The 56,733-nt window shown below is 60.3% G+C and carries 53 protein-coding genes and 10 pseudogenes (2 of these 63 cut by a window edge); 53 read left to right on the top strand and 10 right to left on the bottom strand.

The genetic code is table 11. The annotated features are described in order from the left end of the window. The 5 genes and pseudogenes from AC0L2J_RS16015 to AC0L2J_RS15995 form a co-directional block, all read left to right on the top strand. Positions 1-1,256, top strand: the 3' portion of a protein-coding gene (locus AC0L2J_RS16015; protein WP_473391795.1) for a cytochrome P450. 88 nt of this gene lie to the left of the window's left edge; 1,256 of the gene's 1,344 nt are visible here — the last part of the coding sequence; its start codon lies beyond the left edge, outside the window; it ends in the stop codon at positions 1,254-1,256. Positions 1,257-1,355: 99 nt separating this feature from the next. Continuing rightward, complete coding sequence (locus AC0L2J_RS16010; protein WP_473391791.1) at positions 1,356-2,354, top strand: polyprenyl synthetase family protein; 999 nt, start codon at positions 1,356-1,358, stop codon at positions 2,352-2,354. Between the two features lie 299 nt (positions 2,355-2,653). Next, positions 2,654-4,204, top strand: coding sequence for a hypothetical protein (locus tag AC0L2J_RS16005; protein ID WP_473391790.1), 1,551 nt, complete (start codon positions 2,654-2,656; stop codon positions 4,202-4,204). Beyond that, positions 4,201-5,103, top strand: coding sequence for a terpene synthase family protein (locus AC0L2J_RS16000; RefSeq protein WP_473391787.1), 903 nt, complete (start codon positions 4,201-4,203; stop codon positions 5,101-5,103). Before AC0L2J_RS16005 ends, AC0L2J_RS16000 begins: the two co-directional genes overlap by 4 nt. Next, positions 5,090-5,355, top strand: a pseudogene (locus AC0L2J_RS15995) (type 2 isopentenyl-diphosphate Delta-isomerase); the annotation flags it as partial. The gene AC0L2J_RS16000 and the pseudogene AC0L2J_RS15995, both read left to right, overlap by 14 nt. Before the next feature lie 4 nt (positions 5,356-5,359). Here the strand turns inward: AC0L2J_RS15995 and AC0L2J_RS15990 are convergent. Then, positions 5,360-5,596, bottom strand: a pseudogene (locus tag AC0L2J_RS15990) (MFS transporter); the annotation flags it as partial. Between the two features lie 136 nt (positions 5,597-5,732). Between AC0L2J_RS15990 and AC0L2J_RS15985 the strand changes: the two are divergent. Then, positions 5,733-6,485 (top strand): annotated as a pseudogene (locus AC0L2J_RS15985) (IS5 family transposase). 58 nt (positions 6,486-6,543) lie between these two features. Next, on the top strand, positions 6,544-8,046 hold the full coding sequence (locus tag AC0L2J_RS15980; protein WP_473391784.1) for an SGNH/GDSL hydrolase family protein: 1,503 nt from the start codon (positions 6,544-6,546) through the stop codon (positions 8,044-8,046). Positions 8,047-8,195: 149 nt separating this feature from the next. Here the strand turns inward: AC0L2J_RS15980 and AC0L2J_RS15975 are convergent. Continuing rightward, positions 8,196-8,461, bottom strand: a pseudogene (locus AC0L2J_RS15975) (aldehyde dehydrogenase family protein); the annotation flags it as partial. 433 nt (positions 8,462-8,894) lie between these two features. Here AC0L2J_RS15975 and AC0L2J_RS15970 point away from each other — a divergent pair. After that, positions 8,895-9,482, top strand: coding sequence for a GNAT family N-acetyltransferase (locus AC0L2J_RS15970; protein WP_473391781.1), 588 nt, complete (start codon positions 8,895-8,897; stop codon positions 9,480-9,482). 443 nt (positions 9,483-9,925) lie between these two features. On the opposite strand, the gene sbmA is transcribed toward AC0L2J_RS15970, so the two are convergent. Next, on the bottom strand, positions 9,926-11,161 hold the full coding sequence (sbmA, locus tag AC0L2J_RS15965; protein ID WP_473391777.1) for a peptide antibiotic transporter SbmA: 1,236 nt from the start codon (positions 11,159-11,161) through the stop codon (positions 9,926-9,928). Between the two features lie 523 nt (positions 11,162-11,684). Between sbmA and AC0L2J_RS15960 the strand changes: the two genes are divergently transcribed. Next, entirely contained in the window at positions 11,685-11,960 is a 276-nt protein-coding gene (locus tag AC0L2J_RS15960) for an outer membrane protein (protein WP_473391774.1), read from the top strand. Positions 11,961-12,171: 211 nt separating this feature from the next. Next, complete coding sequence (locus AC0L2J_RS15955; protein WP_473254480.1) at positions 12,172-12,513, top strand: transposase DNA-binding-containing protein; 342 nt, start codon at positions 12,172-12,174, stop codon at positions 12,511-12,513. Positions 12,514-12,727: 214 nt separating this feature from the next. Here the strand turns inward: AC0L2J_RS15955 and AC0L2J_RS15950 are convergent. Then, positions 12,728-13,309: pseudogene (locus AC0L2J_RS15950) on the bottom strand (IS5 family transposase); the annotation flags it as partial. Positions 13,310-13,743: 434 nt separating this feature from the next. Between AC0L2J_RS15950 and AC0L2J_RS15945 the strand changes: the two are divergent. Continuing rightward, entirely contained in the window at positions 13,744-13,881 is a 138-nt protein-coding gene (locus AC0L2J_RS15945; protein ID WP_317245085.1) for a hypothetical protein, read from the top strand. Here AC0L2J_RS15945 and AC0L2J_RS15940 read toward each other — a convergent pair. Next, complete coding sequence (locus AC0L2J_RS15940; protein ID WP_473391890.1) at positions 13,816-13,998, bottom strand: hypothetical protein; 183 nt, start codon at positions 13,996-13,998, stop codon at positions 13,816-13,818. The genes AC0L2J_RS15945 and AC0L2J_RS15940 overlap by 66 nt on opposite strands. Between AC0L2J_RS15940 and AC0L2J_RS15935 the strand changes: the two genes are divergently transcribed. From AC0L2J_RS15935 to AC0L2J_RS15900, 8 genes and pseudogenes are all read left to right on the top strand, one after another. Next, the gene (locus AC0L2J_RS15935; RefSeq protein WP_473254518.1) at positions 13,945-14,067 is read left to right on the top strand and encodes a hypothetical protein; all 123 of its coding nucleotides are present in this window, start codon (positions 13,945-13,947) and stop codon (positions 14,065-14,067) included. The genes AC0L2J_RS15940 and AC0L2J_RS15935 overlap by 54 nt on opposite strands. Positions 14,068-14,520: 453 nt before the next feature. After that, entirely contained in the window at positions 14,521-15,393 is an 873-nt protein-coding gene (gene panB / locus AC0L2J_RS15930; RefSeq protein WP_317245083.1) for a 3-methyl-2-oxobutanoate hydroxymethyltransferase, read from the top strand. Positions 15,394-15,407: 14 nt separating this feature from the next. Continuing rightward, entirely contained in the window at positions 15,408-16,259 is an 852-nt protein-coding gene (gene panC, locus AC0L2J_RS15925) for a pantoate--beta-alanine ligase (protein WP_473254478.1), read from the top strand. Between the two features lie 575 nt (positions 16,260-16,834). Beyond that, positions 16,835-17,362: pseudogene (gene madM, locus AC0L2J_RS15920) on the top strand (malonate transporter subunit MadM); the annotation flags it as partial. Continuing rightward, positions 17,363-18,081 (top strand): annotated as a pseudogene (locus AC0L2J_RS15915) (GntR family transcriptional regulator). A gap of 543 nt (positions 18,082-18,624) precedes the next feature. Then, positions 18,625-18,771: a hypothetical protein gene (locus tag AC0L2J_RS15910; RefSeq protein ID WP_409190258.1), complete on the top strand. Its 147-nt coding sequence runs from the start codon at positions 18,625-18,627 to the stop codon at positions 18,769-18,771. A gap of 31 nt (positions 18,772-18,802) precedes the next feature. Then, positions 18,803-19,108: pseudogene (locus AC0L2J_RS15905) on the top strand (MFS transporter); the annotation flags it as partial. A gap of 64 nt (positions 19,109-19,172) precedes the next feature. Beyond that, the gene (locus AC0L2J_RS15900) at positions 19,173-20,009 is read left to right on the top strand and encodes an MFS transporter (protein WP_473391768.1); all 837 of its coding nucleotides are present in this window, start codon (positions 19,173-19,175) and stop codon (positions 20,007-20,009) included. 357 nt (positions 20,010-20,366) lie between these two features. Here AC0L2J_RS15900 and AC0L2J_RS15895 read toward each other — a convergent pair whose 3' ends face one another. Beyond that, positions 20,367-20,579, bottom strand: coding sequence for a hypothetical protein (locus AC0L2J_RS15895; RefSeq protein WP_473391765.1), 213 nt, complete (start codon positions 20,577-20,579; stop codon positions 20,367-20,369). A 283-nt stretch (positions 20,580-20,862) separates the two neighbouring features. On the opposite strand from AC0L2J_RS15895, the gene AC0L2J_RS15890 reads away from it, so the two are divergent. From AC0L2J_RS15890 to AC0L2J_RS15775, 24 genes and pseudogenes are all read left to right on the top strand, one after another. Next, positions 20,863-21,273: a hypothetical protein gene (locus AC0L2J_RS15890; protein WP_409190255.1), complete on the top strand. Its 411-nt coding sequence runs from the start codon at positions 20,863-20,865 to the stop codon at positions 21,271-21,273. Positions 21,274-21,634: 361 nt separating this feature from the next. Further along, positions 21,635-22,951: a DUF3422 family protein gene (locus AC0L2J_RS15885; protein ID WP_473391758.1), complete on the top strand. Its 1,317-nt coding sequence runs from the start codon at positions 21,635-21,637 to the stop codon at positions 22,949-22,951. 522 nt (positions 22,952-23,473) lie between these two features. Then, a complete protein-coding gene (locus AC0L2J_RS15880; protein WP_473391754.1) occupies positions 23,474-24,919 on the top strand; it encodes a sigma-54 dependent transcriptional regulator in 1,446 nt (481 codons plus the stop codon). 670 nt (positions 24,920-25,589) lie between these two features. Next, on the top strand, positions 25,590-26,552 hold the full coding sequence (locus AC0L2J_RS15875) for an NADH-quinone oxidoreductase subunit B family protein (protein WP_085395748.1): 963 nt from the start codon (positions 25,590-25,592) through the stop codon (positions 26,550-26,552). A gap of 61 nt (positions 26,553-26,613) precedes the next feature. Further along, positions 26,614-28,212 (top strand): nickel-dependent hydrogenase large subunit, encoded by a 1,599-nt coding sequence (locus AC0L2J_RS15870; RefSeq protein ID WP_473391751.1) that lies wholly within the window; start codon positions 26,614-26,616, stop codon positions 28,210-28,212. 100 nt (positions 28,213-28,312) lie between these two features. Further along, on the top strand, positions 28,313-28,624 hold the full coding sequence (locus AC0L2J_RS15865) for a hypothetical protein (protein WP_409190250.1): 312 nt from the start codon (positions 28,313-28,315) through the stop codon (positions 28,622-28,624). 45 nt (positions 28,625-28,669) lie between these two features. Then, positions 28,670-28,978, top strand: a complete 309-nt coding sequence (locus AC0L2J_RS15860) for a hypothetical protein (protein ID WP_473391746.1) — start codon at positions 28,670-28,672, stop codon at positions 28,976-28,978. A gap of 128 nt (positions 28,979-29,106) precedes the next feature. Beyond that, positions 29,107-29,592, top strand: coding sequence for a hydrogenase maturation protease (locus AC0L2J_RS15855; RefSeq protein WP_473391743.1), 486 nt, complete (start codon positions 29,107-29,109; stop codon positions 29,590-29,592). After that, the gene (locus tag AC0L2J_RS15850) at positions 29,589-29,906 is read left to right on the top strand and encodes a hypothetical protein (protein ID WP_473391740.1); all 318 of its coding nucleotides are present in this window, start codon (positions 29,589-29,591) and stop codon (positions 29,904-29,906) included. Before AC0L2J_RS15855 ends, AC0L2J_RS15850 begins: the two co-directional genes overlap by 4 nt. Before the next feature lie 99 nt (positions 29,907-30,005). Further along, entirely contained in the window at positions 30,006-31,052 is a 1,047-nt protein-coding gene (locus AC0L2J_RS15845) for a hypothetical protein (protein ID WP_473391736.1), read from the top strand. Further along, complete coding sequence (locus AC0L2J_RS15840; RefSeq protein WP_473391732.1) at positions 31,049-31,258, top strand: hypothetical protein; 210 nt, start codon at positions 31,049-31,051, stop codon at positions 31,256-31,258. The genes AC0L2J_RS15845 and AC0L2J_RS15840 overlap by 4 nt, the downstream gene beginning before the upstream one ends. A gap of 12 nt (positions 31,259-31,270) precedes the next feature. Then, a complete protein-coding gene (locus tag AC0L2J_RS15835; RefSeq protein ID WP_409190244.1) occupies positions 31,271-31,495 on the top strand; it encodes a hypothetical protein in 225 nt (74 codons plus the stop codon). 30 nt (positions 31,496-31,525) lie between these two features. Next, positions 31,526-32,392 carry a NifU family protein gene (locus AC0L2J_RS15830; RefSeq protein ID WP_473391727.1) on the top strand — a complete coding sequence of 289 codons (867 nt, stop codon included), beginning with the start codon at positions 31,526-31,528 and terminating at the stop codon, positions 32,390-32,392. A gap of 266 nt (positions 32,393-32,658) precedes the next feature. Then, positions 32,659-33,597 carry an NHL repeat-containing protein gene (locus AC0L2J_RS15825; RefSeq protein WP_473391723.1) on the top strand — a complete coding sequence of 313 codons (939 nt, stop codon included), beginning with the start codon at positions 32,659-32,661 and terminating at the stop codon, positions 33,595-33,597. Continuing rightward, a complete protein-coding gene (gene hypF, locus AC0L2J_RS15820) occupies positions 33,594-36,053 on the top strand; it encodes a carbamoyltransferase HypF (protein WP_473391720.1) in 2,460 nt (819 codons plus the stop codon). Before AC0L2J_RS15825 ends, hypF begins: the two co-directional genes overlap by 4 nt. After that, the gene (locus AC0L2J_RS15815) at positions 36,023-36,304 is read left to right on the top strand and encodes a HypC/HybG/HupF family hydrogenase formation chaperone (RefSeq protein WP_473391717.1); all 282 of its coding nucleotides are present in this window, start codon (positions 36,023-36,025) and stop codon (positions 36,302-36,304) included. The genes hypF and AC0L2J_RS15815 overlap by 31 nt, the downstream gene beginning before the upstream one ends. Positions 36,305-36,317: 13 nt before the next feature. After that, complete coding sequence (locus AC0L2J_RS15810) at positions 36,318-37,010, top strand: D-sedoheptulose-7-phosphate isomerase (protein ID WP_473391714.1); 693 nt, start codon at positions 36,318-36,320, stop codon at positions 37,008-37,010. Then, entirely contained in the window at positions 37,007-38,137 is a 1,131-nt protein-coding gene (hypD, locus tag AC0L2J_RS15805; protein WP_473391710.1) for a hydrogenase formation protein HypD, read from the top strand. The genes AC0L2J_RS15810 and hypD overlap by 4 nt, the downstream gene beginning before the upstream one ends. Further along, positions 38,134-39,201: a hydrogenase expression/formation protein HypE gene (gene hypE / locus AC0L2J_RS15800; protein WP_473391706.1), complete on the top strand. Its 1,068-nt coding sequence runs from the start codon at positions 38,134-38,136 to the stop codon at positions 39,199-39,201. Before hypD ends, hypE begins: the two co-directional genes overlap by 4 nt. An 8-nt stretch (positions 39,202-39,209) precedes the next feature. Beyond that, positions 39,210-39,551 (top strand): hydrogenase maturation nickel metallochaperone HypA/HybF, encoded by a 342-nt coding sequence (locus tag AC0L2J_RS15795; protein ID WP_473391703.1) that lies wholly within the window; start codon positions 39,210-39,212, stop codon positions 39,549-39,551. Next, positions 39,551-40,531: a hydrogenase nickel incorporation protein HypB gene (gene hypB, locus AC0L2J_RS15790; RefSeq protein ID WP_473391872.1), complete on the top strand. Its 981-nt coding sequence runs from the start codon at positions 39,551-39,553 to the stop codon at positions 40,529-40,531. Before AC0L2J_RS15795 ends, hypB begins: the two co-directional genes overlap by 1 nt. Positions 40,532-40,637: 106 nt before the next feature. Beyond that, positions 40,638-41,351, top strand: coding sequence for a HoxN/HupN/NixA family nickel/cobalt transporter (locus tag AC0L2J_RS15785; RefSeq protein WP_473391700.1), 714 nt, complete (start codon positions 40,638-40,640; stop codon positions 41,349-41,351). Between the two features lie 198 nt (positions 41,352-41,549). Continuing rightward, positions 41,550-43,745: a TonB-dependent receptor gene (locus AC0L2J_RS15780; protein WP_473391869.1), complete on the top strand. Its 2,196-nt coding sequence runs from the start codon at positions 41,550-41,552 to the stop codon at positions 43,743-43,745. Between the two features lie 84 nt (positions 43,746-43,829). Continuing rightward, positions 43,830-43,970, top strand: a pseudogene (locus tag AC0L2J_RS15775) (LysR family transcriptional regulator); the annotation flags it as partial. A gap of 47 nt (positions 43,971-44,017) precedes the next feature. Here AC0L2J_RS15775 and AC0L2J_RS15770 read toward each other — a convergent pair. The 3 genes and pseudogenes from AC0L2J_RS15770 to AC0L2J_RS15760 form a co-directional block, all read right to left on the bottom strand. Then, a pseudogene (locus tag AC0L2J_RS15770) lies at positions 44,018-44,114 on the bottom strand (class II fructose-bisphosphate aldolase); the annotation flags it as partial. A gap of 163 nt (positions 44,115-44,277) precedes the next feature. Beyond that, positions 44,278-44,757: a hypothetical protein gene (locus AC0L2J_RS15765; protein ID WP_473391698.1), complete on the bottom strand. Its 480-nt coding sequence runs from the start codon at positions 44,755-44,757 to the stop codon at positions 44,278-44,280. An 11-nt stretch (positions 44,758-44,768) separates the two neighbouring features. Further along, positions 44,769-44,978: a hypothetical protein gene (locus AC0L2J_RS15760; RefSeq protein WP_473391696.1), complete on the bottom strand. Its 210-nt coding sequence runs from the start codon at positions 44,976-44,978 to the stop codon at positions 44,769-44,771. An 854-nt stretch (positions 44,979-45,832) separates the two neighbouring features. Here AC0L2J_RS15760 and AC0L2J_RS15755 point away from each other — a divergent pair. Together AC0L2J_RS15755 and AC0L2J_RS15750 are read left to right on the top strand one after the other, a co-directional pair. Then, positions 45,833-46,195 carry a PilZ domain-containing protein gene (locus AC0L2J_RS15755; protein ID WP_473391695.1) on the top strand — a complete coding sequence of 121 codons (363 nt, stop codon included), beginning with the start codon at positions 45,833-45,835 and terminating at the stop codon, positions 46,193-46,195. A gap of 163 nt (positions 46,196-46,358) precedes the next feature. Further along, positions 46,359-46,895, top strand: a complete 537-nt coding sequence (locus tag AC0L2J_RS15750; RefSeq protein WP_473391693.1) for a hypothetical protein — start codon at positions 46,359-46,361, stop codon at positions 46,893-46,895. A gap of 25 nt (positions 46,896-46,920) precedes the next feature. Here the strand turns inward: AC0L2J_RS15750 and AC0L2J_RS15745 are convergent, their stop codons facing one another. After that, positions 46,921-48,264, bottom strand: coding sequence for an LLM class flavin-dependent oxidoreductase (locus AC0L2J_RS15745; RefSeq protein WP_473391691.1), 1,344 nt, complete (start codon positions 48,262-48,264; stop codon positions 46,921-46,923). Positions 48,265-48,822: 558 nt separating this feature from the next. Between AC0L2J_RS15745 and AC0L2J_RS15740 the strand changes: the two genes are divergently transcribed. The 8 genes from AC0L2J_RS15740 to AC0L2J_RS15705 all read left to right on the top strand — a co-directional run. Further along, positions 48,823-49,752, top strand: coding sequence for a TauD/TfdA dioxygenase family protein (locus AC0L2J_RS15740; RefSeq protein WP_473391689.1), 930 nt, complete (start codon positions 48,823-48,825; stop codon positions 49,750-49,752). A 94-nt stretch (positions 49,753-49,846) separates the two neighbouring features. Continuing rightward, positions 49,847-50,836, top strand: coding sequence for an ABC transporter substrate-binding protein (locus tag AC0L2J_RS15735; RefSeq protein WP_473391686.1), 990 nt, complete (start codon positions 49,847-49,849; stop codon positions 50,834-50,836). Beyond that, positions 50,833-51,699 (top strand): ABC transporter ATP-binding protein, encoded by an 867-nt coding sequence (locus tag AC0L2J_RS15730; protein WP_473391683.1) that lies wholly within the window; start codon positions 50,833-50,835, stop codon positions 51,697-51,699. Before AC0L2J_RS15735 ends, AC0L2J_RS15730 begins: the two co-directional genes overlap by 4 nt. Positions 51,700-51,835: 136 nt before the next feature. After that, positions 51,836-52,567 carry an ABC transporter permease gene (locus AC0L2J_RS15725; RefSeq protein WP_473391680.1) on the top strand — a complete coding sequence of 244 codons (732 nt, stop codon included), beginning with the start codon at positions 51,836-51,838 and terminating at the stop codon, positions 52,565-52,567. Positions 52,568-52,641: 74 nt separating this feature from the next. After that, on the top strand, positions 52,642-54,276 hold the full coding sequence (locus AC0L2J_RS15720) for an FAD-dependent oxidoreductase (protein WP_473391677.1): 1,635 nt from the start codon (positions 52,642-52,644) through the stop codon (positions 54,274-54,276). Beyond that, positions 54,273-54,593 carry a 4Fe-4S binding protein gene (locus AC0L2J_RS15715; RefSeq protein ID WP_473391673.1) on the top strand — a complete coding sequence of 107 codons (321 nt, stop codon included), beginning with the start codon at positions 54,273-54,275 and terminating at the stop codon, positions 54,591-54,593. The genes AC0L2J_RS15720 and AC0L2J_RS15715 overlap by 4 nt, the downstream gene beginning before the upstream one ends. Before the next feature lie 592 nt (positions 54,594-55,185). Next, positions 55,186-55,824: a hypothetical protein gene (locus tag AC0L2J_RS15710; protein ID WP_473391670.1), complete on the top strand. Its 639-nt coding sequence runs from the start codon at positions 55,186-55,188 to the stop codon at positions 55,822-55,824. A gap of 49 nt (positions 55,825-55,873) precedes the next feature. Next, positions 55,874-56,733, top strand: the 5' portion of a protein-coding gene (locus AC0L2J_RS15705) for an esterase/lipase family protein (RefSeq protein WP_473391665.1). The gene runs 259 nt beyond the window's last position; only the first 860 of its 1,119 coding nucleotides appear in the window; the start codon lies at positions 55,874-55,876; its stop codon lies beyond the right edge, outside the window.

Below are 56,733 nucleotides of genomic sequence, written 5' to 3'. Positions count from 1 at the left end.
ATCTTCCCGCCATCGTCTGCGACCTGCCGCGCCTGCTGCGGCGCGCGGAACGGATGCTGGGCAGCCACTTCTGGCTGGATTTCGGCCCTGCCGGACACCTGATGACCTGCGTGGATCCGGACGCGTTCGCGCTGCTCCGGCACAAGGACGTGTCCTCGGTGCTGATCGAAGAGATCGCGCCCGAATTACTTGGCGGAACGTTGGTCGCCCAGGACGGCGGCGCGCACCGGCAGGCGCGCGATGCGATCAAGGCGGCGTTCCTGCCCAAAGGGCTGACTCAGGCCGGCATCGGCAACCTGTTCGCGCCCGTCATCTGGGCGCGGGTGCAGGCGTGGCGTGACCGCGGCGACGTAACCATCCTGCGCGAAACCGGCGACCTGATGCTCAAGCTCATCTTCAGCCTCATGGGTATCCCCGCGCAGGACTTGCCAGGCTGGCATCGCAAGTACCGGCAACTGCTGCAGTTGATCGTCGCGCCCCCGGTCGACCTGCCCGGGCTGCCCTTGCGGCGCGGCCGCGCCGCCCGCGACTGGATCGACGCGCAGTTGCGCCAGTTCGTCCGCGACGCGCGCGCACATGCCGCGCGCACCGGGTTGATCAACGACATGGTGAGCGCCTTCGATCGCAGCGACGATGCGCTCTCCGATGACGTCCTGGTCGCAAATATCCGCTTGCTGCTGCTTGCCGGTCACGACACCACCGCCTCGACGATGGCCTGGATGGTGATCGAGCTGGCGCGGCAGCCTTTGCTGTGGGACGTCCTGGTCGAGGAGGCGCAACGCGTGGGTGCGGTGCCGACCCGGCACGCGGACCTGGCGCAGTGTCCGGTCGCTGAGGCCCTGTTCCGCGAGACGCTGCGCGTGCATCCGACGACCACGCTCCTGCCGCGGCGGGCGCTGCAGGAATTGCAACTCGGCCAACGGCGCATTCCCGCGGGCACCCATCTGTGCATACCGCTGCTGCATTTCTCGACCTCGGCGCTGCTGCACGAGGCGCCTGATCAGTTCCGCCTGGCGCGGTGGCTGCAACGCACGGAGCCGATTCGGCCGGTGGACATGCTGCAGTTCGGTACCGGCCCACACGTCTGCATCGGCTACCACTTGGTGTGGCTCGAACTGGTGCAGTTCTGCATCGCTTTGGCGCTGACCATGCACAAGGCCGGGGTGCGGCCGCGGTTGTTGAGCAGCGCCGAAAAAGGCCGGCGTTATTACCCGACCGCGCATCCGTCCATGAAAATCCGCATCGGATTCTCATGAGCTGGCATCGCTTGCGCCTGTGTGGCGAGGCAGCGACGCCGGCAACACCGCGGCGGCCCGCTCTGGCCGTCTCCTGTCAGGTACAAGGATATGAACAGCATGCAGACCGGTTCCACGCTACACGACGGCCGAACTGGCGTTTCCGCGCTCGGCGGATTGGGCGCGCAGGCGCGCGGCGCTTCCGGCAGGCTGATGCCTGAGATCTGGATGCAGGACGGCGCAAAGCGGGTCGAACAAGCGCTCGCGCGTCGTCTCTGGGTCGAAGACAAGGGTGAGACCGAGCTGATCGCGGCAATGCGCTACGCCACCTTGCATGGCGGGAAGCGCACCCGCGCCTTGCTCTGTCTGGCTGCCGGCACACTGGCCGACACGCCGGCGCACATGCTCGACGACGTCGGCGCCGCGATCGAGATGATGCACGCCTGTACCCTGGTCCACGACGACCTGCCCGCGATGGACAACGACGTGCTTCGCCGCGGCCTTCCGACCGTGCATGTCAAGTTCGGCGAAGCCACCGCGATCCTGGTCGGCGACGCGCTGCAGGCGCACGCCTTCCTGACCCTGGCGAGCCTGGATGCGCCGGGCGACAATCCTATCGCGCTCGTGCGCGAACTGGCGCAGGCGGTGTCCGCCGAGGGTGCCGCAGGCGGGCAGGCCATCGATCTGTCGCTGGTCGGAAAGCACGTCGAGCTGGACAGGATCGTCGCGATGCACCGGATGAAGAGCGGAGCGCTAGTGCGCGCGTCCGTTCGCATGGGCGCGCTATGCGCCATCTCGGAGGATGCCGCGCACGCTGCGCTGTACTGTGCGCTCGATCGCTACAGCGCCTGTTTCGGCCTGGCGTTGCAGGTGGTCGATGACATTCTCGATGCGACGGCGGATACCGCGGCGCTGGGCAAGACCCCCGGCAAGGACGCGGCGGCGCAGAAGCCGACCTGCGCGTCGATCATGGGGCTGCAGCCTGCGCGCCAGTTCGCGCTCGATCTGTTGCGCGACGCCGGAGAGGCCATCCTCCCGCTGGGGCCGCGTGCGGAACGGTTGGGGCAGATGCTGAAGCGGGCCAACGCGCATCTGTTCAAGCACGCGCCATGCGCATGAGCGCGCCCGTGCGCATGGAGTCGCCCTTGTGCCGCTGCGATCAGCCGGCGGTAGCGGTGCATGCTGCACCGTGTCCGAGTCCGCGGCGCCCATCGCAGCGGTTGCCCTGCACGGCCGCGGCGCGCTGCGGCCAAGCCTATGCGGCGGAGCGGCGCCAGCGTCGTTGGCGCGTCGCCGCGCCAGAGCAGTGCGGCCGTCCGGCGCTGCCCATCGGCCGGGCCGCGACGGACCTGCGACGACGTGCGCGGCGTCTGCCCGATCCTGGTTCTCGTCAACCGTCTGCAGAAGGAACATCCCGCGTGAACGCGCAGTCCGAACAGATCCTTTCCGAATTGCGCCACCTGCTGAGCGAGATGAGCGACGGGGGCAGCGTCGGTCCGTCCGTCTACGACACGGCGCGAGCTCTGCAATTCCACGGCAACGTCACCGGTCGGCAGGACGCCTACGCGTGGCTCATCTCGCAGCAACAGGCCGATGGCGGATGGGGAAGCGCGGACTTCCCGCTGTTCCGTCATGCGCCCACGTGGGCGGCGTTGCTGGCATTGCAACGCGCCGATCCTTTTCCCGGCGCGGCCGACGCGGTCCAGGCTGCAACCCGGTTCCTCGAACGCCAGCCCGATCCCTACGCGCATGCGGTGCCGGAAGACGCGCCGATCGGCGCGGAGCTGATCTTGCCGCAATTTTGCGGCGAGGCCGCATCCTTGCTGGGCGGCGTGGCGTTTCCGCGCCACCCGGCGCTGTTGCCGTTGCGGCAAGCGTGCCTGGTCAAGCTGGCGGCGGTGGCGACGTTGCCGAGCGGCCATCCGTTGCTGCACTCCTGGGAAGCCTGGGGGACCTCGCCGACAACCGCATGCCCGGACGACGACGGCAGCATCGGCATCAGTCCGGCGGCCACCGCCGCGTGGCGTGCGCACGTCCTGACACAGGGGAGCACGTCGCAGGTCGGGCGCGCGGACGCGTATCTGAAGGCGGCATCGAAGGCGACGCGCAGCGGCATCGAAGGTGTCGTTCCCAACGTCTGGCCGATCAATGTGTTCGAACCATGCTGGTCGCTGTACACCCTGCATCTGGCCGGGTTGTTCGCGCATCCCGCGCTCACTGAGGTGATGCGCGTGATTGTCGCGCAGCTCGATGCCCGCCTGGGTGTGCGCGGTCTCGGCCCGGCCTTGCACTTCGCGGCCGATGCGGATGACACCGCCATTGCGTTGTGTGTCCTGCGCCTTGCAGGCCGCGACCCGGCGGTCGATGCGTTGCGCCAATTCGAAAGCGGCGAGCTGTTTGTCACCTTCCCCGGCGAGCGCAATGCCTCGATGTCGACCAACATCCATGCCCTGCATGCGTTGCGATTGTTGGGAAAGCCTACCGCCGCCGCCAGCGCCTATGTCGAAGCCAATCGCAACCCGGACGGTGTATGGGACAACGAAAAATGGCACGTTTCATGGCTGTATCCCACCGCGCATGCCATCGCTGCGCTGGCGCAAGGCAACCCCCAGTGGCGCGACGAGCGCGCGCTGGCGGCGCTGCTGCGCGCGCAGCGCGGCGACGGCGGCTGGGGCGCCGGTCGCGCGTCCACATTCGAGGAAACCGCCTATGCGCTGTTCGCGTTGCACGTGATGGACGGGAACGAAGAGCCGACAGGGCGCCCGCGCATCGCGCAGGCGGTGGCGCGTGCGCTGGAGTGGATGCTCGCCCGCCATGCGGCGCATCCATTGCCGCAGACGTCGCTGTGGATCGGCAAAGAACTATATTGCCCCACGCGGGTCGTGCGCGTGGCTGAACTCGCCGGGTTGTGGCTGGCACTTCATTGGGGGCGGCGCGCCCTGGCCAAGGGAGCAGGAGCGGCGCCATGATCCAGACCCAACGCGCGCTGCAGCAGGTGCTGGAGTGGGGGCATTCCCTGACCGGGTTCGCCGATGAGCATGCCGTGGAAGCAGTCAGGGGCGGCCAGTACATCCTGCAGCGCATCCACCCGAGCCTGCGCGACGCCAGCGCCCGCACCGGCCGCGATCCGCAGGACGAAACGCTGATCGTGGCGTTCTATCGCGAACTGGCGCTGCTGTTCTGGCTCGACGATTGCAACGACGTTGGCCTGATCGCGCCGGAGCAGCTCGCCGCGGTGGAGCAGGCGCTGGGGCAGGGCCTGCCGTGCGCGCTCCCCGGATTCGAGGGCTGCGCGGTGCTGCGCGCCTCGCTGGCCGCACTCGCCTACGATCGTCGCGACTATGCTCAGCTTCTCGACGATACCCGGCGCTACTGCGCAGCGCTGCGCGCCGGACCCGCGCAGGCGGCAGGGGCGGAACGCTGGTCCTACGCCGAGTACCTGCACAATGGCGTCGATTCGATTGCCTACGCGAATGTGTTCTGTTGCCTGTCATTGCTGTGGGGGTTGGACATGGCGACCTTGCGCGAGCGTCCGGCATTTCGCCAGGTCCTGCGGCTCATCTCCGCGATAGGGCGTCTGCAGAACGATCTGCATGGACGCGACAAGGACAGGACGGCGGGCGAGGCCGACAACGCGGCGATCCTGCTGCTGCAGCGCTATCCGGCTATGCCTGTGATGGAGTTCCTCAAGGACGAGCTGGCCGGCCATACGCGCATGCTGCACCGCCTGATGGCGGAAGAATGCTTTCCCGCGCCGTGGGGAGCGTTGATCGAGGCCATGGCCGACATCTGCGCGCAGTACTATCAGACCTCGACCAGCCGCTATCGCAGCGACGCCGCGGGGGCAGGCCAGCGTGCGCCGGGCTGAACGCGCGGGAGGCGGAGGCGAGCGCCCGCTCCCCTCGGTCAGATCGGACCAACGCCGTCGCCCGATGGAGCGAGCATGAGCGACACCGCCATGAGCCCGTGCAAGGACGACTATCTGGACGTCGTGCTGGATCGGCGAACGGCACCGGCCCCGATCGCCGACGGCTGGAAGTATATAAGTTTCGAACACTGCGCATGCGACTTGGACCTGACGCAGATCGAGCGCTGCGCCTGGCTGGTGGGCAAGATCATGGCGCGAAGCGGCGTCCATAGCGATCACCGAGAAACCCGGTACGCAACGATCCCAGATCATGCCGACGAAGGTCGCGGAGATGAACACCGCATTCTGGGCGAGGGTCCAAACCTGGTCTTCAGCATCACGCTCAGCACGGCACCGGCAATGTAGATGAAAACATTCCGATGCCGATCAGCAGCATGATGCGGCCATAGAATGGCCCGACCAGCAGTCGATCAAGACGAGTGCCTGCGTTCACGGATTCGAGTTTGACGCTCTCCCTTGATGCGGACCGCCTTCTTCGAACGTCTGCCGCTTGTCTTCTGCTAGGGTCTGTACCTAATTAACTGCTTCTGATTCGCTCTTGCCAAGTTGATTCGGCATGGGGGGCTTCGATGCGCAAAGGACTGTTCTGGCTCAACGACAAGCAGTAGGCTCAGATGGACCGCAGCTGCCAATGAACCAGACCGCGCCGGCGCGCGAAGACGATCGACGCATCATCAGCGGTATCGTTCACATGCTCCAGTGCGGCGCACGCTCGCGCGATTGCCCGCCCGACTATGGCCTTACACGACAATCTACAATCGGTTCAATCGCTGGGCTAAGAGCGGACATAGGCAGGCTATCTTTGAAGCGCTCGCCCGCTGCGGCAAGGACGGCCTGACTTTGTCGATCGACTCCACCTCGATCAAAGCGCATCGCTCCGCGAGCGGGGGAAAAGGGGGGAGCATGACAGGCCGTCGGCCGCTCACGCGGGGGGCGGAGCACGAAAATCACGCGCTGAGCGACCCCGATTGCAAACGTTGCGCATTTCATCTCACTCCGGGACAAGACGCAGATATTGCCGCAGGCCGGCCCTTTTGAAACTCGCGGCGCCCATGTCTTCCCTCATTGGGGACAAAGGCTACGATGGCGACGGCTTTCGCACCGAAATGTCAATCGCGGCGCGAAACTCGTCATTCCGAACAAGTCCAACAGGGTGACCCTCCACAGCTTCAGCAAACGCGCCTATAAAGGACGCAACGTTATCGAGCGCTGCTTCTGCCGGCTCAAGGATTTCAGGCGTGTCTCTACTCGCTACGACAAACTTGCTAGAAACTTCTTCCGCCGTCCACCTCGCCGCCGTCGTCGCCTATTGGATCAATTGAGTCTGAACCCTAGCTAGTCTCTGTGGCGGCAGTTCTTCGTCTTGTGCGGTCCAAGAGCATGTCAAACAAACTAAGAAAATTGCGCATCTTTACCGACAGAGGTCCCCTGATTGCGCTAACCATCGCTGGGGGGATGGTGGTCGGCGTTGTCGGCCCGACGTCGGCGCAGTTCTTCAATTTCGGCGGATATCAGCAGCGGCCGCAGCCGCAACGCGGTGGCGGGTTCGGCGGCGGCTGGTTTGGTAACGACATGTTTGAGCCGTCTGCTCCCCAGCCTCGTTGGGATCGGCGGCAAACCTTGCCGCCCGCGCGCGAGGATTTTTCGAGGGCGCCCGCGGCCGGAAAGCGCGATACTGTACCGGAGCGCCATGTTCTTGTGCTCGGTGATGCCATGGCGGACTGGCTCGCCTATGGTCTTGAAGACGCCTATGCCGAACAGCCTGACGTGGGCGTGATCCGTAGACATAAGACCGTCTCAGGCCTTATCAAATATCAGCCGAAGGGCAATCCGGCCGATTGGGCCGCCGCTGCCAAAGGCATTCTCGCGACCGAAAAAGCGGACGTCATCGTCGTCATGCTCGGACTCGATGATCGAGTCGGGATGCGCGAGCCGCCGGCTGAGAAATCCGATATCAAGCCATCGGACAAAAACGCAGACAAGAAGGATGCCAGAGGCAAACCGGGCGTCAAGTCGGAGGGCGGTACGAACGTCGACGCGAAGCCGGATGGCAGACTGGTCGATACGGAATTGTCGCCAAATGACGCCGCCGACGCGCCGGCTATCGAACCGGAGAGTAGCACGCGCTCGCCGAAAGGCCTCTATGAGTATCGCGAGAAACGCTGGATCGAGCTCTACAAAAACAAGATCGAACAGATGATCGGCGTGCTCAAATCTAAGGGGGGCCCGGTGCTGTGGGTTGGCCTGCCGGTGGTACGTGGCCCTAAGGCAACAGCCGACACCCTGTTTCTGGATTCGCTCTATCGCGAGGCGGCCGGCAAGGCCGGCATCACTTATGTCGATGTCTGGGACGGCTTTGTCGATGAAGCGGGCCATTTTATGCAGCGCGGTCCCGACTTCGAAGGCCAGATCCGTCAGCTGCGCTCCTCCGATGGCGTGTATTTCACCAAGCCCGGCGCCCGCAAGCTTGCGCATTATGTCGAACGCGAAATCAACCGGTTGTTGGCTACTCGTTCCGCGCCGATCGCGCTGCCGACGGAACCGGCAACGCCCGATGTCAATGCGCTGCCGGGTCAACCGGACCTGCGCCCGCTCGCCGGACCGATCCTTTCCTTGGTGGCCCCCTCTTTCGGCGCCGATCAATTGCTCGGCGGTCCAGGGGCGCCGATGGCAATGGATGCGCTAGCAGCGCGTGTCTTGGTCAAAGGTGAGCCCTTGTCGGCACCGGCCGGTCGCGCCGACGATTTTGTCTGGCCGCGCCGCGAAGTCGGACGCGAACAGTCTAAGGATACTCCAATGGCTTCGGCTTCGCCCGATGATCGCATCCCGGTATCGGCGCCGGCGCCAATGCTAAAGCAGAAAAAGAATCGCAGCCAAAGGTGAGGCGCTGACGTTTTGGCCCGCAGGTTTCGCTCAGTGGGGCCGCTTCGGGGACAATCGCATCGGTTTGCGCCGGAGCCTGTGGGCGTGGCAAACGCAGTTCGCACCTGGAGCAGCACTGTTCAGCCGCTTCTGGTTGGCGTGTCGCGATATCAGTCGAACGGCTGCTCGTGCGTGGCGATCATCACGCTCTTAGTGTTGAAGCGGTTGTCGAAGGTTTCGGTGCGTATTCGCGGACGGTGGCGGAATAGCCGAGGCCCCCCCAAGGCGAGGCGGGGTCGAGCCGGTGATGATCGTTGACCCAGACGACGCCGGCCGACGAAGGGGCAACTCGATGCGCGCGGGCGACGTCACGGGTGCGGATCGCTGCGGCAAGGCCGAAGGGGAAGTCGTCGTTGGCAATCCTTAGGGCGAATGCCAAGCACCTACCTGGGCTGGCAGGTTCCAAATTATACTGCGGTGCTTAGACTCGTCGAGCGAATGCAACTCGCAGGCGAAACAAGATCACCTTGTAACTCAAATCGTCTTTTCGCTGCTTTCGGAAGGCTGGCAGAGTTGTCGACGCCGATAAAACGGACCCTTCCTACGGAAAGCGCTGGATCCAGATGACGCTCTCATGGCGAAAAGCACAAGTCCTCGCCAGATCCAGATCCGCGCCCAAGGTCAGGGCCTCCAGCGAGGAACCTCCGTCCGAAGCGGCCGTCGAAGGCGGTCTTCTGAGGCAGGATGAGAGCGGGAGACGGAAACTAAAGGGATCCGATGAATGTTCGGGGGCAAATCCATTCCGCTCACGTCCAAGGTATCGGTCCTGTGCTCCAACCTTCAACTCTGTGATCGAAAAGCGGTGCATCATGACAAGGGAGCCGGGCGTCACGTCGGCGAACGCAAGTATTCGGGCAAGAATCGTCTGGACGATTGTCCTCGGCTTTGCCGCCGATCCTTTGATGCGTTGGAGTTGGCCGGACCCTGGGCAATATCTTGGCAGCATGATTCAGTTCATCAAGGCCTGCGGCGGACGAGCATTCGAGCATGGCACAGCATACGTCACGGGAGAGACTCGCGCCGCGGCCCTGTGGCTGCCTCCGGGCGTGCAGCAGGATGAGGATTCGCTGGACGCAATCATGGCGCTGTCCCTGCGCCCGGAAATCAGCGAACATATGGCACACCTGCGCCAGGGAATGGCCGAACATCATCCCTCCGAGCCACATTGGTATTTGCCCCTGATTGCTGTCGACCCGAACTGGGCCGGACAAGGGCTTGGCACATTGCTGATGAAGTACGCTCTTCAACGCTGTGATGAGCAGGGCATCGCTGCCTACCTCGAAAGTTCGAATCCTGAAAACATTCTCTTTTACCAACGCCACGGGTTCAAGATTATTGGAGAGATACAGCACGGTTGCTCACCGCCACTTACGCCGATGTTGCGAAAGGCGCGTTGAGCGGAATTCGGAGATGCTTCGCATGCTGCGACTCCCGAAGCGTCCTTGAGACCCCGAACTGAGGCGCATTGCCCCATCCGGATTGTCACTGAACAACTTCTCGCCGGTGATTGGGTGGCTGCCATCGAATTGGTCCGGTGGCGTCTATGGCGGGAAAGATCAGCATGGGCGCGGGGCGGCAGGTGGTGTCGGCCGAAAGGGATCGTTGCCGGTCGGCCACCCGGGCGAAAAGAGGCGCATCTCGATGCGATATGCGCGACGACCGGCTGGCATCGCAAGTATGCGGTGCGTGCAATTCGGGAACGCGCAACAGTTGGACCGAGGCCGGTCTAGGCACCGCGAGAGCACAAGCGTTGATATGGGGCTACGATCAAGGGACGCGATGACCGCAGTGTGGGGCGTCGGATCGGGTCTGCGGCAAGCGGCTCAAGGGCCGGGTTTCGTCAACTCCTGCAGCTACGCCAATCATGAGGCCGCTCCTTTTGTGTCTCGATCGACGGCAGTGGCCCACCATGGATCTTTGCCTCAAAGCTCCGTAGCCGCTGATAGATCGAGATCAGTTCGACGATCGTGCTCCAGGAGTTGACGAGATACTGAAACGAGGTTCGTACTTGCGTGAACGCGTTGAGGATCTGGTTCATCGCGCCGAGGGTGATCTTGCCCGCGATGATTGTGGGCGCAAGCAGCAGATAAGGAAAGATGACGTCAGTCTGGAGATAGACGATCCGGCCGATATTGAAGTACATGAAGCTCAGATAGAGCCGGAAGTAATTCCTGCGAATGTCTCTAAACAGCACGCTCAATGTCGGCGCATTGGCACGCGCCGTATCATCCTCGCCGAGCACGAGCTCCTTGCGATAGGCCGCTTCGACCCGCTGGTTGAAAAATTCAATTCCGGGCAGGCGGATGCCGATAAGCGCGAGAACGCCGGTGCCCAGGATTGACCAGATCACCGCGGCGAACACCAGCGGATAGGGAATCGAGCCGAACAGAGGCAACTCCGTGACGTTGCTGGACAGCCTCACCAGAACCGGCAGGAAGGCCAACAGTGTCAGCACGGCGCTGATGAGATTAACGCCTAGACCTTCCATGGTGCTGGCGAAACGCATGGTGTCTTCCTGGATGCGCTGGGAGGCGCCTTCGATCGTGCGCAGCCGTGGCCAGTTGGCGACATAAAAATCGTTCATCGCCGTGCGCCAGCGGAAGATGTAGTGGCTGACGAAGAATCGCGTCATCACGCCGACCACGACGGCCACGAGCGCGATACCGGCAAAGGTCGACAATTCGTTGTAGAACTGCTCAACCGTGACCGGCGCCGATTTTGAAAGCGCAGCCTGGACCAGGTCGTAGAACGGTCCATACCAGCTGTTGATCGCGACCGAGACCTGGACCTGAAAGTAAGAGGTGAACAGGATCAGCGCCGAACCAAGAATGGACCACGTCGCCCAGGGATGCGGGGCAAATAACATCCATGCAGCCGCGAACACCGCAACGGCCAGCGCAAAATAGAGATCAAACCACAGCGCCGAGGCCGACCAGAACGTCGCAAGCCCGACCGGCTTCTCCGGGGCTTGAAAGAGATTGCCGGCAAATACATACCAAAACGCCATCGCCAATGCCGTCCAAAGAATTGACGACGCAAAGAACAACTTTGGTCGAGGGAAGAATGAAACGAACATACTCGCTGTCCTTTATCGACTCAGAACTTCAGCTCAGAAGATGAACACACCGCGGCCGCTGGCCACCACCGGTCGGCAAGCGTTATCGGCGATCTGGGCATTGGCGGTGTGGTAGGAAGCCTCGGGTGGAGAACGGCTCGCTCAACCAATAAGCAAAATCCTTCGGGCCGCATCCTGCATCCGCCGAGGGCGGAGGTTGTGTTTCGCATGCTCTGTCGACACGTCGGTATGAACGGCGGCTTGGCCTCAAGCTCGAATTGCTGGGATTCCGATGGCGGTAAGCCTGAGGGCTGTCATGATGCGACCAGCGGAAGCGTGGGTGGCCAGATCGGCTATCGATGGCAGATGGGCCCGATCGTGCTTGGTCTTGAAGGCCAGGGGAACTGGGCTGATTTGACCGGCTGGAATCCCAGCGCTGCTTTTTTGGATATCAACCAGACCAAGATTGATGCGTTCGGCCTGGTAAAGGGCAGATCGGTTATGGTTTCGACAACGTACTGCTTTAGGCCAAAGCGGCGCCGCGGTGACGAGCAACACGTTTCGAATCATCTGGACGACGGGCGAGCTGGGTGGAGAAAGCAAGCACGTTCTTTGGGGCGGCGCGTTGGCAGCCGGTATCGAGTACGGCTTCGCACCGAATTGGTCGGTTGGGTCCGAGTACGCACACCTGTTCATGCGGCCTGCCATGGTCAGCTTCACCGAGCCCGCTGGTGGGATCGACCGCGTCCGCCAAGATTTGGATCTTCTGACTGCACGGCTCAACTATAAGTTTGGCGGCCCGATTCTTCTCAAATATTGATCTATCGTTCAAAAGGTAGATAAGGCCTTGGCCCATGGGCCGGGGCCTATTTTGGTGCGCCAGGCATGGCGCGGAGCGCCGCGACTGGCGCGGTTGACCGGCTTTCAATTGTCCATAACTTTCTCCGCTTGAGCTGATCCGCCGATCAGCAACATCTTGAAGAATCGCTTGTGGTTCCTTGCTGAGCACCTGATGCGCGAGGGGGTGCTCTATGGGGCTCACATTGAGGGATCGATCGGCAAAAGGCCGTTTGCGATTTGTAGGCGGTGAATGTTGGATTGATCGAGAGACTAGTGGATGCCAGTCTAGGGACGCGCGGCTCGGCGACAGATTCCGCTGCTCACGCAGATTGGAAGCGCCATCGGACAAAGTATTCCGCTCGTCTGCCAATTGGGCGAATACCAAGGCAGCTTATCGCTTCTTCTCTAATGACCGGGTCAGCGAAGCGGACATTCTGGCGGGCCACTTTCAATCGGCGCGTGAGCGCACGATTGCCGCCGGCGGTCCGGTTCTAGTGCTCGATGATACGACCCAGTTCAGCCATCAAAGATAGAACTCCGACCGATCGGAATCACGAAGAGCATAAACAGCGGCCGGGGACAAGGCGGGCTGCCTGAGCTCGCACACGGTTTGCGGCATCCTGATGCACTCGAGCCTGGCGGTGACGACTGAAGGGCTCCGCCTGGGCTGGCCGCCGTCAAATTCCGGACCCAGAAGAAATTCAAGGGGCCGCCGCGCTCAAGAAGACTAGGATCCAGATTCAATTGCCAATATGCGACGAGAGCGGCAAGATGCGCAGCGGCCAAGAAATTCCGGCCGAGCTTGTCGCACCGCGGGGCGATGCGCCGGAACTCCTTGAGCCTGCAAAAGCAGTGTTCGAGACGTTTCGGCCTTTCTAGGCGCATTTGTTGAAGCGCTGGACGACAACACGGTTACATTTATTGGGGATTACGGGTTTCGCGCCGCGACGAACGATTTCGCCGCGAAGCTTGTCGCCGTCATGCCCTTTGTCGGCGAGGAGCGCACTGATAGGTGGCGCGAGCGCCAGGACATCGGGAGCCGCTGCGATATCGACATCCTGGCCTGCCATCAGATGCAGGACGACCGGCCGGCAAAGGGATTGCTCAGCGTATGGAGTTTCGTCGTGCGGCCTGCGCGCGAGCGGCCGATTGCTTGATTGTGCTCCCCCCTTTTCCGTCGGACGCACACCGGTGAGCTTTAACCGAGGTCCAATCGAGCTACAGCACAACACCATCTTCGCCAGGCTTGGCCAGCGGTTCGAAGATTGCGCACCATCGGCCTCGCTTGGCCCAGCGATGAAGCGATTCGTAGATCGTCGTGTAAGGGCCATTGCTGTGGAAGGAAAATAGAAAACAGCAAGCCTGAATATGGTTGGCTGCGTCAACCGATCGGCGGAGCGGCGAGGAGGCGGCTTGATCGGCCGCAGGTTCATCGGGCCGTTGCTTTCGCTGCAACAGGGTTAGGGTTGGTGGGGTATAGTATGTTGCAAGCCTAGTCCGCCCTGAAGGAAATTCAGCAGTCCGTCGAACGTTCAAATACGCCAAGCACGACGCTGCACGGTCCTGTGAAATATCCGCGACGTGCCGCTAAGTCCCGATCTATCTCAGTTTAGGCAGGAGCCTCAAAATGTTCGACGACTGGCCTTGAGCGGCCAGGCGAACAGCGCCGGCCACGCAGCTGTGTCGGTTCTTGCACAATCGATGTCACCGCTTGCGCGCCGCAGCCGACCTGCAGCACCAGAGCATTATCCAGGCGCCGACAAATGCAAAAAATCACAAGCCAGAAGAAGTCTCCGCGTGCATTAGTCGCGGGTGCCATGCAGATCGCACGTCTGCTACAGCATCCGGTAGATGCCAGCGCTGACGAATCGGCGGAAGAAGAACGCGATCGCGGTCATTGACTTGCGGGTTGGTCGGACCTCGACCTGCTTTGCAGGGTGGCGGCAACCAAGCTGGCCAGCACCCTGCGCTCTGACATCGCCGACATCGCTCGCCAAGCGCTGATGCGGCTCGACCAAGAGATCATCTGTGCCGCGGGCAGCCTGCAATGGCGTGAGCCAACACCGCGGAAACGGACGAACTCCTAGTGAAGCGTCAAGGCGGTGTCGACAGCATGACGTGAGTCGGCGGGACCACTGACCCGGACCCCGACTGACCACAGCTTCACCTTTCCGCCACTGGAAGACCAAAAGCTAATCGCAGCGCTTCGGCACGACTAGATCAGCGCACCCTGCGTCGTCCCGTGCGCTCTCATCTGGAATGGCTCCGACCGCCCCAGCGCGCCCTGAGGCGCGGCGTGACACAAGGTGCTTCCACATGACAATTTGAATTTTGAAAGTTCTTGCTTGGTGGTCGCGCGACCATTGGAATGTTTGTGTACTCGGTCGCGACCTTGGAGACGTATGTTTCTTTCTTTCTTTCTTTCACGGTTGACAGTTTTCTCTTGTCCTCCATACGAAAGCATGGTCCCAGTTTGCGCGTAATACTCGGCCGCGTCGCAATCGGATTTCCCTTCGCCTAGTTGATGGAACGTATCGAAAATGAGCCACGCTTCGGAAGTGTCAGTTGAGCGGGTCACGATCCCAATCTTGCAGCGGTGGAAGCAGGAGCGGCGGCGTGTCACCATGACCACCGCCTACGATGCGGTTACGGCAGGCATCGCCGACCCCATCGTCGATATCATTCTTGTGGGCGACAGCGTTGGCAATGTCTGTCTCGGATTCGACAACACGTTGCCGGTCAGCATGGCAATGATGAACCATCATCTGGAGGCTGTTGCACGCACAAGGCCCCGCGCCCTGCTCGTGGCCGATCTGCCGTTTCTTAGCTTTCACCTTGGTCCGGAGGAGACGATACGCAACGCTGGAGGGTTCCTGCAGCGAGGCGCAGATGCTGTGAAACTCGAGGGCGGGGCCAAGCGCGTGGAAATGGTGCGTGCCTTGGTCGATTGCGAAATTCCTGTCATGGGCCATCTCGGCCTCACCCCGCAAAGCGTCAATGTCATGGGCGGATTCAAGGTGCAGGGCCGGAACGCCGATGACGCTTTACGGCTGCTCGATGACGCTCACCGTCTGCAGGAGGCCGGATGCTTCGCGTTGGTGCTTGAAGGCATTCCGGCCGAGCTAGCCCAGCGAGCGACCGAATCGCTATCGATACCAACCATCGGAATCGGCGCGGGTCCCGACTGCTCGGGCCAAGTGCTCGTATTCCATGATGTGCTGGGGCTAACCATAGGTCATCGGCCCAAATTCGTTCGCGCCTATGCAGATGGTTTTCAGATGTTACAAGAGGCGCTCTCGCGCTGGGCTGCCGATGTCCGCACCGGTGCGTTCCCGGCGCCGCAGGAGTGCTATAGGCTTCCTGAAAGCCTGAGTGACATTATCGCAACCTGGGCTCCTCCCAACCCAACCTGATGTAAGGTGCAACGATGCAGACGATTACCACGGTCGCTGAGCTTCGTCGTGAGCTAGCGAAGGCTAGCAGCGCGGGCAAACGCGTCGGGTTAGTACCTACAATGGGGTATTTGCACGATGGCCATCTGGCCCTGGTCGACGCGAGCCGAGCGCAATGCGATGTCACCGTCGTTAGCATTTTCGTCAATCCGGCTCAGTTCGGACCAAACGAGGATCTCAGCAGCTATCCTCGCGATTTCGTGCGCGATGAAAAATTGTGCCGCGATGCCGGTGTTGAGATTGTGTTCGCGCCGGGTGCACAGGAAGTCTATCCGGCTCAATTCGAGACCTTCGTCGAGCCGGGCGAACTGGCGAAACCACTCTGCGGGGCTTTCAGGCCTGGGCATTTTCGGGGCGTGGCGACCGTCGTGTGCAAGCTGTTCAACATGGTGCATCCGGCCGTCGTGTTTTTCGGGCAAAAGGATTTTCAGCAATGCGCGGTCGTGCGTCGCATGGCGACAGATCTCAATCTTCCCATCAAGATCGTCACCGTGCCAACCGTTCGGGAACCGGACGGGCTCGCGATGAGCAGCCGCAATCGGTATCTCAGCAAGGAAGAACGTCGGCGAGCCGTTGCCATCAGTCGTGGACTGTTCGCCGCGGCGGAAGAATTCCGCGCAGGAGTGCGCGAGGTGGAGAAGCTGATTGCGATCGCCGAGCGGCAACTTGAGACAGTTGATCGGCTGCAATATCTTGAACTTGTCGACGGTGATACGCTCAAGCGCGCCGAGAGTCCCCTGCGGTTTCCGGCGGCGCTCTGTGTCGCAGCCTACGTTGGTTCGACCCGACTGATTGACAACGTTCTACTGGGACTACCAACTCCGTAGCGCAATTCAGAACCAAATCGATAAACCTATCTTCTCGTCATAATCCACGGATCGGCCGACCGATTCACCTGTTCAGGCCGTGGGCCCAACCCAGCGATTTGAGACGGTGCAGGTCCGGGATTTAAGCGTCGGGCACTCCGCGACCCTTGTTCCGCCGACGCAGCGCAAACCTTAGCATCTGGATGTGGGTCGGACATGGATTTAGCGATGAAGGGCTGGGTGCGCAAAGTTCAAGCCGCTCAGCGCCGGACTCATCGCCGTTTTGTCCCTGAACGGACTCAGTGTGGACGTGGGCCGGTCCGATTGAGCTCGGCGCCGCCAAAGGCGACCGTAGTGAATGGAGTGCGCGCCCGGTGCTTCTGCGAATTCGCCGCTAGTTCGCTCGAAAAGCAAGCCGTCTCAGCTCCCAGCATCTTCGGCACCGTCGACCATCTCCAACTTGCGGCGGCGCCGATCGTGGTGTAGGGGAGGATCATTTCCTTCACATCGCGGAACGCCCTGCGCTCGAAGTCGCGAGCATCGAACTGGAAGCATTCTTCGTGGGTTTGATGCGCGCTGCCGACGAGTGCCGTACAGGCGCGATGCTGCGGGATTTTGCCATCGTCGCCACGGCCTTCGAAGTCGACGTCGTTCATGCGCGCAAGGCCGGGCTGATCGGTGCGGTCGCGCTCGGATTGGGCACCGTCGTTCCGTTTCTCCTCGGCGTTCTCGTCGCCGCCGCGTTTGGCTACACTGACGCCGAATCGTTGACCACGATCGGCGCTGGCGCGGTCACCTACATTGTGGGACCGGTGACCGGCGCGGCGATCGGCGCGTCATCGCCAGTTATTGCGCTCTCAATCGCGACCGGTGTATTCAAGGCAGTGATCGTGATGATCGGCACGCCGTTCGTCGCGAAGATGATCGGCCTCAACAACCCGCGAAGCGCAATGGTCTTTGGCGGCTTGATGGGAACCGTCAGCGGCGTTTCCGGAGGGCTTGCGGCGACCGACCGGCGTCTGGTGCCTTACGGAGCGCTGACGGCGACATTTCACACCGGATTGGGATGTCTGGTCGCGCCGTCAATCCTATATTTCGCGGTGCGCGCGATCGTCGGAGGGTGAATGGCGGGTTTGTTCAAGGTTGCAGCCGAAGGGGAAGACGATGGGGGACTGCTCTCCGATCGCATCCGGAACGCGCTCACCGACGAGATCGCATCCGGCGCGCTCGTCGCAGGTTCCTCCCTGGAAGAGCAGCAATTAGCCGATCGCTTCGGCGCCTCCCGCACCCCGGTGCGGGAGGCGCTTCGGCAGCTCGTCGTGAGTGGCCTCGTCGAAATGCGCGGGCGTCGCGGGCTTCTGGTTGCCCGGATGACGCCCGAGCGCATCATGGACATGTTCGAGACCAGCGCCGAGGTGGAGGCGATGTGCGTCAGGCTCGCGACCTATCGCATGACCCCCTTGAGCGCAGCGATCTGATCGAACTCCACGAGGGCTCGCTGAAGATGGTCGAGGCAAATGACGTGGACGCCTATGACGACTTCAACCGGCAATTCCACGAAGGCATCTATCGCGCGACGCACAACGCATTTCTCGCCGAGCAGGCGCAGGATGTCCGTTCGCGGCTCAGCGCTTTCCGCCGCACGCAATTGCGCCAGGGCGATCGCATTCGCCGTTCCCGAGACGAGCATGAGGCCATCATGCAGGTGATTGCGGAAGGCGACGGCGAAACGGCAGCGCGACGGATGCGCGCCCATATGCTGAATGCGGCTGCGGCACTCAGGCGCTATATTGATGATCGCTTTGGTAAACAGCACAGCGGCGATGCGCCGGAGAACATTTGACGAGTTGCGGCAGGAGCTGGAGCATTTTGCGGTGAACAAAGAGCTCATTGGGAACTAAGTTGGATCCCTCTCGCCAGAGCGGGATCGGAACGGCCCTCTCTGTTGAACAGGAGGCGGGTGGTTCGAGCGCACCCAACTCTCGAACATGTCGAGCTTCGGGCGGAGCCGGCCTGCGGAGGGATTCACGGAAGACATAATTTGTCACATAGAGGCCTGAGAACTCGAACCCAGGATCATAGACCAGGAGAGATCGTCCGTGATGGTCCGCATCTACACGCCAGGCCCGGCGAAAAGCTGTCAATCATATCGGCAGTGAGAATATCTCGGCTTCCACGGGACCGAGCTGCAAGACGTCTTTCTCGTTGACGAACTCGTCACTGCGGCGGAGATCACATCGCGGAAACAGCTATGTTCTCCAATGCAGCGCCAAGTGTGGGGGATATTGACCCTAAAGCATCGATCAAGCCGATTTTCGAAACAACTAAGCCGATTGTAGAGAAAAAAGTACTTGAATGCCGTGTATGATGCGGGGGCTTACAGCAGATGGTGCTGGAATATCCCGACGAGCTTGAGATCACACCGGAGATTGGCGAGGTGGTTGCGGTATGGCTGCTTTATGCCCATCGTCCCCGCTATTCGTGCACGATCCTCGCCAGCCACCATCCCGAGTTGCAGGACCGGTTGCTTTGAACACATCAACAATAAACCGAACCGCAGAGTCATGAGGTTATCCCCTCCTGATCGGCGAACAAAACTGATCCTTGCCGCTCTGACCATCGCTGCGTTCGCGATTGGCCTAGATACGTTTGTCATCATCGGGGCTCTCGAAGTGATTTCTCGTGACCTCAATATTTCAACCGGCGCGGCCGGATGGGTCATCTCGATCTACGCACTCTGCTACGCCGTTTTCGCGCCGCTGAATGCCTCGATGTTCAGGGCCGTAAGCCGCCGCAACGTCCAGATCCTATCCCTGTCAATCTTCATCGTCGGAAACGTTGTCTGCGCAATCGCTCCAGACTTCTTAAGCCTTGCTGCAGCTCGAATCATTTCGGCCTACGGCGCAGCGATGTTCGCCCCGGCGGGCCACCGCGATGGCAACCGAGCTCCTGCCGCCCGCTCGCAAAGGGTTGGCATTGTCCCTTGTCTTTGGTGGCATGACCGTTTCACAAGTTGCGGGTGTTCCGGCGACCAGCTGGATCGCCGATGCCATCGGCTGGCGTTTCGCCTTCGGTTTCGTCATCATTGCGGGGCTGCTCGCATTGCTGATGTTCGCCCCGATGATGTCTGACGTCTCGACCATGGCGCAGGAGCGCAGAAACCCCCCGGCCTCGAAAGACTTCCCAAAGGTTATCTTCGGGATTCTTTCGGTTACGCTATTCGTGGTCGCCTCCGAGTTCGTCGTTTACTCCTATGTGAGCGTCTTCATCACCGGTTCTCTGCTTACAGGAGTGCCGCTGCTCTCAGCCGCGCTCTTTGCGTATGGTTTCGGAGCTGCGATGGGAAACGTAGCGTGCGGCTTTCTGACCGATCGTTTCGGCCCCTACAACGTCCTCATTGCGGCGGTCGGCGCACAACTAATGCTTCTCGTAGGTTTGATTTCATTCGGACACCATGGTGCCTTGACCGTGCTCATCGCATTCTTTTGGGGGAACGTGAGCTATATGTATCTCGTTCCGATCCAGCACCGACTTCTCGCTCTGGCCGGGGGCAGGTCGGAGCTAGTTCTGGCAATGAACAGCTCGACCACCTTCGCAGGAATCGCCATCGGCGCCTTTCTCGGCGGCATCCTCGTCGAAACCAGCGGGGTCACGTCCCTCGCTGTAGGGTCGATCCTGATTGGCCTCGTAGGCTACGGACTGGCTGTTGCTTTCATGCGCGACGTCGCACGTGCAGAAGCTGCAACACCTGCATCCCTTACATTCGATTAGCGTGCCCTCGCCGGCCTCTAGCGTTCCTGTCCGATCCCAAGCGGCCGATGGTCAACGCTGGGCGCGATGCTGCCAACGGCGCATCTCGGTGAGGCCGGTGTCCATCCCGTCGTCGCATCCGCGGCACGTGAGCTGCTGAACAAATCCGGCAATAAACGCCCGCGTGTCCTCAGCTCCGCGATCTCTTTCCTGGGCCGCTAGCGAGATCCGGTGGTGGGGAGGTGACGCGACGCTGGGATTGCCGGATTGCTACCGGTTTCGGTCGCCGCAAGCAGGAGATTCAAAGGCCCACTTCCGATTACCGAGCATGGCGGTCGGCCGCGTCATCTCGGCACCTCCAATAGCAGAGGCGACTCCTCAGACCCCTTTTCCTCGCGCGCCAGTCTTGCACTGTCGACGGCCGCTGCCGACGCCGCGCGCGCGAGCAACGCCGGTCATCAAATGATGTGCTGCGAAGCTGATTTCCTCGAAGGAAGCCGCAAACCGAGCCGCGGCATTCAGTGAAAAGCGTGTGCCGATCCCGCGGAACGCCTGATCAACAAATCGAAATCGAGATCGATAGTCGATCATTCGGAGTGCGATCGCCATTAGGCACGATGCGACGCTTGACCAGCGGTAGGCCTGTTTGACCTGAGGAATGGTTGTCCTTGGGACGGGTGCTCACGAGAATGGACAAGCCGCTCTTCGACCTTCGGGCGCCGGGAATTCAGGGCAAACCCAGACCCGATAGCTAAAAAACAGCCGGATTAGCCGCACAGCGACTTGGAAGTGGTTGCTTTGAGCAGTGCATCGCTGACAGAATGGCGTTGTTGTTTTGGTGTGGGTTGCGGTTGTGAATTTTCAAGCGTCCATAATGAAGGTGCTTGCCAGCTACCCGAACGGGTTGGGTAGGCTTTCGGACATCAAGCGCGACCTCGCATTTCTCGCGACCAGCGGCTCGGATTGGGCGGAGTATAGCAAGCGCCTTGGTGCCGCGTTTCCTTCGCTGGACATCTTCTCGCTCGGCTTCGTGCAGCGATATTCGTTCGGCTGGCGGTTGACCGCGAAGGGCGCGATTGCGCTTGAGATGATGGAAGAGAGCGCCAGAGCCATCGTGGGGGGGATCGAATCGACGGGGGAAGCGACCGCGCCGGAGACTGTCCGGGTAGATCCATCACTATCAGACGTAGAGGAAGCTGGCGGACAGACCGAGCAACCGGCGTCACCGGCGGATCGGCGCGCCCGGTTTACCGTGGTCGAGGGTGGCCAAAGCGAGGCCGCGTAGCAGCTCCTGCCGGTCCGCAACGTGCGCTTTACACGCTGCTTTGGGGCACAATGGAGCGGCCCCAGTTGCCGGAACGACTCAGAAATGCGCTTCGGCGGTGCGAGCTCAGCGCCGTCCGAAAGCAAATCGCAGCGAGCAGCGCGCGGGTTTCGTTGAGAGGCGGGCTTTCACAACGCTTGGCCGTTAACCCATTTCTTTGATTCCGCCTTTCCACTGCATAGACCTTGACCTACACCGTAAATGGTTATCTTGAATTTGGATGCAGGATGTTCCAACGTGGCTGTTTGCTCACGTACGCGGGCTCTGCTGCGTTCTGCATTGTCAGAGCCGCCATTTTCGAAGATGATTGCGCAAATTGCAGATGAACAATGTCGTTTCAGTTGGTGATAGTGAGTCGGATCTGCTGGCGACGCATCAGTTGCGTTCGCAGGTTTTGAGCGAGTTGCACGCACGTCCATTCACGCCGATTGCCGTCCCCAGCCGAGTTCTTCACTTTGCCTTCGACACGTCGGGAGCCCGGGCGGAGGCCGACCGCAACAATCTTGCCGAGCTCTGTAGTACACATGGCTTGGCCATACCGTCGCCGGAAGAACGATACCATCGCATTCAACTCGGCGCGCTCGCTTTGCGGTGGGAGCAGCATTCAGAGTTCGCAACTTATACCTGGGAAACTCCATCTGAGACTGACGTCGCGCCATTCAATGCGAGACCGACCTCTCTTGCAGCTGCAATGACTCGCGTTCCGCAACCGGGCCCGCTCTTGGTTGCTCTCGATTTGCATCTGCTTCCGGGGCAGGCAGCAGCAGCCATACCGCAGCTTCCGTTCGAGCGCGCAAGTCTGGTGATGGCTGAGAATTCAGACGGGAAAGCGTTCTATGCAACCGATTTTCAGCCCGATTCCTGCGGGTTTATTCGCATTCTCGTTATCGACCGTGGGCTCGACCGGGAGCGCGCGGGAGCACTGGTACAGCGAATCATTGAAGTCGAGACCTATCGGACCTTCGCTCTTCTCGGACTGCCTGAAGCTCGCCGGCTCTCGCCCAGTGTCGGCCTTGTCGAAAAACGACTTGCGGAGGTCATGGACGAGATGCGCAGGTCGAATGACCTTGCAAGCAACAGGCGATTGTTGAATGAATTGACGGAGCTGGCCGCGGAGGTCGAATCGGGCGCGGCTGCCAGCGGTTTTCGCTTTGGGGCAAGTCGCGCTTACGAGGAATTAGTCCAGCAGCGGCTCCAGACAATTGGCGAGAGGAAGCTAGGCGGCTTCCCGACGTGGTCGTCCTTCCTGGACCGCCGAATGGCTCCCGCAATGCGTACATGCGCCACTCTCGATGCGCGGCAGGCCACTCTCTCCGTCAAACTTTCGCGGGCTGCGGACCTCCTCCGAACGCGTGTCGATGTCGAGCTCGAGCAACAAAACCAGGAGTTGCTGCAATCGATGAACGCACGAACGCGATTGCAATTGCGGCTTCAAGCAACAGTGGAGGGGCTATCTGTTGCCGCCATAACTTACTATGTCGTTGGCCTTTTTGGGTACTTTGTCAAAGCTGCTCATGACAGCGGACGCGTATCGATTGAACCGAACTACATGATCGCGGGATTCGTTCCGATTGCCGCGTTGACGATTTGGTCGATCGTTCGAAAGATCCGTCGAAAACACGCCAATGACGAAGGATGATCGCTCACGGCCTGCCCACGATTGCAGGCCGAAATCATTTCGCCTGATTGGCTGATCGGAATACTGGCTGCGTCGAAGCTCCGATAATCTGCCCGCCCGGAGTTTAAGCGGCATCGGCTTTGCCGCCAGCAAGCATCAGCGACGCGCGGGTGAGCTGCTCAGATATATTGGACTCCAAATCTCCTGCGTGGAGCGCCTCAAGCTGAGCTAACAGTCCTCGCTGGGCTGTCAACCTTCGCCCCTTCCAGCTTGTCCAGTTCGAATCATTCCGTCATGGAGGATTCAGGGCCACGCCTCGTCCACAGATGCCGCCATTCGATCTGATCGGATGGACGCACAGGGGCTCAGGTTTACATCGCGTGCGAGCCCACTCGCGGCAACGATTTGCTTGCCTCGAGATGTCAGCTGCTCCAGCTGGGGCGCGGTCTTTCTGGACTGGGCAGCTGGCGTTCGCGGGAGTGGACCGTTGAAGGTTCCCGAGATTATTGCTAAGAAAGTTTCCAAATAGGCAAGAAGGATTGCATGGAAACCCAAGGAACGGTGCTCATCGTCGCCCGCGCTAGTCCGCAATGGTCCGCGACGGAAGAGGTCCTATCGGAGGAGTATGGCTATCGCGTCCTGGTCGTCCGCTCGGCGGAGGAAGCAACGAGCGCGTTGTCGGACGCTCACATTGACTTGGTTCTGGCAGAACACGGACCAAGCGGCGATGGTTTGACATTCCTTGTCAACTTGCGGGTCAGCCACCCAGACGTCGTCCGGGTCCTCGCGCTTGAGGCAAAAACGGAGTTGAGCCAACAGGCGATTTCACCGGCTGCGATTTATCAATTTGTGCGCAAGCCTTTGGATGCAAAGCAAATCGGCTTGGTCGTGGAGCGCGGTCTGGAGTCGCGCGAGCTTTCACGCCGTCATCGGATGCTGTCGCGCGAATTCAAGATTCGTGGCGATTCCCTAGGCGTTCAGCAACGGAATGGCGCTTCATTGCATGCCGAGAGCCAGCGCTTCGAAAAGCTGGTCTATGTTAGCGAAAAGCTCAGCGAACTTTGCGATCTGGCACGTAAAGCTGCGCGAACGGAATTGCCTATTCTAATTCAAGGTGAGACCGGCACGGGCAAGGAATTGCTGGCGCGCGCAATCCACTACAATTCGCCCCGCAAGACGAGCCCATTGATGGTCCAGAATTGCGGCGGGGTGTCCGATGAGCTGCTTCATTCGGAATTATTTGGCCACAAGCGCGGTGCGTTCACTGGCGCCATCTCCGACCGCCTGGGTTTGTTTCGGGCCGGTGACGGCGGAACGGTGTTCTTAGATGAGATATCGGAGGTATCGCCATCCTTTCAGGTGAGCCTGCTAAGGTTTCTTCAAGAGGGCGAAGTCAAGCCACTCGGTTCGGATAAGACCCAGACCTGCAACGTTCGCATCATCGCAGCTTCGAATCGGCCGCTGCGGACGCTCGTTGCCGCCGGAAAATATCGGCAGGACCTGTATTTTCGTCTCAAGGGGTTTGAGCTCGAGGTGCCTCCACTTCGTGACCGCCCTGTCGATATTCCGGCTCTTGCCGAGTTTTTTGCTGCCAAACATGCCGACGCGATGGGGCGCAAAATTCTAGGTATTTCCGCTGGGACCCTCGAGAAGCTGGCAGCGTTCGACTTCCCGGGCAACGTTCGAGAGCTCGAAAATGAAATCCGCAGGATGGTCTCCTTGGCGGAAGATGGTGAGTATTTGACCACAAAGTATATGTCACCGTCGATTCTTGCGGCGCCACCACGTCCGCGATTAAACGCAGCGCTTGCATTTGTGCCGCTAGGAACCACCTTGAAGGATAAGGTCGAGAGTTTGGAAAAGCAGGTTCTGAACGAAGCGCTGGATCGCCATCGCTGGAACCAGAGCCGGGCCGCGAACGAACTTGGTCTCTCGCGCGTTGGCCTGGCCAACAAGATCAAACGTTACGGTCTCGACGAAGCTAAGTGAGAGTTTGCGATGCCAGACGGGAAGGATGCGATCAATAGCGATGCTTCAGCGCAAATCGTCCGTTTCCCGCAATCACGCGTGAACCCCGCGGGAAGCTCCGAACCGTTTAGGGAGCTCGGCACTAGCCAGCTTTCAAGAGCTCTTGGCTTGCCTGAGCGTCAGGCCACCGGCCACTGGTGCAGCCGGTGTCGCGGCATTTGGTATGGATACTTGCTGGAAGTCACTTGCCCGGCATGCGGCAACCGTCATGGATAATCGCAACACGCTATGCACCAATACTGCCGGTTTGCTCCCGCCTTCGCGGCCCCGAAAACATCCGGCGAGTTGATACGCATCAGTGCGAGCGGCCAAGGGCCTTCAGCCCAGCCACGCACCTTGTGACACTTGCAATAGCGTTCTTCCTGGTAGCGCTCGGGGATTATCCCCTGAGCACGGGCCTTGGCGTGCATGACCGCGCTGCATTGATCATCAAATTTGAAAACTAACTTTGCATAGCCAACTTGCTTTGCAGCGAACGCGCATGAGGAAACACCTCAGCGTCTTGGACGACTTCGCACTAAGCGTCTGTCTTTAATAGGTCTTTTCAGGCGCGTCCAACCCGGCACAGGACTTGCTGTACTATAGTTCAAGCGCCGTTTTGGTTGGCGATAGAACATAGCGGAGGAAATTGATGGCTAATCTACTTTGGCTCCAAGGCGGCGCATGCTCGGGAAATACGATGTCGTTCCTCAATGCGGAGGAGCCGAGCGCCTGCGACCTGGTCACTGATTTTGGCATCAATGTTCTCTGGCACCCCTCGCTCGGCATGGAGCTCGGTGAGAACCTCAAAAAAATGCTGAATGCGCTTGTGTCTGGTGCCATGCCACTGGATATTTTCGTCTTCGAAGGCTCGGTGGTCAACGCACCGAACGGCACAGGCGAATGGAATCGGTTTGCGGGCCGTCCGATGAAGGATTGGGTCGCCGATCTTGCGAAGGTGGCGGGCTATACCGTCGCAATCGGTGACTGCGCGACTTGGGGCGGGATTCCGGCAACGGCGCCGAACCCGTCAGAGAGCGAAGGGCTGCAATTCCTGAAGCGCAAGCACGGCGGATTTCTCGGGCCGGCTTATAAATCCAAGGCCGGGCTGCCCGTCATCAATGTTCCTGGCTGCCCCGCGCATCCCGATTGGATAACCCAAATCGTTGTTGCGGTCGCTACGGGACGCGGCGGCGACCTGACGCTGGACGAATTCCAACGTCCGAAAACGTTTTTTACGAGTTTCACGCAAACGGGCTGCACCCGCAACATGCACTTCGCCTACAAGGTATCTGCTACCGAGTACGGGCAGCGCAAGGGCTGCCTGTTCTATGACCTCGGATGTCGCGGTCCGATGACACACTCGCCTTGCAATCGGATCCTGTGGAATCGCCAATCGTCAAAGACGCGGGCAGGCATGCCTTGTATGGGGTGCACGGAGCCGGAATTCCCATTCTTCGATTTGATGCCGGGCACGGTTTTCAAGACGCAAACGATGATGGGTGTTCCAAAGGACATGCCGCTCGGCGTCGACAAGGCTGGGTACATCAAGCTCACGGCGGCAGCCAAGGCGGCCTCTCCCGCCTGGGCCGAGGAAGACATCTTCGTCGTTTGAGCTACGAACTCACCCAACAACCGCCAAGACATTTCACCTCGTAAATTCAGGATGCATTCCTATGCCCTCAGCCGTTCAAACACTTGATATTTCTCCCGTCGGGCGCGTCGAAGGCGACCTTGATGTTCGCGTCAACATTCAGGATGGAGTCGTCGTCGACGCCTGGACCCAGGCGGAATTGTTCCGTGGCTTCGAGGTCATCTTGCGTGACAAGGACCCCCAGGCAGGCCTTGTGGTCACACCTCGGGCCTGTGGAATTTGCGGCGCTTCGCATCTGACGTGCGCGGCCTGGGCGCTCGATACTGCGTGGCAAACTGAAGTGCCCCGCAATGCGATTCTGGCACGGAATCTCGGTCAGCTTGTCGAAAGCCTTCAGAGCCTGCCGCGCCACCACTACGGTCTGTTCATGATCGACTACACGCACAAGAACTACTCGAAATCGAAATACTACGAGGAAGCCGTCAAACGTTGGGCTCCGTTTACCGGAAGCAACTACGAAATCGGCGTCACGATCTCTGGCAAGCCAGTGGAAATTTACGCGCTTTTGGGCGGCCAGTGGCCGCACTCAAGCTACATGGTGCCCGGCGGCGTGATGTGCGCACCGACCCTGACCGACGTCACGAGGGCGTGGTCGATCTTGGAATATTTCCGCCGTGACTGGATGGAGAAAATCTGGCTCGGTTGTTCATTGGAGCGCTACGAAGAGATCAGATCTTATGACGACTTCATGGCCTGGCTCGACGAGAAGCCGGAGCACGCAAATTCCGACCTAGGAATGTTCTGGCGGATGAGCGTTGACTGTGGGATGGACAAGTTCGGCAAGGGGCACGAAAAGTTCGTCTCGTGGGGCTACTTGCCGCATGAAGACAAATATCAAAAGCCGACGATCGATGGGCGTAACGCGGCTTTGATCATGAAGAGCGGTGTTTACGACGGCAACGCCGACAGCTTCAAGCTGATGGATCAAAAGCACACGCGCGAAGATACGATGCGTTCCTGGTACGATGAGCCGGGCGGGGTGCATCCGTTCGATCGCAAGACCGTGCCTACGCAGAAGAACACCATCAATATGGACGGCCAATATTCCTGGTCGACAGCTGTGCGCCACGACGAGTCAGGGCGCCTCGAGGCCGGACCGCTGTCCCGTCAGCTCATCGCCGGCGGCACGCATGGGGAAGGCTGGCAGCACTTCGATCCACTGGTGCTCGACATGTACAGGAAGCTCGGGGGAGCGAACGTCATGTTGCGGCACTTCGCCCGCATGCATGAAGGCGTAAAGCTTTATCGCCAGGCCGAACGCGCCTTGCGTGAATTCCGGCTCAATGATCCCTGGTATATCAAGCCCACGGAACGGGACGGACGCGGCTGGGGAGCTACCGAGGCGATTCGTGGCGCGCTCTGCCACTGGATCGAGGTCAAGGATGGCAAGATCAAGAACTACCAGATCATTGCGCCGACAACCTGGAATGTTGGTCCTAGGTCCGCCGACGGCGTTCGCGGCCCAATGGAGCAGGCTCTGATCGGTTCTCCGATCAGGGACCCTCACGACCCGGTCGAGGTCGGGCACGTTTGCCGCTCGTACGATTCGTGCCTGGTTTGCACCGTCCACGCACATGATGCAAAGACAGGCGAGGAATTGGCGCGCTTCCGAACGGCCTGACGTTCGCTCATCAGGCACGCTGTGGGTATCGTGGCGCTGGTGCTTAAATTGCCAGTAGCAACGTCATATACTTAATCTTTAGAGCGAAAGGCGGTCGCGCATGGCGTCCGACAAAGAGGTTGTGCTGAAGGCGATCGCCGACCTGCTCGAGAAAGGGCTCAAAACGGAAGTTGAGCCCTTTCCGGAAACCGACAAGGAGTTTGGCGATATTTTACTCCAGCTTCGCCGACTCGATCCGCAGGATCTTAAAGGCAAGCTCGTGGTCGGCGGCTTCGTAAACCATCCGTACGGTCCGGATAACCAGCGATGCCTGGAGTGCATGTACTATTTGGTGCATCGAAGATGGTGCGACCTGCCCGAACTCGCGGTCCCCGTCGAGCCAGAGTGGTGGTGCCGATTGTGGCGAATCTGACATTTCGACTGACAGCCGCGAGAGCGAACCTCAGGAGAACACGCCATGTGCGACGGAAAGATCCGGGACCAGATTCGCGTTCTTCTGGCGGGTGGCCTCAAAACCGAGGTGCTACCCCGGGCCGACTCTCAGGAAGACGTTCAAGCGATCGTTTCCCGGCTTAAAATCGGCGGTCACGAGCTGAAGACGAAGCTCGTGCTCGGAGGATTTACCCTCGAACCGGTCGAACACGAGGGTCTCGAGCAACTGTGTGAAACGTGCATGTATTACAAGGTCCACCGCCGATATTGCGAGCTGCCCGAGCTCAATGTGCCGGTTGAGCCGCAATGGTCCTGTCGTCTTTGGCGCATCTAGGGTCAATGCTGCGCGGTCGACAACGCCACTGACACTGTACGCCGCGTCATTACCGGCGCATCATGGCACGATGAAACATCGTCCCCACGTACCGATCCCATGGTGACGAATAGCGCATCGGCCTTCGTATGATCGTGGTCATAGGATGTGGAAATCCAAATCGGCTCGATGACGGTGCGGGTCTTGAAGTCCTGCGCCTGATGCAGGCGCGCGGTGTTGGAGCGGGCTCGCCAAACGTCCGTCTGCTGGCTGCAGGAACTGACGGGATGGCGACTATGTTTGCCGCGCGAGGGTGCAGGACACTGATTGTTGTGGATGCGTGCCGTTCGGGGTCTCCGGCAGGGGCGGTTTTCGAAGTGCCAGGAAGCGAGTTGGAGCAGCGCTACGAGCCATCGCTTAACCTCCACGATTTCCGATGGGATCACGCGCTATTCGCAGGCCGGAAAATCTTCCGCGACGACTTTCCCTTGGATGTCGTCGTGCTTTTGATCGAGGCGGAGACGGTCGAACTGGGGATCGGCCTGTCTGCGGCCGTATCAGCCGCTGTGGCGAAAGTGACCGATCGCATTGCGGCGCTGATCGAGGCGCGCCTTGACCCAGAGCGATCCTCGTGAGCGCCGTCTCTTCTGTCACCGTGGCGCGCGGAGCGCTTTATCTGAGCCACGAAGCTTATGACCGCTATTTTGCAGGCCTGGAGGCGGTCATCCTGTTACGCCGCGCGGATGATCTCTGGATCATGCCAGTCCGTCACGCCGCCGCCGGGGGCTATCTCCTCAAAGTTCGCAACAGCCGAGGCGATCGAGTGGTGCATGCGCCAGATTTCCTTCGCGAGCAGGGGATCGATGAATCCGTTGCATCGCAACTGTCCGTCGCATGGTCGCAAGAATGTGGAGCCCTGATCGCCGCTGCGGCCTTTAGTGCAAACTAAGTTTGCATAACGCATAATAGGTAGACAGTTCAGATTTCATGCTGCTAGACTAGTTCCCGTGCCAAGCGTGCACCAAAAATGCGCTGGTCGGAGGAAGCAGTGATTACAGGACTTCTCGGCGATGAAGTGCGCGCGGCCCTTGCGGCTGCTGATGACGCCGAGGCAAGCCCCGCCGAGCGGGCTGAGATGCTGATGGAGATTGCGATGGGTCTGCAGCGGCAGCCCAAATCGCCGGATCAGCTTCATGCCGCGGTTGCTCTCTATGACAAGGCGCTGGCGATTTGTCCTGAGGACATGCGGCTCCTGTCTGCCCGAATTCTGGCGCGTAAAGGCACTGCGCTACAAGCGATACCGGAGGAAGGTACAGCGGCGCTTGAGCAGGCGCGCTCGGTGTTTGAGCAGGCAATCCGGACTATGACCGAGCTCGGCAGGCCTGAGGAGCTTGCCGAAGCAGAGATGAATTTCGGCCTGGTATTGCAGAACCTTGCGGGCGCAAACAGGGCTCGCATCACAGACGCCATTTCCGCCTACCAACGTGCGCTGCGGACCTTCACGCGATCTGAGTTTCCGCAGGAGTTCGTGATCCTGCAGAATAACCTCGCCACGGCGTTTCTCTCGATCCCAATGACAGACGAACGCGGAAAGATGCGTGAAGCGCTTGCGGTGCAGGCTTTCGAAGAGGGTCTCAAAGTCATCACGCTGATCGACAATCCGACCGAATATGCGATGCTGCAAAACAATCTCGGTAACGCTCTGCAGTATGTGTCCTCGAGTCACACTATCGCGAACAACATACGCGCACTTGAAGCCTACGACGAAGCGTTGAAGGTGCGTACGCGCGAGACGACCCCTCTGGAATACGCGAACACGATTTGCAATAAAGCCAACTGTCTTTGGAATTTGCCCGACGATCCCAGCGATCCAGACAGTGGCAATCGATCCAACCTTTTACAAGCGCGCGCCTATTACGGCGAAGCGCGGGAGATCTTCATGGCGCATGGCGATCTGGAGAAGGGCAAGGTTGTTGCCGAAGCGATCGACCAGATTCAGCGCGAGTTGCTGGCCTCGAATTCGGCCGATGGCCAGGCCGTGCGCTCTCATCCAAGCAATCGTCAATCAAACGAAACCGGAGCTTCCGATCTATGACCCTACCGTCTTCTCCAGAAATGTTGGTTGTTTCATTTATCCTGGGCATCGTTGCCTCGATCGGCGGTGGCGTCATCGGAGGCGTACTCGTCGGCGGCAAGGCGCTGGGAAACGAACTGGCCGCGCTGCTGGGCGGGTTCTATGGGCCCCTGGCTGGCGTTGCCGGCGTCGTTTTGGGTCTGGTTGTTCTTACGATTGCCAGCTGAGGAGCAACCATCATGTGGGCAATGGCTCAGAATTCGATCGTCCTGTTCTTCCGCGGGAAGTTGTTTGCCGAACCGCGCAAAGCGTTCCTCATGATTTTTGTCGGCGTGCTTGTGACTGCATCCTTGTTGGTCTTGATCGCAAAGCTGGGTGCCCCGTTGTGGATGGCGGCACCCATCGCAGCGTTCGTTGGCGGCGGGTTGCAGCCCTATCTATTTCGGAACCTTCGCTATCGCTGATGCTGCCGCGAATCCGCATGTGAGAACGACATGAACGCCGATATGACCTCGACGACGCGCGACGATCTTGCCGGCCTGGTCGGCGACATCGAGCGACTGGAGGCCATATTTGCGACATGGGACCATACCCAGCAGGCGGCGGTCGGCGCTTACAAACTCGCCATCGAGGCGCTCGAGGGCGAAGCGTTGCGGCGGTTGATCCGTGCGCTCAAGACTGATCCTGCCGCCCTTGCGGCGATGAAGAATGCGGTCGCCGACGAAGTCGTCTACGCGGTTTTGCGCCGGCATCAGATCGTCAGACCTAGTCTGAACGAACGGGTCGAAGCGGCGCTTGAGAGCGTCCGCCCCATGTTGGGTTCGCATGGCGGCAACGTGGAGCTCGTCAAGGTGGACCCACCCAAGGTGGAGGTGCGTTTCATTGGGGCGTGCGACGGCTGTCCGGCATCCGCATTGACGTTCCACGCCGGCGTGAAGAAGGCAGTTCAGGAGGCATGTCCAGAGATTGCGGAGATTGTACAGGTCAAAGGACTGAGCAGCTCCGCTGACGGCGGCGTTCGTTTTGTCAGCCCCTTTGCACTGGACGCAAAAGGGGACTGGCTTTCGGCTGGACTGTTGGCCGACATTCCCGAAGGTGCGGTTCGCGCGACCATTATCGGCGGCGAGAAAGTATTGTTGTCGCGCTCCGGCGCGAGTGTCACTTGCTTCCAGAATGCTTGTGCCCATCTCGGCTTTCCGATCCACGACGGCGAGGTGGAAAACGGCATTATCACCTGTCCGCATCATGGCTTTCAGTATGACCTTTCAAGCGGCGAATGCCTCACCGCACCGGAGGTGGCGCTCCAATCCCATGCTGTTCGTGTGATCGGCGCTCGGGTCGAGGTCAGGATTGCGGTGTAGCCATGCAGGTTTCCTTTCCCCCGCGCCGATTGCACAAAGCTCTTGCCCGGGCCGGAGATAACCACGTCGCGCGACCGCTCTTGGCTCATGATGGCGCACGCGCTGTCCTTGGGGGCGAGGCGCTGCCGAATGGCCTGGCGCAATCAATCGTGCCAGGCCCGGCCACGCTATTCGGTCCGCGTGGAGCATGCCTTGCCAGCCCGGACGGGCCGCTGTTTGTCTGTGACACGGGCCATCATCGGCTGCTGATCTGGCGATCTCGGCCAATGGCCGATCAGACGCCGGCGGATTTGGTGATTGGTCAACCGGACTTTTCGCGGGAAGGACGCAACGCCAAGGGCGATGTGGGGCCGGCGACGCTCAACATGCCGACAGGTATCGCGGCGTCTAATGGCATCCTTGCTGTAGCCGATGCATGGAACCATCGCATTCTGATCTGGCATAGCTACCCCGAAAGGTCCAACCAGCCTGCCGATGTGGTGCTTGGGCAGGCAGATTTTTCCGGTGAGCTTGCCAATCGCGGCGCAGACGCGCCCAGCGCGGACACCTTGAACTGGTGTTACGGGGTGGCGATCGTGGACGGGAAATTGATCGTCTGCGACACGGGTAATCGCCGTGTCCTGGTTTGGGATCGTATTCCGGCATCGAACGGCACGCCGGCCGATCTGGTCTTGGGGCAGCTCGACTTTGTGACCCGCGACGACAATGCAGGGCAGGCCAGCGGGGCGATCGGCATGCGCTGGCCCCACGGCATTGCGGCTTACCGCGGAATGTTATTCGTGTCTGACGCTGGCAATAATCGCGTCATGGCTTGGCGAACGTTTCCGCGTTCCATCGGACAAGCCTGCGACTTCGTTCTCGGCCAGTGCGATTTGACGAACGTCGATCACAACCGCGCCTCCTATTACCCAACATCCAGCGCGATGAACATGCCCTATGGGCTCACCGTGCAAGGCGAAATGCTGATTGTGACTGATACCGCCAATTCGCGGCTGCTTGGATTCGAACTAGATGGGCTATCAATGGATTCACCTGCCATAGCGCTTGCTGGGCAGCTCTTGTTCTCGGCCAAAGGGGACAATCGGTGGCGTTGTGCCAGCCGGGACAGCCTGTGCTGGCCCTACGCTGCTTCAGCGTGCGATGATCTGCTGGTCGTTTCCGACGCTGGCAACAATCGCGTACTCCTTTGGGAGGCCGCTTCGTGAGCGACCGCAGCAGCATCGCGCAATCAGACCGCGACGTCGCAGCGGAAATTCGGGTGCGTGGCCGGGTGCAGGGCGTCGGGTTTCGGCCGGCCGTCTGGCGTTTCGCGCGCGAGCTAGGTCTGCCAGGCGACGTTCGCAACGACGCGGATGGCGTACTGATCCGGGTCTTTGGCAGCGAGCGCAGCATAGGCGCTCTCATTTCGCGGATCCAGGCTGAGCCGCCAGCACTGGCTCGTATCGACACGATTGAGCGAGGGCCCGGCCGACGCGATCTGCCGGCGCAATTCATCATTGCTGGGAGCCTTTCGGGGGGCGCACATACTCAGGTCGCACCTGATGCTGCAATTTGCGCCGAATGTGCCGAGGAGATCACGAGCCCGTTCAGCCGCCGCTATCGCTATCCCTTCACCAACTGCACCAACTGCGGACCGCGGCTTAGCATCGTGGACGCTATCCCTTATGACCGCGCCAGTACCACGATGGCGCCGTTTGTGATGTGCCAAGCCTGCCGGCTCGAGTACGAAGATCCCGCTGATCGCCGATTCCACGCCGAAGCCATCGCCTGTCATGCCTGCGGGCCGAAGGCGAGGTTGGTTCGTTTCGACGGCCGCGCGTTCAGCTTCGACCAGTTCTCGATGATGGATGATGTCGATGCGGCCTGTGGCCTGATCAAGAACGGCGAGATTGTCGCGATCAAGGGTCTCGGTGGCTATCAATTGGCTTGCGACGCCACCAAGGCCGACGCGGTAGCAAGGCTACGCCGGACCAAGCATCGTGATGCCAAGCCGTTCGCCCTGATGGCGCGCGATCTCGAGGTGATTCGCCGCTATTGCAGCGTAAGCGCCGAGGAGGCCGCGCTGTTGACGGGTCCCTCGGGGCCGATCGTGCTGCTCGATGCCAATGGACCGGAACAATTATCGGACATCATTGCGCCGGGTCTTGTCACGCTCGGCTTCATGCTGCCGACGACCCCGATGCATCTTCTCATGCTGCGAAGGTTGGGCCGTCCGGTGGTGATGACCAGCGGCAACCTCTCGGACGAGCCGCAGGTTGTATTAGACGCGGACGCGCGTGAACGGCTGAACGGGATCGCCTCCTATGCGCTGGTCCACGATCGTGAAATCGCCAACCGCATTGACGATTCCGTCGTGCGTGTCGTCGGCGACCGCGCGCGACTAATGCGTCGGGCCCGCGGCTACGCACCGGAGTGGATTATCCTCCCGAAGGGATTCGAGGCAGTGCCAGATGTGCTGGCGATGGGCGGCGAGTTGAAATCGACGTTCTGCCTCCTCAAGGATGGTGCCGCTATCTTGTCGCAGCATCAGGGCGATCTTGAAGATGCGAGATGTTTCGATGACTACCGGAAGAATCTCGCGCTCTATGCTCGCTTGTTCAATCACGCACCGGCCGCCATTGCCGGTGACTTGCATCCCGAATATCTGTCCTCGAAATTTGCCCATGAGCGTGCCGCCGCCGATCGGCTGCCGCTTGTCGAAGTTCAGCATCACCACGCCCATGTCGCCTCCTGCCTTGCCGAGAACAATTATCCGCTGGATGCCCCCGCGGTGCTCGGTATTGTGCTCGACGGGCTAGGTTGGGGCGGCGACGGTACGCTATGGGGCGGTGAATTCCTGCTCGCGGACTACCGGCGCTATCAACGGCTTGGCACGTTCAAGCCGGTCCCGATGATCGGGGGGGCTGCTGCAGCCCGCGAGCCTTGGCGAAACCTGTACGCGCATTTGATGGCCGAGATGAAATGGCCGGAATTTTCCATGAATTTCGACCAGCTCGAACTTCATAACTATTTGTCAGGCAAGCCACGCGGCACTCTCGATGCCATGATCAAGAACGGCCTCAACACGCTGCCGGCGTCGTCATGCGGCCGGCTATTCGAGGCCGTTGCCGCCGCGCTGGATATCTGCCGCGAGCGGCAGGCTTACGAGGGCGAGGCCGCGGCGCGATTGGAAGCCATGGTCGATCCCGATACCATGCGAAATGAGGGGGATGCGCTCGGCTATCCCTTGACCATTCCGAATTTGCCCGGTTCGGGACTGCCTTACATCGAGCCGCGAGCAATGTGGGCCGCGGTGCTCGGTGATCTCATCTTGAACACGCCAGCGCCAGTTATGGCCGCGCGCTTCCATAAGGGCTTGGCGATATCGATAGCCGCCATGACGAGAAAGCTCGCCGGCGGCGAGGACGATGCGAGGCAACCGCGTTTCTCGACGGTCGCCTTGTCGGGCGGCTGCTTCCAGAACAGGGTTCTCTTCGAGGAAGTCAGCCGCCGTCTTGAACAGGCGAAGTTTTCGGTGCTCTCGCATGCTCAGGTTCCCGCCAATGACGGTGGACTTGCACTGGGGCAAGCAGCCATCGCTGCCGCGCATCTGCTTGATAAACAAACCCCGTCAATAGAAGGAAGCAGGTCATGTGTCTCGGCATTCCCGGACGCATCGTAAAGATCGACGATGTGACCAAGCGCCTCGCAACGGTCGACATTGGCGGCGTCAAGCGACAAATCAACATCGCCTGCATCGTCAACGACGACCATCCGGTCGAGTCGTGCGTAGGCGACTGGGTGCTGGTTCACGTCGGTTTCGCGATGAGCCGGATCAACGAGGAAGAGGCGGCCCAGACCTTGAAAATACTGATCGAACTCGGCGAAGCCCAGGCCGAGATCGAGGCAATGAAGCTGTCGGCGGCCCAGTAAGGAGGGTCTCACCATGTCCAACGAGAGCGATCTCACGGCACTTTATCCATTTTTGCACGGACAACCTCAGTCACCGGAGCGGTTAGATGCGGCACTCCTGCATTCTGTCAATGAGAAGGCCCGCGATTCCCGCGAAACCAACTTGCGGTTCTTCAACGAGCAGGGGCTGGTTCTGGTCGCTGCCGCCAAAGCGCTGGCCCATGTCTACCGCCGTGGCGGCCGGCTGTTCTCGATGGGCAATGGCGGGTCAAGCTGCGATGCTTCCCATGTGGCCGTGGAATTTGTTCATCCCATCACTGCAGGCCGGCCGGCGCTCGCCGCGACTAATCTCGTTGCGGACCTTGCAATGATCTCCGCCGTTGGCAACGATCTCGGCTTCGAGCACGTCTTTGTCCGTCAGCTGCTGGCGCAGGGAAAAGCCGGCGACGCGCTGGTTGGTATCTCCACGAGCGGCAATTCTACCAATCTGATGGCTGCGTTCGCCAAGGCCAAGGAAATCGGCATTCTAACGATCGGTCTTGCCGGGGGCGAAGGCGGCAAGATGAAATCATCAGGTCTGGTCGACTTCTGCCTGGTGGTGCCAACGACATCCATCCACCGCGTCCAGGAATGTCACGTGGCGGCCTATCACATCTTGTGGGATCTCGTGCACACCCTACTGGCGGACGATCGCGGATCAGCCACCACGAAGGGGGCCGCAGCATGAAATATGTCGATGAATTTCGCGATTCTGAAAAGGCCGGCTTCCTGGTCCGGGAAATCGAAGCGCTGGTCTCAACCATGACGCTGCCGCCCGACAGGCCAATTTATGTCATGGAGGTCTGTGGTGGTCACACGCATTCAATCTTCCGCTACGGCCTCGAGGGCATGTTGCCCAAGGGGATCGAACTGATCCATGGACCGGGCTGCCCGGTTTGCGTGTTGCCGATGGGACGCGTGGATGATTGCGTGTCGATTGCAGAGAACCCTGGCGTCATCTTTACAACTTTCGGCGACGCCATGCGGGTTCCGGGTTCGAAGAAGAGCCTGCTGCAGGCGAAGGCCGATGGTGCCGACGTCCGGATGGTCTATTCGCCGATGGATGCGCTGGCGCTTGCCCGCAAGAACAGGGATCGCGAGGTCGTTTTCTTCGGGCTCGGGTTCGAGACCACGATGCCATCGACGGCGTTGACCGTCCTGCAGGCGGAGGCCGAGGGAATTACCAACTTTTCCGTGTTCTGCAATCACATCACCATTGTTCCCACAATCAAGGCGATCCTGGACAGCCCGGGCCTCCAGCTCGATGGCTTCCTTGGACCCGGTCATGTCTCAATGGTGATCGGCACAGCTCCCTACGAATTCATCGCCAAGTTCTACCGAAAGCCGATGGTGGTGGCCGGTTTTGAGCCGCTCGATATCCTTCAGTCCATCTGGATGGTGTTGAAACAGATCAAGGACGGCCGCAGCGAGGTCGAAAATCAGTACGCCCGCATCGTTCCGGATGGCGGAAATGCAGCCGCGCTGCAAGCGGTCTCACGCGTCTACGAACTGCGTGAGTTCTTCGAATGGCGCGGGCTTGGCTCGATCGACCACTCCGGTGTCAAGCTACGCGAAACGTATGCTGGCTACGACGCTGAGCAAAAGTTCGCGATCCCCAACTTAAAGATCGCCGATCCGAAGTCGTGCCAGTGCGGCGAGGTGCTCAAGGGCGTTATCAAGCCGTGGCAGTGCAAGGTATTCGGCTCGGCATGTACGCCGGAGATGCCGCTCGGGTCGCTGATGGTCTCGTCCGAGGGCGCCTGTGCAGCTTATTACCAATATGGCGGCCAGAAGAGCTACAAGGAGGCAGTATGAACGTTGCGCCGTTCATTCATGCTCGCAAGCTCGGCAAAGTCAGTGTCGATAAGGTCACGCTTGCCCACGGTGGTGGAGGCAAGGCAATGAAGGATCTGATCGACGACGTGTTCGTCGCGGCTTTCGACAATCGTTCGCTCGCGCCCCTCGAAGATCAGGCTCGGTTCAGCCTGGCCGAACTGGCTGGCTATGGAGACCGGCTCGCTTTCACGACGGACTCCTTTGTGGTTGATCCGTTATTCTTCCCCGGCGGCGACATTGGAGAACTTGCGGTTTGCGGCACGGTCAACGACCTCGCGGTCGGTGGAGCGAAGCCGCTATATTTATCGTGTGCAGTGATCATCGAGGAGGGGACGAGCATCGCGCTCTTGCGCCAAGTTGCGCGCTCGATGGCAACGACCGCCCAAGCAGCCGGCGTTGTCATCTGCACCGGCGACACCAAGGTGGTGCAACGTGGCGCGTGCGACAAGCTGTTCATCACGACGACGGGAATCGGCGTGATCCGCAGAGACCTCGAACTCGAAGTCGGCAACGCCAGGCCAGGCGATGTGGTGATAGTCAATGGTCTGCTCGGCGACCACGGCGCAGCGATTTTGTGCGCGCGCGGGGACATGGCGCTTGATACGACGATTGAAAGCGATTGCGCTTGCCTTCACGGTCTGATCGAGACCCTTCTAGAGGCGGCGCCCGAAGTTCGATTCATGCGCGATGCGACACGCGGTGGATTGGCGACTGTACTCAACGAGATCGCCGAGGCCTCCCAGGTTGCGATCGAAATCGACGAACGCGCCACTCCTATTCGCGAGGAGGTGAAGGCCTTTTGCGAAATACTTGGCCTTGATCCGCTTTATCTCGCAAATGAGGGGAAGATTGTGGTGATCACGCCTCCCGAACAGGCCGATGCCGCACTCTCAGCCATGCGGGCTCACCCGCTGGGCGCAGGGGCCGCCGTCGTCGGCAGGGTCAATCGGGGAGAGCCAGGGCGCGTGACTATGCGTACCGTATTTGGCGGACAACGAATCGTCGACATGCTGGTCGGCGAGCAATTGCCACGGATTTGCTGAGGTTGCTCATGCACGAGCTAGGCATTACTCGCAACATTATCGCGATCGTTGGCGACGCCGCCAAGGGCCGTCGGGTTCGCCGCGTCAATCTCGATGTTGGCGAATTGTCCGGCGTGATGCCCGACGCGATCGCCTTTTGCTTCGAGACGGTTGCTCGGGGGACGAAGCTGGAAGGCGCAACGCTGGAGATCAGGAAGATTGAGGGACGCGCCCGCTGCGATTCCTGTGGACTGGAGTTCGTCACCCGGACTCTGTTCAGCGCGTGTAGCTGCGGTTCGCACCGGCTGACGCGATTGCAGGGCGAAGAATTGAACATCAAGAGCATGGAACTGGAAGAGGAGGTCGCTTGATGTGTGGTCATTGCGGATGCGGAGATAAGCGCGGCGCCACAGTCCTAAATCTTCAGACCGGGAAGGAAATCGATATGAGCGGCCATTCCCACCACGACGATCATAGCCATGAGCACGCGCATCACCTCAAACATGATCATTTACTTGGCGATGGTGTCACGCATAGTCACGATCACCACCACTCCCATGACGGCCCCCACGTGCATCATCATGTCCACGACCATGTTCACGCCGATGGCATACGTCACAGCCATAGTCATGCAGCCCACGATGATCAGAGCGTGGAGCATCGACACGATCACGCTGGGGGCAGCGTGATCGAGCTGGAGACACGGATCCTCGCCAGGAATGATGCGCTGGCGGCCAAAAACCGGGCATGGTTTGCGGGTCGGGAAATTCTCGCGCTCAATCTGGTCAGCTCGCCGGGTTCGGGCAAAACGACGCTGCTGGAGCACACGATTCGCGACCTGTCTGCCGAGCTAAAGATCTACGTGGTGGAGGGCGATCAAGCGACCGCCAATGACGGCGAGCGAATTCGGGCCGCAGGAGCGCCGGCGGTGCAAGTCAACACCGGCACGGGGTGCCATCTCGAAGCGGACATGGTCGCGCGCGGGTTGGGCGAGCTGCAACCCGTGGCGGGATCAGTGGTGATGATCGAGAATGTCGGCAATCTGGTGTGTCCTTCGATGTTCGACCTCGGAGAGCGCGCGAAGGTTGTCATCCTCTCGGTGACCGAGGGCGAAGACAAGCCGCTGAAATATCCCCACATGTTCCGTGCTGCAGAGATCATGATTTTGAACAAGATCGATCTCTTGCCGCATCTGGACTTCGACGTCTCAGAGGCGATCGCTCATGCGCGGACCGTCAACCCGGACATCAAGGTGTTTCAGGTTTCAGCAAGAAGCGGCGAGGGACTTTCCGATTGGTACGCTTGGCTGCGAGCCGAACTGAGCAAGGCCCGCGAGGCAGCTTTCGCTTAGGTCCAGAGGAGCCGGACGCAATCTGCGGCGAAGTTTCATTGTTGTGCGAGCGTGGGCCGGCTCGAACGCGACGGGCTATGTGTGCCGGAAGAGCGAGGGGACGCAGATGTTCGGGATTATCGGGTTAGGATTTCTCCTCGGGATGCAGCATGCGCTCGAACCGGACCATATTGCGGCGGTCTCCAGCATCGCAGCCAGGCGAACTCACGTTGGCGATATCGTCAAGCACGGGCTGACCTGGGGGCTCGGGCACACGCTGGCCCTGTTCGTCTTCGCCGGCCTGGCCGTCCTGCTGGGTCACGCAATCCCGGAAACCCTGGCGCGACCGCTTGAAAGCGCCGTCGGCCTGATGTTGATCGGCCTCGGAATCAATGTGCTCTGGAAGCTTTGGCGCGATCGCGTTCACTTTCACCACCATGGACATAGCGACGGAACAAAACACACCCACCTCCATCGCCACCGGCATGAAACCTTGATCCACCAGCAAAGCGCGCACACGCATCTGCACGGGTTTCGCTGGCGTTCGCTGCTGGTAGGGCTTGTGCATGGAATTGCCGGTTCGGCTGCATTGCTTGTGCTTGCGGTGTCACAAATCGCGAATCCGATTTACGGACTACTGTATGTCGGGCTCTTCGGCATCGGATCCATGTTTGGAATGGGCTGCCTTTCGATCGTGATCGCGGTGCCGCTTGCAATTTCGGCGCGCTGGCTGACCTGGACCAACCACGCGCTCCAAGCGGTTGTCGGCGTTGTCACGACAGGGCTAGGAGCCCTGACTGTCTATACAACTGCGTTCGCCTACAACTTCGCGGCGAGCTGACGTATTCGCTTTTCTGCGCGATGGGGGGCGGCAGCGATGGGAGAACTGCGAACGTGTCTCCCGGCGCGTGTTAGTGTTTACAATTCCTTTCGATGGCTCCTTGTCGTAGTCCCTACGCAATGCAGAAACGCTCGTTGCGCGAGAACGGCGCGGTATCTCGGCTCTGCCAGAAGTAAACCGGCCTTCAAGTTGCCGTGGATGTCGCTCTGTTGTGGAGCTTTCGCGACCGTGATCGGCCAGACCGAACCATCAGCCGCGCAAGAACTTCCGGCAGCGCAGCCCACCCAGCTGCCAGCGGTCACTGTGACATCGCCGGGGATTGCACGGTCGAAGCGAGCCGCCGGGCCAAAGCCGTCGCGCAACAGGGTGGTGCCGACGAGCGCGGTCATCGGGTCTAATCCGCCGCAAGCGGCGGCCGCAGCCAGCCGCCAAATCGGGCCTGCGGCATCGTCCGACGGCGCGGCCCTGCAGCCAACTGCCGCGAGCGCAATGCATTTCAGCGGCGAGCAGGTAAACGCGATTCCATTTTCGCGGCCTGGCGAGGCACTGGAAGTCGTACCTGGATTGATCGTCACGCAGCATTCCGGCGAAGGCAAAGCCAACCAGTATTTTCTTCGCGGCTTCAATTTGGATCACGGCACTGATCTCGCGATCAGCATCGACGGCATGCCAGTCAACATGCCGACGCACGGTCATGGGCAGGGCTACGCCGACATCAATTTTCTGATTCCCGAGCTAATTCAGTCGGTGAATGTCCGCAAGGGTCCATACTTCGCCGACGTCGGCGACTTCGGCTCCGCGGGCGCGGTCGGAATCGACTACATTAACAAGCTGCCAAAGAACATCGCTGAGATGACGTTCGGCAGTTTCGGTTACCGCCGTGCACTGGCTGCCAGTACGACCGCGGTTAGTGACGGAACTCTGCTAGCGGCGGTCGACGGCACCACGTACGGCGGCCCGTGGGAGGTGCCGAACAATGTTCGCAAGATCAACGGCATGCTGCGTTTTAGCCAGGGCACCTCAAGTGACGGGTTCACCCTCACTGGAATGGCCTACTCAAATGGCTGGAATTCGACCGATCAGATCGCGCAGCGCGCCATAGATCTGGGAGTTATCGGCCGCTTCGGCTCACTCGACCCAACCGACGGCGGCACCTCCAGCCGTTTCAGCTTCTCCAGCAGTTGGGCCCGTTCGAGCGAATTTGGGCAGAGCAATATCAGCGCCTATGTCATCCGCTCCGACCTGCAGCTCTTTAACAATTTCACGTATGTGCTCGAAAACCCGCTTGATGGCGACCAGTTCAGTCAGATCGATCGCCGCACTGTCGCCGGCTTCGATGCCCGGCACGCATTCGACTGGCGTTTTTGGGGGGCCGAAACACAAACTCGTGTCGGTGTGCAGGCCCGCCAGGACGATATCCAGGTCGACCTGTTCAAGACCGAGCAGCGCGCATGGCTTTCGACCGTGCGGGCGGATCGCGTGGTGGAAGGGAATGTGGGCCTCTGGATAGATAGCACCACTCGATGGACCAACTGGTTGCGCACCACGGCGGGAATTCGCGAGGATATATTTGCGGGACGCGTTCTCAGCGATACGCCCCAGAATTCCGGCAAAGACCAGGCGTCCATGATGAGCCCGAAAGCCGGAATTATATTTGGCCCCTGGTCCAAGACCGAATTCTACGGCAATGTCGGCTACGGGCTGCACAGCAATGATATCCGCGGCGCAACCATTACCGTCGATCCAAACGACAAGGTAAGTCCGCTCAATCGCGTGCCATTTCTTGTGCGCTCGCGGGGCGCTGAACTCGGTATCCGCACCAGGCCGATCGACGGCCTTACCAGTTCGCTCGCAGTCTTTGTGCTCGACTTTGATTCGGAGCTCCTATTCGTCGGGGATGCGGGCACGACCGAACCGAGCCGCCCGAGCCGCCGCGCCGGTGCGGAGTGGACCAATAGTTATAAGGCTGCGCCTTGGCTAAGCCTCGAGCTTGATCTTGCCTATACCCGCGCGCGCTTTACCGATTTTTATCCCGTGGGCGACCGCATTCCCGGTGCGCCGGCCTGGATCGCTAGCGGCAGCATCACCGTGGGCGGTGAGACCGGCTGGTTCGGCGCGCTGAAGGTACGCTATTTCGGCCCGCGGCCATTGATCGAAGACGATACCGTTCAATCGGCTTCCTCGCTCATCTTCAATGCGCGCGCAGGCTACCGATTTGACAACGGTATGCGGCTGGAGCTGGACGTGCTCAATCTGTTCGACGCCCAGACCAACCAGATCGAATATTACTATCTGTCCCGTTTGCCCGGTGAGCCGATCGGCGGCGTAGCGGATCGTCACGTTCATCCGGCCGAACCGCGCGCGATGCGGATAACCTTGGCCGGGCGATGGTGAAAAGTTGCGCGCCGCCAGGACCTTGCATAGGCAGCATCCGCGGACAAGTTGTCGACTCGATAGTCGTCGGGATGTCAGGCTGCGCGCCTCGTCGTGCTTGACGTCGCCGGCCTGCCGATTGTCCGGCAATGGTGCGTGATCCGCCGCAGCGACAAGGTGCTGCTGGCGCCGGCGCAGGAAATGTTCGATTTTCTGGGCTTGGAGGGCGCCAACTATCTGCCCGACCGCAATTACGGTAGCGTCGCGGGCGCAATTCCCCGGTCTGGTCGGCGGTTCTGCGGACAGCGAGCCGTCCATCATCACCGAGGTGAAGCCGTGTGCGATGGCGCTGGCGCAAGTCGCTTCGTCATTGCCGTGGTCCTGATGCATGCCTGCGTGCTGATAGGCGCGAGCCGTTGCATCTGCACGGCCTCGTTTGCCATGGGCGGCTTAGAACCTCATGGGCACTACCGGCTGGAGCAGGTTTAGAGTCGCTGAACATCAGCTCCATGCCCGATCGGCCTCCTGGAGTCGGAAATAAAGAGCTGGCCGTTCAGTGCTTGTGACGATCCATCTCTCTCAGGAGCACATGGAGGAAGTCGCTGGCATGGTCATACCGTGCCCTGCCGTTGCTGCGCGGGCTGCGTTGGCCGACTATGTCGTCCACGATTTCAGGCTCGAGCAGTTCAATGCGATCCGGCCAACGCTCAAGCAAATTGTTCGGAATGTCTTGACTCGAGCCAAACCGCTTCAACAGAGATCGTTGACCGTCTGGTTCTTTATCGTCGTGAGCCTTGGCGGCATAAAAGGCAAGCAGCCCACGAAAGGCATTGCGAGCAACAGCAGGTTTTGCCATCGCTACCTTCCTCGAAGAATCGTGTTCATTATAGGGAGAATTCTGGAGCCAATATTCACGAAAAGCCAGCAAATATTCAACCGATTGCTCTGGAAAAGGACAGAAGAACTCACCAATCAATTCATCGGCGCCGCGCTTGCAAAAATGCGTAGCAGCTGACCTGCATTCAACCAGCAATGAAAACTTGCCTACGAAATATCCGAGCAGGCCGAGCGGCGTGTTTCAATCTCAGTAGAAACGGCGCTGGCCAGTGTCGCTAGGTCCGACAGCTCTTCGCTCAACCGCTTCTCGATAAACGTGCGCTCAAATTCGGTCAGGCGGGTTCGCAACAACCGGCGGTAGCGTTGGATGTTGTTTTGACAAGCTTGCGTTCGAGCCGACTGCTCAGCTTCCATCATCGGCATCTCACACTGGCCTCTTTTATGTACGTCGAAGCTCCGCTGCTTCCGCATGCCTAGCCGGACTAGCGCTCTCGCCGACTGCGATCTGGTCACCCAAGCCGGCGCCACATGCAGCCGAAGGCCGATGCGGTGGTTGTTCAACCGCGCCCCTTGAAAGCTCCCACCAGAGTAAGCCTAACAGGCCAACAGTGACGGACCTGTGAAGCAGTTCACAAAGAATCGAGCGTTCACTTTCGGTCAAAGGCGCCTGATTAGCCGCACGCGTGGCCCGATCGCGAGTTTGAAGCAGCCTCGCGAGGCCGCTTGAGCAGCCGGAGCCGTCAGGACCCATCCGTCGAGCGGCCGCCCCGTCGGTCCCGGCGGCGGTATTCATCCGGCACCGCCGAGAACAGCCGTGTCCCCGCCTTCGCGGGGCGCTCCAAGCCACCTCCCGGCCGGCTCCAGGTGGCGGGTCCAACCACCTGCGGCGATCAGGAAACGCGGGCCGCTTGGCTCTCGCTCTCTGTCTCAGACGCGATATCCTTTGTTGCCGCCGCAAAACGGCGAGCGGTTCGGCAAATCCGCTGACAAATTGCGCTCTTGCGCTGAAACAGCAGTAATTATGCGCTCAATTTGAAGGACATTCTCGGTCCAGCCAGCGTAATTAGCAGCAAATAGCGCTCTCAAAGTCGAGGCGGGTTATGTAAAGTCATTTGCCTTCACCGAAGCAGGGATCACTCTGCTCAACTCGATATCTCTGCATACACCCCGAATTTGTCGGCGCGGTCTCAAGTTGGTTACCCGCTGCCGACGGACTGTGTCTCCACCGAAGCGGTCGCACCGAGCCGAAGTATTTCGGTCTAATTTTTTAAATGAATATTGAAGCTGTTATTGAACAGCGTGAGCGTATGAACTGGGATAAGCGGAAGGCGAGGCGTGTTCAGTTTGAACATGAGCACAGAGCCACTCTCTTGGGGGCTGATGGAACATGGTGGCGCGATTGCGTATTTGTCGATGTTTCTGAAACTGGCGCGAGACTGCGAATAAGTGGACCGACGGATGTCCTGCAATCGCGTCGGTTTTTCCTATTGCTGTCCACGACGGGGCTGGCATTCCGGCGTTGCGAACTGGTTCGACTGAACGGGCAGGAAGTCGCGCTGCGGTTTGTGACAAGGTGGACTGTTGGGGGGCGCCCGGCGCTCCGGGCGACGTTTCCAACGCCAGGGTCAGACTGAGCGAAGAATCACTATTCCGACGTGTCGCGCCATCGCGAACGACCAGCGGGTTTACCCCAACGACCCTCGGTGGTCCGTTCCGTCGCATTCGGTAAGCGGGCGCCCGCGGCGGGTTCGCGCTGCCGATCGCGTGTTTTCATGCCTTGGGAGGACATGCTTTCATGTGCTCATGGGCTGCGACAGGTCCGGAGAGAGTCAATCAGCCTGCAAATTTTGCAGGCCGAATGCTGGCCGCCATCATCACCCCTTCTCGCTGCAATATTGCCCGCATCAAGCATTCGGCCGGCTGCTACATCGAAGGATCACTGGAACCGGAGATCAGGGCCAACTTAAAGGCTGTCGCTGGGCCGAGAGCGAAGTTCTTTTCCCGAATGCCATCATTCTCGCGATCACGGCGGAGGCGGGTGGTGAATTGGCGTACTGCACCGCGGTTCGGATCCCGCACGCGATCGACAAGGACAAGCTTGACGAAGCCCGCAAGGGTGGCCTCAATCAGGAGAACCTGCTTCGGCTGGAAACGCGCGCGTTGGAAAAGTGTTCGCAAATTCGCGTCGCGAAGAATGAAGATCGACTCCGTTGTGGCGCAAGAAACCGATTTATGACGCTGCGGTTTCGCAATATCTCTGCGACCTTGGATCCGGCGAAGGCGTCAGTTCGATCCGCTACAAACGACCTGAGAGTTCGAGAAAGCCGGCGCTGAAGGACCTGAGAGGAGGTCCGCCAACCTACGCGATCTCCTGAATGGAATTGGAGAAAATGCTTGCTGGCCGATCCAAGCCGTAGTGATCGCGCAGCGTTTTGCCCGCGTAGTCGTGTCGGAACAGACCGCGCTTGCGCAGGATCGGCACGACCTGCTCGGCGAAGATGTCGAATCCGCCGGATAGCCAAGGCGGCATGACGTTGAAACCATCGGCCGCGCCGTTCTCGAACCAGGTCTGGATGTTGTCGGCGATCTTTTCCGGTGGACCAGCGATCACCCAATGGCCGCGCGCCCCCGCTAGTCGTTGCACGAGTTGACGAAGGGTCGGTTTCTCGCGATCGACGATATCGACCACCAGCTTGAAGCGGCTGGCGACGCCGTGCGCGCTGCCAGTATCGATCAAATGACGGGGAAAGGGATCGTCGAGGTCAAACCCTGAAAGGTCGAGACCGAGCATCTGACGCAGCTGGGTCAGCGAATACTCTGGCTGGATCAAGTCGTCGAATTCTTCCTGCAGTCGCTCGGCCTCGAGCTGCGTGCTGCCGATGAAAGGACTGATGCCGGGCAGGATCTTGATCTGATCCGGGCTGCGATCGAAGGCGCGAGCCTGGCGCTTGATGTCGGCGTAGAATTCCTGGGCACTCGCCAGTGTCTGATGCGCGGTGAAGATCGCCTCGGCGAAACGTGCTGCAAAGGCCCGTCCATCGTCGGAGGAGCCAGCCTGGACATAGACCGGCCGTCCCTGCGGCGTCCTTGAGATGTTCAGCGGCCCACGTACACGAAAATGCTTTCCGACGTGATTGATTGCGTGGATCTTGCCGGTGTCGGCGAAAACACCCGAGACGGGATCGTTGACAAGCGCGTCGTCCTCCCAGCTGTCCCAAAGCCGTGTGATCACGTCGAGATACTCCCGCGCACGCTCGTAACGCTCGTGATGCGGAGGATGCTCGGGCAGGCCAAAGTTCTGCGCGGCCTGCGGCGAACTCGTGGTCACGATGTTCCAACCCGCGCGGCCAGAACTGATATGATCGAGCGAGGCGAACAGTCGCGCCAGATTGTACGGCTCGGTGTAGGTCGTCGACGCCGTCGCGATCAAGCCGATCCGACTGGTAGCCGATGCGATCGCCGTGAGCAGGGTGATCGGCTCGAGCCGAAACCGCTGGGCATAGCGGACATTGTCCGCCAGCGCCGGGCCATCGGCAAAGAAGACCGCGTCGAACTTGTGCGCCTCGGCGCGCTGCGCCAGCTCCTGATAGTAGGTGACGTCGAGAATTCGGTCGGATGCTGAATCCCTGTGACGCCAGGCAGCCTCGTGATGGCCGTCAGGATAGATGAAGAAATTGAGAGAAAGCTGCCGTCGTTCGCTCATGTCTGAGATCCGCATGCATTGGGAGCTGTAGGAAGCCAAACTCTACGTCTGCATCCGGTTTGATGTCGATGAAATGAATTTGCATTGTTGAGTTGGATGCAAGCATGAACCTTGCGAGCGGAGCGCCAAGCGAAGAGCGGGGAAAGCGCCAGCACGAGAAAGGGTGAGAGCTGCGGCGACTTCTTCACTCATCCCGAGCATTGGTGCGTTGCTTCGGTCAAGATTGCAGCCCTTTTTCGATCCGACGCGGCGTCATCATTGCAAATCTTTCGGCGTGAGCATCGATGGCGAAGCGTTCGTTACCTATCCCCAAAAACAAAGCTGATTTCGTTTCATTGACTGGCGGCAGATCGCTCGTACCATTCAGAACTCAACACAAGGGCCCGTCATGCTCCAATTTGACCCCGGCGATCGATATTGCGGCTCCGGCCGCGTGCGGGAGCATGTTGCGGCCGAATAGGCCCACAGCCTGAAATGACCTGATTTATCTCCGCCGTCGCTCTTGCGACCGGGGTTCGGCGGAGCATTGCCCTGGGGATCGCATGGCGAGAAACGATCATGAGCAACACGACAACCATCGACAACGTCATTCCGCTCGCGGACATCGTCAAGCGAGCGGCGCGGCTCGGCGCGGAGATCAGGAACATCAAGTTATCGGGCGATCTCGGCGACGAGACCGTCCGTGCCATCAACCAGGTGCTGCTCGAGCATAAGGTTATCTTCTTTCGTAACCAGGAGCATCTCGACGATGCGGAGCAGGAGCGCTTTGCAACCAGGCTCGGCAAGCTGGTCCCCCATCCGACGGTCGGGGCGACCAAGGGGACGTCGTCGATCCTGGAGCTGGATTCCGGTCGAGGCGGTGGCCGCGCGGACCAATGGCATACCGACGTCACATTCGTCGATGCCTATCCGAAGATCTCGGTGCTGCGCGGCGTGGTGATCCCGCCCTATGGCGGCGACACGGTGTGGTCGAACACGGCGGCAGCCTATCTCGATCTGCCGGCACCGTTGCGCAAGCTCGCCGACGAGCTGTGGGCGATCCACAGCAATGCCTACGATTACGCCGTGAAGACGCAGGCAACTGAAGCGGATAGGAAGCACTTCGACGAGGTGTTTACCGGAACGATCTACGAAACCGAGCATCCGGTGGTGCGTGTTCATCCGGAGACCGGCGAACGCACCCTCGTGCTCGGAAATTTCGTCCAGCGTTTCGTTGGGCTACCGAAGTATGACGGCCAGAAGCTGTTCGAGCTGTTTCAATCGCACGTTACGGCGCCGGAAAACACCGTGCGTTGGAGCTGGAAGACCGGCGACGTGGCGATCTGGGACAATCGCGCCACCCAGCATTATGCGGTCAACGACTACGGCGATCAGCACCGCATCGTCCGTCGCGCCACGATCGATGGCGACGTGCCGCTCAGCGTGGACGGCCGGTCCAGCGTGACTCGCGTCAAGACATCCAAACCTCAGGCCGCAAAAGCCGCTTGATTTAAGTCCACTCCAGGAAAACCATGAAATGAACGCGATAAGTCGAATCCTCAATGTGTCTCGGCACACCGTGCGTAGGGCCGCGCGAGTTCTGTTGGCGGGCGCCGTCGCGCTCGGCCTTACGGCCCCGGCGTTCGCCGAGCCGCCACTCGAGAAGACCGAGATCCGTTACCAGGGTTGGGCGGGACAGGTGACCTTTCCCGAGCTGGCCGAGGACCTCGGCTATCTCGCGCCGCTGAAACTGAAATGGGTCGGCAATACCATCAGCGGGCCGCAGGATATTCAGACCGTGGTCACCGGTGACGTCGACATCGGCGGCGCGTTCTATGGTGCGATCCTCAAGCTGATCGCCGCGAAAGCCCCGATCAAGGCGGTGGTCGGCTATTACGGCTCCGATGCCAATACCTATTATGGCTACTTCGTGAAGGACGACAGTCCGATCAAGTCCGCGCGCGACCTGATCGGCAAGAAGGTGGCGGTCAACACGCTGGGCGCACATCTGGAGTTCGTATTGCGCGAGTACATGGCTAGGTCCGGCCTCAGCGCGAGCGAGGCCAAGCAGGTCACGCTGGTGGCGATCCCACCGGTGAGCGGCGAGCAGGCGTTGCGCCAAGGCCAGGTCGAGGTGAGTGCGCTAAGCGGCGTCTTGCGCGACAAGGCCCTCGAGCGTGGGGGCATCCGCTCGCTCTTCAATGACACCGATCTGTTCGGCCAGTTCACCGGCGGTGCCTACGTGCTGCGAGACAGATTCATCAAGGACAATCCCAATGCCTCGCGCAAGCTCGTGGAGGGGATTTCGCAGGCGATCGCATGGGCCCAGACCACACCGCCGGAACAGGTGAGGGCCCGGTTCGACAAGATCATCGCCGAGCGCAAGCGCAATGAGGATGCCTCCTCGATCAAGTACTGGAAGAGCACGGGCGTTGCCTCCAAGGGCGGCGTGATCTCGGATGCCGAAATCCAGGTCTGGATCGACTGGCTGGAGAAGGACGGTCTGTTCAAACCGGGTCAGGTCAAGGCATCTGATACCTATACCAACGCGTTCAACTTCTTTCGTCCCGGCAAGACGGCGGAGGCCCGATGACCTCGGTCAAAATCCGTATCGAGCAAGTCCGCAAGGAGTTTTTCCTGCGTGGCGAGGGGGCCGAGCAAAGAAAGCACTTTGCCGCGCTTGAGGACATCACGCTCGATGTTCGCTCCGGCGAATTCCTGGCGCTTGTCGGCCCGAGCGGCTGCGGAAAGTCCACCTTGCTCGATCTGCTGGGCGGCCTCACGCTGCCCACTAGCGGCCGGATTCTGCTCGATGGGCGGCCGATTGCCGGACCGGGTCGCGACCGCGGCATCGTGTTCCAGCAATATGCCCTGTTTCCTTGGCGCACCGCCGTTGAGAATGTCGAGTTCGGGCTCGATATCGCCGGGCTCAAGCCCAAGCAGCGCCGCGACATCGCCCGGCATTTCCTTGACCTGGTCGGCCTGTCCGGCTTTGCCGACCGCTATCCGCACGAGCTCTCCGGTGGCATGAAGCAGCGCGTCGCGATCGCGCGGAGCCTCGCCTACGATCCGGAGGTGCTGCTGATGGACGAGCCGTTCGCCGCGCTCGATGCTCAGACCCGCGAGACGCTGCAAGGAGAATTGCTCCGGATCTGGCGTGCCACCCGAAAAACCATCGTCTTCATCACCCATGGCATCGACGAGGCGATCGTGCTCGGCCAGCGGGTGGCAGTGATGACGTCGCGCCCGGGCCGGATCAAGCAGGTGTTCGACATTCCAGATGTGCTGCGCAGCGAAGATGGCGACGTACGCTCGCTATCCGAGTTCGGCCACGTGCGTCACGACGTTTGGAGTCTGTTGCGCGAGGAAGTGTTGAAGGCACAGCAGGGACAGTTGGCCGGCGCCATTGGCACGCAGCGTGCCGCCCGCAAAGTGGAAGAGGTTGCCCATGTCTAGTCTCGAGATGTTGACATTGCTGGGGGTTGCGCACGGGCGCCGAGAGCCGCTCGCCAGCGTGGAAAGACCGGCATCGCCGGTGGCGGACCGGATCCGCGCCGCGGCCCGCGGGCTGGCTGCCTTCGGGCACCGCTCAATGCTGCTGATTGCCCTGCTGGCGGTCTGGGAGGCAGCTCCGAGAATCGGGCTGATCGATGCCGTGTTCCTGCCACCCTTCTCGGAGGTCATCGCTGCGGGCTGGCAGCTTGCGCAATCCGGCGAGCTCTACGATGACGTCTCCGCCAGCCTGTTGCGCGCCTTGAGTGGATTTCTGATTTCGGTCGCGTTGATCGTCCCGCTCGGCGTGGCCGTCGGTTGGTATGCCCGGCTCGGTGATCTCGTCAATCAGTTCATCGAGATCTGCCGCAATACCGCGCCGCTCGCGCTGCTGCCGGTCTTCATCCTGCTGCTCGGCATCGGCGAAACGTCGAAGATCACGATGGTGGTCTATAGCTGCGCGTGGCCGCTGCTGCTCAATACCGTTGCCGCGGTGAAGCAGGTCGATCCGTTGCTGATCAAGTCGGCACGGACCATGGGGGCGACCCCGCAGCAGCTGTTCCGCAAGGTGATCCTGCCGGCAGCGCTTCCCACCATCTTTGTCGGGATACGCCTCGCCAGCGCGTCGGCCATGCTGGTGCTGGTGGCGTCCGAAATGGTCGGCGCGAAGGCCGGCCTCGGCTATCTCATCATCAACAGCCAATACAGCTTCCTGATCCCGCAGATGTATTTCGGCATTCTCGGGATCACCGTCATCGGGCTGGCGTCCAATGCCGTTCTCGAAGCGCTGGAGCGGCGCTTCATGCGCTGGAAGGCGCCAGTGACGGCGTAATCCGTCAGCTCCACATGTGATGATCCAGCCGACGCAGCGCACGATTGAGATTGTTCCGCTTAGAGGAGTGAACGATGACAAGCCAACCCCATCGCGCCGAGCGCGTGTCCGCCCCGCCGGGATCGGTCGAGTTCAACGCCGACGTGCTGGTCCTCGGCGGCGGACCTGCGGGCACTTGGGCTGCGGTGAGTGCGGCGGAACGCGGGGCGCGCGTTGTGCTGGCAGACAAGGGTTTTTGTGGCACGTCCGGGGCTACCGCTGCGGCCGGCACAGGCGTGTGGTACGTCGACCCGGATCCTGCACTTCGCGAGGTCGCGATGGCCAAGCGCGAGAAGCTGGGCGGGCAGCTCCAAGACCGCCGCTGGATGGCACGCGTCCTCGATCAGACCTACCAGCAGAGCTACCGGCTCGCCGATTGGGGCTATCCTTATCCCAGCAATAACGAGGGCAAGTCGCAGCGCACCTCGCTGCAGGGCCCAGAATACATGCGCCTGATGCGCAAGAGGACCAAGCAGGCTGGCGTCACCATTCTAGATCATAGTCCTGCGCTCGAACTGCTCGTGGACGACAATGGCGCCGTTGCTGGTGCCAGCGGCCTGCGCCGGCAGAAGCATGATCGCTGGACGGTGCGGGCCAAGGCGGTCGTGATTGCAACAGGCGGCTGCGCGTTCCTGAGCAAAACCCTGGGATCGAATGTTCTGACCGGCGATGGATATCTTATGGCTGCGGAAACTGGCGCTGAATTCAGCAGCATGGAGTTCTCCAATCCATATGCAATTTCCCCGGCCTTCGGTTCGGTAACCAAGACCCTGTTCTACGGTTGGGCAACCTTTACCTATGAAGATGGCAGCGTTGTCCCCGGCGCGGCCTCGAAGGGTGGGCGCTCGGCTATTGCCCGAGCGTTGCTCGAAGGCGCGGTCTATGCGCGGCTCGACAAGGCTGACGATGACGTGCAGCACCAGATGCGTGCGTCGCAGCCGAACTTCTTCCTGCCATTCGATCGTACCGGCATCGACCCGTTTAGGGATCGCTTCCCGGTCACGCTCCGGCTCGAGGGCACCGTCCGCGGCACCGGCGGGCTCCGCATCATTGACGACAGTTGTGCGACCAGTGTACCCGGCCTCTATGCGGCCGGTGATGCCGCGACGCGCGAGTTGATCTGCGGCGGTTTCAGCGGCGGCGGCAGCCACAATGCGGCTTGGGCTATGTCATCGGGAAGCTGGGCGGGGCAGGGCGCCGCCGACTACGCCAAGCAGCTTGGTAAGACCACCAGGCGAAAACTGTCATCTGCGGGCACGGTCGCCCTTCGTAACCGGTCGCTGCGCCCGTTCGAACCCGCGGCGCTCGCAAGAGCGGTTCAGGACGAGGTCTTTCCATATGAACTGAACTACTTTCGCGATGGGGCACGCCTGGATGGAGCACTGGCGCGTCTCGACGCGGCGTGGATCGGCGTCTCGGACGCGGACGCGGACGCGGCGACCGGAGCCGATGTGTTGCGGGCCCGCGAAAGCGCGGCCATGCTGGCGACGGCCAGGTGGATGTACCGCAGCGCGCTGGCGCGTCAGGAAACTCGCGGTATGCACCGCCGCGACGATTTTCCCGACCAGGATGCGCAGCAGCGTCATTACGTAACGACAGGCGGTCTCGACGAGGTCTGGACCTCGGTCCAGCCACACGCTGAGAGTGTCTATGCGGAGGCCGCGGAATGATCGAGGTTATCGATGCTGAGCACTGCACATCATGTGACATCTGTGTCAACGTGTGTCCGACCAACGTCTTCGACAAGACGGATGGAATTCCGGTCATTGCCCGTCAGGACGACTGCCAGACCTGCTTCCTTTGCGAGCTTTATTGCCCCGAGGATGCGCTCTGGGTCTCCCCCTTGGCCGACGAGAACAAGGCAGTCGATGTGAGGGCACTCAAGCGAACAGGGGCCATGGGCAGCTATCGCCGAGCTGTCGGCTGGACCGACGAGACCCGGGATCGCCGCGGCATCGACCAGAGCTATCTACTCTTTGGTCAATGAGTGGCAGCGCGACGAGGGCCGTTTCCGCTTGAAATGCACGCGCTCGCGCGCGTTCGCCGGCTTGGAGCGACGTTGCTGCGATTCGCGTCGGCGCTTCGCTCGCTCGGGGGCGAGCAACAAGGATGGTGGCCCGGCCGTATCGACAGGCACCTCCTCCATCTTTTGGTTCTGGGGCCCGGCGCGCCTTCATGGATTCATGCACGGCTTGCCCCTTGGCGGTCATCCTCCAGCGGTCATTTTGACGCTCAACGAGGACATCCGAAAAAGATCTGCAGCTCGGGCGCGCATGGCGCCGTTTGGTACGCTCGGCCTACTCCGGCCGTTGGTCACAAGATGTCCATGGGCCCGGAGGAGATGCGAGCTCGAGGGGTCGCCGACGTATTCAGGCCTGAGCGCAAGTGTTTCCGCGCGAAATCGAGAAGACGCCGCGCTATGTGATGAAGCCTGCTGGTCGATCTCCGGTTGACGCGGTCTTCATTGGGTGTGGCGGAGTCGATTGCATGTGCCTCCTCCCAAACAAAGCCTTCTGGTAATAAGATTGACTTCAACCAATGGCTGCTTTTATGTTGGAAGCAAGGAATGAGATGGCCAGATGGTTTTCTCCTTAGGTGAACAAGCAAAGCCGGTTCTGCAATTGAGATGGCTAATTCTCCTCTGCATGGCCCTTCTGGTGGCGAATTCGCCAGGGCTTGCCACCGAGTGCTCTTGTCGCGATCCAATTCCGGCGGATTCATCGGGCAACGGTACATGCGTAAAAACACAGAACGGCAGCCAAGCCTGCAAACTGGATTGGAACGGCGGCGGAAGTCGGGAGCAAAACGCCAGTGTTTCCGACGAACTGCAGAAGCAAGGTGCTCGCCTGCCGGACTTGGATGGTCCGGGCGAAGATAGGTTTGAGCGGGCCGCATCCGCACTATTCTCGCCGCCACAACCTGGCACGACCGTTCAAGCGATGGGGGTACTCATAGCGGGCGCATTAGGCCGCAACGCCCCGGACCGGCTTGGCTTATATAGCGCCTTCATTTCAAAATTCAGCGATACGGGATTTAGCCCGCTGTTCGCACCAGACTCAGCGAGGCGCGTTTCCAACGAAAAGCTTTCTGTTGGAAGCAAGACGTACAATGTGGCGATCAGCGTCGGTTGTGTGCAATTTCGGGATGATCAATTTCTGCTTGTGCTGAAGACGAGGTTTGCCTGGGCACGGAGAGACTGCGATGAAACGCCTAGGTAGCTCGCTGCGACCCTTGTTGCTAGGCGCCGTTTGTCTGTTGGCGAGTTCGATGTTCCCAATCCCCGGCGCAGATGCCCAGCAGCCCGACATATTCGTCAAGCGTAAAGGAGCAGATAAGGTTGTCGTTTTTGCTCATGGGATACTCGGAGATGGCCGCGGGACCTTCACGAACGAAACGACGCGTGCGTACTGGCCACAGCTTCTTGCTGACGATCCTGAGATGGATAAGTTCGATGTTCTCGCGATCAACTATGACGCAGGCATCACTTCGGGAATGAGTATCGAACAGATTGCGACAGTTGTCCGGACGACCTTGGCAGACCAGAAAATTTTTGATGACTACAATGAAATCTACTTTGTTTGCCACAGCATGGGCGGCTTGGTCGTAAAGCGAGTACTCGTCGATCTGTTTCAGGCACGCAACCCCGCGCTAGAGCAACAAGTCAGCGGGGTCATTTTTATCTCTACGCCGGCAAAAGGGGCAAATGCTGCCAACTACCTCGAAATATTAGCTCGGCTTGCCGGAGCCGCGCGCCCGCTGGTCGACTTGCGAACATATGACGTGAACACTTATCTCCAGATACTCGAAAATCAGTGGAAGGATTACTTCGACAGAGGCCGGAGAGAGCGAGTCCCACGGGTATTTGTCGCCTACGAAACACAAGCCACTTATGGCTATGTCGTGGTTCCCCAGCTTTATGGGGAAACGCCGCAGGATGATCGTGCCTATCCTGTATCGGCAGACCATTTCTCGATCGTAAAACCTCCAGATCGACGTTCCCGCATATACGATTGGGTCAAGCATCGCATTTTGGAGGCCTCGGAAGCCCACAAAAACGTGGCATTCAAAGAGTGGGATACGGAGCAAGCGGGCGGGTCGAAGCTCGACAGTCTCCTGCGCCAATTCTC

Source organism: Bradyrhizobium sp. MV1.5, from assembly GCF_055807615.1.
Note: the sequence above shows the minus strand (reverse complement) of the source record. Positions and strands in the feature narration are given on the sequence as shown.

Coding starts and splice junctions, on each gene's coding strand:
- AC0L2J_RS16010 (WP_473391791.1), top strand. CDS start 1,356: ATGCAGACCGGTTCCACGCTACACGACGGCCGAACTGGCGTTTCCGCG.
- AC0L2J_RS16000 (WP_473391787.1), top strand. CDS start 4,201: ATGATCCAGACCCAACGCGCGCTGCAGCAGGTGCTGGAGTGGGGGCAT.
- AC0L2J_RS15980 (WP_473391784.1), top strand. CDS start 6,544: ATGTCAAACAAACTAAGAAAATTGCGCATCTTTACCGACAGAGGTCCC.
- AC0L2J_RS15970 (WP_473391781.1), top strand. CDS start 8,895: ATGACAAGGGAGCCGGGCGTCACGTCGGCGAACGCAAGTATTCGGGCA.
- sbmA (WP_473391777.1), bottom strand. CDS start 11,161: ATGTTCGTTTCATTCTTCCCTCGACCAAAGTTGTTCTTTGCGTCGTCA.
- AC0L2J_RS15955 (WP_473254480.1), top strand. CDS start 12,172: ATGGGGCTCACATTGAGGGATCGATCGGCAAAAGGCCGTTTGCGATTT.
- AC0L2J_RS15945 (WP_317245085.1), top strand. CDS start 13,744: ATGCAAAAAATCACAAGCCAGAAGAAGTCTCCGCGTGCATTAGTCGCG.
- panB (WP_317245083.1), top strand. CDS start 14,521: ATGAGCCACGCTTCGGAAGTGTCAGTTGAGCGGGTCACGATCCCAATC.
- panC (WP_473254478.1), top strand. CDS start 15,408: ATGCAGACGATTACCACGGTCGCTGAGCTTCGTCGTGAGCTAGCGAAG.
- AC0L2J_RS15910 (WP_409190258.1), top strand. CDS start 18,625: ATGGTGCTGGAATATCCCGACGAGCTTGAGATCACACCGGAGATTGGC.
- AC0L2J_RS15900 (WP_473391768.1), top strand. CDS start 19,173: ATGGCAACCGAGCTCCTGCCGCCCGCTCGCAAAGGGTTGGCATTGTCC.
- AC0L2J_RS15895 (WP_473391765.1), bottom strand. CDS start 20,579: ATGATCGACTATCGATCTCGATTTCGATTTGTTGATCAGGCGTTCCGC.
- AC0L2J_RS15890 (WP_409190255.1), top strand. CDS start 20,863: ATGAAGGTGCTTGCCAGCTACCCGAACGGGTTGGGTAGGCTTTCGGAC.
- AC0L2J_RS15885 (WP_473391758.1), top strand. CDS start 21,635: ATGAACAATGTCGTTTCAGTTGGTGATAGTGAGTCGGATCTGCTGGCG.
- AC0L2J_RS15880 (WP_473391754.1), top strand. CDS start 23,474: ATGGAAACCCAAGGAACGGTGCTCATCGTCGCCCGCGCTAGTCCGCAA.
- AC0L2J_RS15875 (WP_085395748.1), top strand. CDS start 25,590: ATGGCTAATCTACTTTGGCTCCAAGGCGGCGCATGCTCGGGAAATACG.
- AC0L2J_RS15870 (WP_473391751.1), top strand. CDS start 26,614: ATGCCCTCAGCCGTTCAAACACTTGATATTTCTCCCGTCGGGCGCGTC.
- AC0L2J_RS15865 (WP_409190250.1), top strand. CDS start 28,313: ATGGCGTCCGACAAAGAGGTTGTGCTGAAGGCGATCGCCGACCTGCTC.
- AC0L2J_RS15860 (WP_473391746.1), top strand. CDS start 28,670: ATGTGCGACGGAAAGATCCGGGACCAGATTCGCGTTCTTCTGGCGGGT.
- AC0L2J_RS15855 (WP_473391743.1), top strand. CDS start 29,107: ATGATCGTGGTCATAGGATGTGGAAATCCAAATCGGCTCGATGACGGT.
- AC0L2J_RS15840 (WP_473391732.1), top strand. CDS start 31,049: ATGACCCTACCGTCTTCTCCAGAAATGTTGGTTGTTTCATTTATCCTG.
- AC0L2J_RS15835 (WP_409190244.1), top strand. CDS start 31,271: ATGTGGGCAATGGCTCAGAATTCGATCGTCCTGTTCTTCCGCGGGAAG.
- AC0L2J_RS15830 (WP_473391727.1), top strand. CDS start 31,526: ATGAACGCCGATATGACCTCGACGACGCGCGACGATCTTGCCGGCCTG.
- AC0L2J_RS15825 (WP_473391723.1), top strand. CDS start 32,659: ATGGCCGATCAGACGCCGGCGGATTTGGTGATTGGTCAACCGGACTTT.
- AC0L2J_RS15815 (WP_473391717.1), top strand. CDS start 36,023: ATGTGTCTCGGCATTCCCGGACGCATCGTAAAGATCGACGATGTGACC.
- AC0L2J_RS15810 (WP_473391714.1), top strand. CDS start 36,318: ATGTCCAACGAGAGCGATCTCACGGCACTTTATCCATTTTTGCACGGA.
- hypD (WP_473391710.1), top strand. CDS start 37,007: ATGAAATATGTCGATGAATTTCGCGATTCTGAAAAGGCCGGCTTCCTG.
- hypE (WP_473391706.1), top strand. CDS start 38,134: ATGAACGTTGCGCCGTTCATTCATGCTCGCAAGCTCGGCAAAGTCAGT.
- AC0L2J_RS15795 (WP_473391703.1), top strand. CDS start 39,210: ATGCACGAGCTAGGCATTACTCGCAACATTATCGCGATCGTTGGCGAC.
- hypB (WP_473391872.1), top strand. CDS start 39,551: ATGTGTGGTCATTGCGGATGCGGAGATAAGCGCGGCGCCACAGTCCTA.
- AC0L2J_RS15785 (WP_473391700.1), top strand. CDS start 40,638: ATGTTCGGGATTATCGGGTTAGGATTTCTCCTCGGGATGCAGCATGCG.
- AC0L2J_RS15780 (WP_473391869.1), top strand. CDS start 41,550: ATGTCGCTCTGTTGTGGAGCTTTCGCGACCGTGATCGGCCAGACCGAA.
- AC0L2J_RS15760 (WP_473391696.1), bottom strand. CDS start 44,978: ATGATGGAAGCTGAGCAGTCGGCTCGAACGCAAGCTTGTCAAAACAAC.
- AC0L2J_RS15755 (WP_473391695.1), top strand. CDS start 45,833: ATGAATATTGAAGCTGTTATTGAACAGCGTGAGCGTATGAACTGGGAT.
- AC0L2J_RS15745 (WP_473391691.1), bottom strand. CDS start 48,264: ATGAGCGAACGACGGCAGCTTTCTCTCAATTTCTTCATCTATCCTGAC.
- AC0L2J_RS15740 (WP_473391689.1), top strand. CDS start 48,823: ATGAGCAACACGACAACCATCGACAACGTCATTCCGCTCGCGGACATC.
- AC0L2J_RS15730 (WP_473391683.1), top strand. CDS start 50,833: ATGACCTCGGTCAAAATCCGTATCGAGCAAGTCCGCAAGGAGTTTTTC.
- AC0L2J_RS15725 (WP_473391680.1), top strand. CDS start 51,836: ATGCTGCTGATTGCCCTGCTGGCGGTCTGGGAGGCAGCTCCGAGAATC.
- AC0L2J_RS15720 (WP_473391677.1), top strand. CDS start 52,642: ATGACAAGCCAACCCCATCGCGCCGAGCGCGTGTCCGCCCCGCCGGGA.
- AC0L2J_RS15715 (WP_473391673.1), top strand. CDS start 54,273: ATGATCGAGGTTATCGATGCTGAGCACTGCACATCATGTGACATCTGT.
- AC0L2J_RS15710 (WP_473391670.1), top strand. CDS start 55,186: ATGGTTTTCTCCTTAGGTGAACAAGCAAAGCCGGTTCTGCAATTGAGA.